At 71.4% G+C, this 56,025-nt stretch carries 54 protein-coding genes (2 of these 54 only partly in view); 29 read left to right on the top strand and 25 right to left on the bottom strand.

Annotation, left to right across the window (positions count from 1 at the left end):
• On the top strand, positions 1–184 hold the 3' portion of the coding sequence (locus EDF47_RS13260) for a VOC family protein (RefSeq protein WP_131845204.1). 230 nt of this gene lie to the left of the window's left edge; 184 of the gene's 414 nt are visible here — the last part of the coding sequence; the start codon falls outside the window, past its left edge; the stop codon is at positions 182–184.
• A gap of 70 nt (positions 185–254) precedes the next feature.
• Positions 255–650, top strand: a complete 396-nt coding sequence (locus EDF47_RS13255) for an arsenate reductase ArsC (protein WP_131845203.1) — start codon at positions 255–257, stop codon at positions 648–650.
• A 4-nt stretch (positions 651–654) separates the two neighbouring features.
• Here the strand turns inward: EDF47_RS13255 and EDF47_RS13250 are convergent, their stop codons facing one another.
• Positions 655–924 carry a hypothetical protein gene (locus tag EDF47_RS13250; protein WP_123294645.1) on the bottom strand — a complete coding sequence of 90 codons (270 nt, stop codon included), beginning with the start codon at positions 922–924 and terminating at the stop codon, positions 655–657.
• Positions 925–1,022: 98 nt separating this feature from the next.
• Here EDF47_RS13250 and EDF47_RS13245 point away from each other — a divergent pair, with 98 nt between their 5' ends.
• Together EDF47_RS13245 and EDF47_RS13240 are read left to right on the top strand one after the other, a co-directional pair.
• Positions 1,023–1,895, top strand: coding sequence for a DUF808 domain-containing protein (locus EDF47_RS13245; RefSeq protein ID WP_131845202.1), 873 nt, complete (start codon positions 1,023–1,025; stop codon positions 1,893–1,895).
• A 119-nt stretch (positions 1,896–2,014) separates the two neighbouring features.
• The gene (locus EDF47_RS13240) at positions 2,015–2,449 is read left to right on the top strand and encodes a VOC family protein (protein WP_123939129.1); all 435 of its coding nucleotides are present in this window, start codon (positions 2,015–2,017) and stop codon (positions 2,447–2,449) included.
• A 19-nt stretch (positions 2,450–2,468) separates the two neighbouring features.
• Here EDF47_RS13240 and EDF47_RS13235 read toward each other — a convergent pair whose 3' ends face one another.
• Positions 2,469–3,422, bottom strand: a complete 954-nt coding sequence (locus EDF47_RS13235) for a manganese catalase family protein (protein ID WP_131845201.1) — start codon at positions 3,420–3,422, stop codon at positions 2,469–2,471.
• 140 nt (positions 3,423–3,562) lie between these two features.
• Here EDF47_RS13235 and EDF47_RS13230 point away from each other — a divergent pair, with 140 nt between their 5' ends.
• The 3 genes from EDF47_RS13230 (at position 3,563) to EDF47_RS13220 (ending at position 8,429) form a co-directional block, all read left to right on the top strand.
• Positions 3,563–4,948, top strand: coding sequence for an FAD-linked oxidase C-terminal domain-containing protein (locus EDF47_RS13230; protein ID WP_131845200.1), 1,386 nt, complete (start codon positions 3,563–3,565; stop codon positions 4,946–4,948).
• A 279-nt stretch (positions 4,949–5,227) separates the two neighbouring features.
• Entirely contained in the window at positions 5,228–5,908 is a 681-nt protein-coding gene (locus EDF47_RS13225) for a hypothetical protein (protein ID WP_132099404.1), read from the top strand.
• A gap of 94 nt (positions 5,909–6,002) precedes the next feature.
• On the top strand, positions 6,003–8,429 hold the full coding sequence (locus EDF47_RS13220) for an excinuclease ABC subunit UvrA (protein ID WP_131847026.1): 2,427 nt from the start codon (positions 6,003–6,005) through the stop codon (positions 8,427–8,429).
• 306 nt (positions 8,430–8,735) lie between these two features.
• On the opposite strand, the gene EDF47_RS13215 is transcribed toward EDF47_RS13220, so the two are convergent.
• From EDF47_RS13215 to EDF47_RS13200, 4 genes are all read right to left on the bottom strand, one after another.
• Entirely contained in the window at positions 8,736–11,837 is a 3,102-nt protein-coding gene (locus EDF47_RS13215) for a choice-of-anchor G family protein (RefSeq protein ID WP_165932411.1), read from the bottom strand.
• Positions 11,838–12,041: 204 nt separating this feature from the next.
• Positions 12,042–14,027 (bottom strand): potassium transporter Kup, encoded by a 1,986-nt coding sequence (locus EDF47_RS13210; RefSeq protein WP_243834056.1) that lies wholly within the window; start codon positions 14,025–14,027, stop codon positions 12,042–12,044.
• Between the two features lie 291 nt (positions 14,028–14,318).
• A complete protein-coding gene (gene mtnN / locus EDF47_RS13205; protein ID WP_123939135.1) occupies positions 14,319–15,029 on the bottom strand; it encodes a 5'-methylthioadenosine/S-adenosylhomocysteine nucleosidase in 711 nt (236 codons plus the stop codon).
• Positions 15,030–15,107: 78 nt separating this feature from the next.
• Complete coding sequence (locus EDF47_RS13200) at positions 15,108–16,004, bottom strand: serine hydrolase domain-containing protein (RefSeq protein ID WP_131847022.1); 897 nt, start codon at positions 16,002–16,004, stop codon at positions 15,108–15,110.
• 74 nt (positions 16,005–16,078) lie between these two features.
• Between EDF47_RS13200 and EDF47_RS13195 the strand changes: the two genes are divergently transcribed.
• From EDF47_RS13195 to EDF47_RS13180, 4 genes are all read left to right on the top strand, one after another.
• Positions 16,079–17,179 carry a VanZ family protein gene (locus tag EDF47_RS13195; RefSeq protein WP_131847021.1) on the top strand — a complete coding sequence of 367 codons (1,101 nt, stop codon included), beginning with the start codon at positions 16,079–16,081 and terminating at the stop codon, positions 17,177–17,179.
• Between the two features lie 207 nt (positions 17,180–17,386).
• On the top strand, positions 17,387–18,469 hold the full coding sequence (locus EDF47_RS13190) for a Fic family protein (protein ID WP_243650110.1): 1,083 nt from the start codon (positions 17,387–17,389) through the stop codon (positions 18,467–18,469).
• A 156-nt stretch (positions 18,470–18,625) separates the two neighbouring features.
• On the top strand, positions 18,626–19,642 hold the full coding sequence (locus tag EDF47_RS13185; RefSeq protein ID WP_131847019.1) for a zinc-binding dehydrogenase: 1,017 nt from the start codon (positions 18,626–18,628) through the stop codon (positions 19,640–19,642).
• Between the two features lie 5 nt (positions 19,643–19,647).
• The gene (locus EDF47_RS13180) at positions 19,648–20,439 is read left to right on the top strand and encodes a hypothetical protein (RefSeq protein ID WP_131973748.1); all 792 of its coding nucleotides are present in this window, start codon (positions 19,648–19,650) and stop codon (positions 20,437–20,439) included.
• Here EDF47_RS13180 and EDF47_RS13175 read toward each other — a convergent pair.
• The gene (locus EDF47_RS13175; RefSeq protein WP_123293819.1) at positions 20,332–20,994 is read right to left on the bottom strand and encodes a response regulator transcription factor; all 663 of its coding nucleotides are present in this window, start codon (positions 20,992–20,994) and stop codon (positions 20,332–20,334) included. The two genes, EDF47_RS13180 and EDF47_RS13175, sit on opposite strands and share 108 nt — an antisense overlap.
• Positions 20,991–22,169: a histidine kinase gene (locus EDF47_RS13170; protein ID WP_131880819.1), complete on the bottom strand. Its 1,179-nt coding sequence runs from the start codon at positions 22,167–22,169 to the stop codon at positions 20,991–20,993. The genes EDF47_RS13175 and EDF47_RS13170 overlap by 4 nt, the downstream gene beginning before the upstream one ends.
• 146 nt (positions 22,170–22,315) lie before the next feature.
• Here EDF47_RS13170 and EDF47_RS13165 point away from each other — a divergent pair, with 146 nt between their 5' ends.
• On the top strand, positions 22,316–22,876 hold the full coding sequence (locus tag EDF47_RS13165) for a hypothetical protein (RefSeq protein ID WP_131847016.1): 561 nt from the start codon (positions 22,316–22,318) through the stop codon (positions 22,874–22,876).
• Between the two features lie 16 nt (positions 22,877–22,892).
• Complete coding sequence (locus EDF47_RS13160; RefSeq protein WP_131847015.1) at positions 22,893–23,417, top strand: hypothetical protein; 525 nt, start codon at positions 22,893–22,895, stop codon at positions 23,415–23,417.
• Positions 23,418–23,501: 84 nt separating this feature from the next.
• Here the strand turns inward: EDF47_RS13160 and EDF47_RS13155 are convergent, their stop codons facing one another.
• From EDF47_RS13155 to EDF47_RS13145, 3 genes are all read right to left on the bottom strand, one after another.
• Entirely contained in the window at positions 23,502–23,696 is a 195-nt protein-coding gene (locus EDF47_RS13155) for a ferredoxin (RefSeq protein WP_123293815.1), read from the bottom strand.
• A complete protein-coding gene (locus EDF47_RS13150) occupies positions 23,693–24,970 on the bottom strand; it encodes a cytochrome P450 (RefSeq protein WP_131880817.1) in 1,278 nt (425 codons plus the stop codon). Before EDF47_RS13150 ends, EDF47_RS13155 begins: the two co-directional genes overlap by 4 nt.
• Before the next feature lie 61 nt (positions 24,971–25,031).
• Positions 25,032–26,294 carry an FAD-dependent oxidoreductase gene (locus tag EDF47_RS13145; protein WP_131880815.1) on the bottom strand — a complete coding sequence of 421 codons (1,263 nt, stop codon included), beginning with the start codon at positions 26,292–26,294 and terminating at the stop codon, positions 25,032–25,034.
• Positions 26,295–26,401: 107 nt separating this feature from the next.
• Here EDF47_RS13145 and EDF47_RS13140 point away from each other — a divergent pair, with 107 nt between their 5' ends.
• Both EDF47_RS13140 and EDF47_RS13135 read left to right on the top strand, forming a co-directional pair.
• Entirely contained in the window at positions 26,402–26,953 is a 552-nt protein-coding gene (locus EDF47_RS13140) for a cysteine hydrolase (RefSeq protein ID WP_165932410.1), read from the top strand.
• A 141-nt stretch (positions 26,954–27,094) separates the two neighbouring features.
• Positions 27,095–27,925, top strand: a complete 831-nt coding sequence (locus EDF47_RS13135) for an SDR family NAD(P)-dependent oxidoreductase (protein ID WP_131880810.1) — start codon at positions 27,095–27,097, stop codon at positions 27,923–27,925.
• 31 nt (positions 27,926–27,956) lie between these two features.
• Here the strand turns inward: EDF47_RS13135 and EDF47_RS13130 are convergent, their stop codons facing one another.
• The gene (locus EDF47_RS13130; protein WP_133938313.1) at positions 27,957–28,574 is read right to left on the bottom strand and encodes a TetR/AcrR family transcriptional regulator; all 618 of its coding nucleotides are present in this window, start codon (positions 28,572–28,574) and stop codon (positions 27,957–27,959) included.
• 132 nt (positions 28,575–28,706) lie between these two features.
• Between EDF47_RS13130 and EDF47_RS13125 the strand changes: the two genes are divergently transcribed.
• The 4 genes from EDF47_RS13125 (at position 28,707) to EDF47_RS13110 (ending at position 32,401) form a co-directional block, all read left to right on the top strand.
• Entirely contained in the window at positions 28,707–29,696 is a 990-nt protein-coding gene (locus EDF47_RS13125) for a chlorophyllase (RefSeq protein WP_131847009.1), read from the top strand.
• Complete coding sequence (locus tag EDF47_RS13120; protein WP_131847008.1) at positions 29,693–30,670, top strand: SDR family NAD(P)-dependent oxidoreductase; 978 nt, start codon at positions 29,693–29,695, stop codon at positions 30,668–30,670. Before EDF47_RS13125 ends, EDF47_RS13120 begins: the two co-directional genes overlap by 4 nt.
• Before the next feature lie 31 nt (positions 30,671–30,701).
• Positions 30,702–31,571, top strand: a complete 870-nt coding sequence (locus tag EDF47_RS13115; protein WP_131847007.1) for a PrsW family glutamic-type intramembrane protease — start codon at positions 30,702–30,704, stop codon at positions 31,569–31,571.
• Positions 31,572–31,648: 77 nt separating this feature from the next.
• The gene (locus EDF47_RS13110; RefSeq protein WP_207896274.1) at positions 31,649–32,401 is read left to right on the top strand and encodes a CPBP family intramembrane glutamic endopeptidase; all 753 of its coding nucleotides are present in this window, start codon (positions 31,649–31,651) and stop codon (positions 32,399–32,401) included.
• 52 nt (positions 32,402–32,453) lie between these two features.
• On the opposite strand, the gene EDF47_RS13105 is transcribed toward EDF47_RS13110, so the two are convergent.
• Positions 32,454–33,293 carry a helix-turn-helix domain-containing protein gene (locus tag EDF47_RS13105; RefSeq protein WP_131847005.1) on the bottom strand — a complete coding sequence of 280 codons (840 nt, stop codon included), beginning with the start codon at positions 33,291–33,293 and terminating at the stop codon, positions 32,454–32,456.
• A gap of 104 nt (positions 33,294–33,397) precedes the next feature.
• Between EDF47_RS13105 and EDF47_RS13100 the strand changes: the two genes are divergently transcribed.
• From EDF47_RS13100 to EDF47_RS13085, 4 genes are all read left to right on the top strand, one after another.
• Entirely contained in the window at positions 33,398–34,336 is a 939-nt protein-coding gene (locus EDF47_RS13100) for an NADP-dependent oxidoreductase (protein WP_133938311.1), read from the top strand.
• 28 nt (positions 34,337–34,364) lie between these two features.
• Positions 34,365–34,703 (top strand): hypothetical protein, encoded by a 339-nt coding sequence (locus tag EDF47_RS13095; protein WP_131847003.1) that lies wholly within the window; start codon positions 34,365–34,367, stop codon positions 34,701–34,703.
• Positions 34,704–34,839: 136 nt separating this feature from the next.
• Positions 34,840–35,214 (top strand): DUF2255 family protein, encoded by a 375-nt coding sequence (locus tag EDF47_RS13090; RefSeq protein ID WP_131847002.1) that lies wholly within the window; start codon positions 34,840–34,842, stop codon positions 35,212–35,214.
• Positions 35,215–35,342: 128 nt separating this feature from the next.
• On the top strand, positions 35,343–36,236 hold the full coding sequence (locus tag EDF47_RS13085; protein WP_131847001.1) for a helix-turn-helix transcriptional regulator: 894 nt from the start codon (positions 35,343–35,345) through the stop codon (positions 36,234–36,236).
• Between the two features lie 20 nt (positions 36,237–36,256).
• On the opposite strand, the gene EDF47_RS13080 is transcribed toward EDF47_RS13085, so the two are convergent.
• Positions 36,257–37,630: an MFS transporter gene (locus EDF47_RS13080; protein WP_207896270.1), complete on the bottom strand. Its 1,374-nt coding sequence runs from the start codon at positions 37,628–37,630 to the stop codon at positions 36,257–36,259.
• Positions 37,631–37,709: 79 nt separating this feature from the next.
• On the opposite strand from EDF47_RS13080, the gene EDF47_RS13075 reads away from it, so the two are divergent.
• The 4 genes from EDF47_RS13075 (at position 37,710) to EDF47_RS13060 (ending at position 41,836) form a co-directional block, all read left to right on the top strand.
• Entirely contained in the window at positions 37,710–39,311 is a 1,602-nt protein-coding gene (locus tag EDF47_RS13075; RefSeq protein ID WP_133938309.1) for an alpha-L-fucosidase, read from the top strand.
• 178 nt (positions 39,312–39,489) lie between these two features.
• Positions 39,490–40,116: an ABC transporter permease subunit gene (locus EDF47_RS13070; RefSeq protein ID WP_307860918.1), complete on the top strand. Its 627-nt coding sequence runs from the start codon at positions 39,490–39,492 to the stop codon at positions 40,114–40,116.
• 2 nt (positions 40,117–40,118) lie between these two features.
• Positions 40,119–40,898 carry an ABC transporter permease gene (locus EDF47_RS13065; protein WP_131880800.1) on the top strand — a complete coding sequence of 260 codons (780 nt, stop codon included), beginning with the start codon at positions 40,119–40,121 and terminating at the stop codon, positions 40,896–40,898.
• Positions 40,898–41,836: an ABC transporter substrate-binding protein gene (locus tag EDF47_RS13060; protein WP_131846998.1), complete on the top strand. Its 939-nt coding sequence runs from the start codon at positions 40,898–40,900 to the stop codon at positions 41,834–41,836. The genes EDF47_RS13065 and EDF47_RS13060 overlap by 1 nt, the downstream gene beginning before the upstream one ends.
• Before the next feature lie 23 nt (positions 41,837–41,859).
• On the opposite strand, the gene EDF47_RS13055 is transcribed toward EDF47_RS13060, so the two are convergent.
• The 4 genes from EDF47_RS13055 to EDF47_RS13040 are packed head-to-tail and all read right to left on the bottom strand — an operon-like array spanning position 41,860 to position 46,625.
• A complete protein-coding gene (locus EDF47_RS13055; RefSeq protein WP_131846997.1) occupies positions 41,860–43,701 on the bottom strand; it encodes a phosphoenolpyruvate carboxykinase (GTP) in 1,842 nt (613 codons plus the stop codon).
• Between the two features lie 46 nt (positions 43,702–43,747).
• Complete coding sequence (locus tag EDF47_RS13050) at positions 43,748–44,791, bottom strand: PfkB family carbohydrate kinase (RefSeq protein ID WP_131846996.1); 1,044 nt, start codon at positions 44,789–44,791, stop codon at positions 43,748–43,750.
• The gene (locus EDF47_RS13045) at positions 44,788–45,738 is read right to left on the bottom strand and encodes a transketolase C-terminal domain-containing protein (protein ID WP_133938307.1); all 951 of its coding nucleotides are present in this window, start codon (positions 45,736–45,738) and stop codon (positions 44,788–44,790) included. Before EDF47_RS13045 ends, EDF47_RS13050 begins: the two co-directional genes overlap by 4 nt.
• A complete protein-coding gene (locus tag EDF47_RS13040; protein WP_131846994.1) occupies positions 45,735–46,625 on the bottom strand; it encodes a transketolase in 891 nt (296 codons plus the stop codon). The genes EDF47_RS13045 and EDF47_RS13040 overlap by 4 nt, the downstream gene beginning before the upstream one ends.
• A gap of 114 nt (positions 46,626–46,739) precedes the next feature.
• Here EDF47_RS13040 and EDF47_RS13035 point away from each other — a divergent pair, with 114 nt between their 5' ends.
• Both EDF47_RS13035 and EDF47_RS13030 read left to right on the top strand, forming a co-directional pair.
• Entirely contained in the window at positions 46,740–47,525 is a 786-nt protein-coding gene (locus EDF47_RS13035; RefSeq protein ID WP_131846993.1) for an IclR family transcriptional regulator, read from the top strand.
• Positions 47,518–48,288 carry an IclR family transcriptional regulator gene (locus EDF47_RS13030; protein ID WP_131846992.1) on the top strand — a complete coding sequence of 257 codons (771 nt, stop codon included), beginning with the start codon at positions 47,518–47,520 and terminating at the stop codon, positions 48,286–48,288. The genes EDF47_RS13035 and EDF47_RS13030 overlap by 8 nt, the downstream gene beginning before the upstream one ends.
• Positions 48,289–48,341: 53 nt before the next feature.
• Here EDF47_RS13030 and EDF47_RS13025 read toward each other — a convergent pair whose 3' ends face one another.
• From EDF47_RS13025 to EDF47_RS12995, 7 genes are all read right to left on the bottom strand, one after another.
• Positions 48,342–49,847 (bottom strand): NAD-dependent succinate-semialdehyde dehydrogenase, encoded by a 1,506-nt coding sequence (locus tag EDF47_RS13025; RefSeq protein WP_131846991.1) that lies wholly within the window; start codon positions 49,845–49,847, stop codon positions 48,342–48,344.
• Positions 49,844–51,760, bottom strand: coding sequence for a 3D-(3,5/4)-trihydroxycyclohexane-1,2-dione acylhydrolase (decyclizing) (gene iolD, locus EDF47_RS13020; RefSeq protein WP_131846990.1), 1,917 nt, complete (start codon positions 51,758–51,760; stop codon positions 49,844–49,846). The genes EDF47_RS13025 and iolD overlap by 4 nt, the downstream gene beginning before the upstream one ends.
• 24 nt (positions 51,761–51,784) lie before the next feature.
• Positions 51,785–52,624, bottom strand: a complete 840-nt coding sequence (gene iolB / locus EDF47_RS13015) for a 5-deoxy-glucuronate isomerase (protein WP_131846989.1) — start codon at positions 52,622–52,624, stop codon at positions 51,785–51,787.
• Between the two features lie 92 nt (positions 52,625–52,716).
• Entirely contained in the window at positions 52,717–53,604 is an 888-nt protein-coding gene (locus EDF47_RS13010) for a sugar phosphate isomerase/epimerase (RefSeq protein WP_131846988.1), read from the bottom strand.
• Positions 53,601–54,611, bottom strand: coding sequence for an inositol 2-dehydrogenase (iolG, locus tag EDF47_RS13005; protein WP_131846987.1), 1,011 nt, complete (start codon positions 54,609–54,611; stop codon positions 53,601–53,603). Before iolG ends, EDF47_RS13010 begins: the two co-directional genes overlap by 4 nt.
• Positions 54,612–54,670: 59 nt before the next feature.
• A complete protein-coding gene (locus EDF47_RS13000) occupies positions 54,671–55,726 on the bottom strand; it encodes a Gfo/Idh/MocA family oxidoreductase (protein ID WP_131846986.1) in 1,056 nt (351 codons plus the stop codon).
• Positions 55,723–56,025: the 3' portion of a sugar phosphate isomerase/epimerase gene (locus EDF47_RS12995; RefSeq protein WP_131846985.1), read on the bottom strand. Its footprint extends 600 nt past the window's final position; the window shows 303 of its 903 coding nt (coding positions 601–903); its start codon lies off the right edge, out of view; it ends in the stop codon at positions 55,723–55,725. The genes EDF47_RS13000 and EDF47_RS12995 overlap by 4 nt, the downstream gene beginning before the upstream one ends.

The following is a 56,025-nucleotide window of genomic DNA, read 5'->3' as shown; positions in this document are numbered from 1 at the left end:
GCTGTTCTCGCTCCTCGGGGCCGAAGAACCCGACGTCCTGCGGCACTGGTTCGACGCGCTCGCCGAGGGTGGCACGGTCGTCGACGCCCTGCAGCAGCGGCCGTGGGGTGACTGGGACGGCACCGTGCGGGACGCGTTCGGTGTCACGTGGCTGATCGGGTTCGAGGCGTCAGCGCGGGAATGACGGGCACCGTCGCTGGGATGACGGGCGCACTCGCTGGGATGACGGGCGCCCTCGCTGGGATGATGGGCGCATGACCGACCGCCCCGCCGTCCTGTTCGTGTGCGTCCACAACGCCGGACGCTCCCAGATGGCCGCGGGGTGGCTGCAGCACCTCGCCGGCGACCGCGTCCGGGTGTTCTCCGCCGGCAGCGAGCCCGCCGACCAGGTCAACGCCGTCGCCGTGCAGGCCATGGCCGAGCAGGACATCGACATCGCCGACGCCCGACCGGCGGTGCTCGAGACCGAGACCGTGCGCGAGTCGGACGTCGTCATCACCATGGGCTGCGGAGACGCCTGCCCGGTGTTCCCCGGCAAGCGGTACGAGGACTGGGACCTCGACGACCCGGCCGGGCTGGGGATCGAGCAGGTCCGCCCCATCCGCGACGACATCCGGGTGCGGGTCGAGCGGTTGATCGCGTCCCTGTAGCCGGCTACTGCTGGTCGGACGGCAGCAGCGGCGCCCAGTAGGCGTCCGCACCGTCGGCCTGCACGGCGTCGCGCTCGAAGCGGAAGCCGTAGTCGCGCACGAAGTCGAGCGCGGCGGCCTGCTCGTCCTCGGCGTCGTCGTGCGCGGCGTCGAACAGGTAGACGCCGTGCCCCATCTTCACGCCCGAGTCGCTGATCACCGTGAGGTCCCAACGCCCCTCCTCGGCGCGTTCGATCCGCACGACGGCGGCCTGTGCAGCGGTGAAGTCAGCCATGGCCTCAGCCTACGGACGGCGCCCCGGCGGCGTTCAGGGTCCGCCGCGCCCACTACGCTGAGCACCGTCACAGGCCCGGACGAGCGGAGAACGAAGTCATGTCAGTCGGATTGCTCGCCGTGGTGGACGACATCCTCTCCGCGGCCCTGAAGGCGAGTGCGAAGACCGCCGGGGTCGTCATCGACGATGCCGCGGTCACGCCGCAGTACGTGCAGGGACTCGCGCCGGCCCGGGAACTGCCGGTCGTCGGTCGCATCGCGCTCGGCAGCCTGTTCAACAAGTTCATCATCATCATCCCGCTGGCGCTGCTGCTCACCGCGTTCGCGCCCTGGGTGCTGCCGTACCTCCTGCTCATCGGCGGGACGTACCTGTGCTTCGAGGGCGCGGAGAAGGTCACCGAGTGGTTCGGTGTCCACCACGGCACAGGCTCCACCGACTCGGTCACCGAACCCAAGCTCGTGTTCGGCGCCATCCGGACCGACCTCATCCTGAGCACCGAGATCATGCTCATCGCCCTGGCCGGCCTCGACCCCGACCTCGGGCTCTGGCCGACACTCGGTGCACTCATCGTGATCGGGCTCGTCATGACCGCGGTCGTCTACGGCGCGGTGGCCCTGCTGGTGAAGATCGACGACGTCGGTCTGCAGATGATGAAGAACTCCGTCCGCCGGACCCGTCGCACAGGAGCGCGGATCGTGCGGGCGATGCCGACCGTCTTCCGGGTCATCAGCGTCATCGGCACCGTGGCCATGCTCTGGGTGGGCGGGCACCTGGTCATCGCGAACCTCGCCGAGACCTTCTGGCACGGCCCGTACGACCTGCTGCACACGATCGAGCGCGCGATCGAGGCCACTGGCCCGGTGATCACGTGGATCGTCGACACCGCAGTCTCGGCGGTCGCCGGCGTCGTCCTCGGCATGGTCGTCGTGGCGATCGTCCTCGGCATCGGTCGCCTCCGCGGGAAGCACTGACTGACACTTCTGTTCCGGCGTCGGAACACGAGTGTTCCGACGGTGCACGCGTCGAACGACTCGTGGAGCGTCGCAGAACGGGTGCGCGCGACCCGCGCCGCGCGCCTACCCTGGCGCGCATGGCAACGGTGCGACAGGTCCAGGTGACGTTCGACTGCGCCGAGCCGGAGCGGGTCGCCCGGTTCTGGTGCGAGGTCCTCGGCTACGAGGTGCCTGCTCCCCCGCCCGGGTTCGACGACTGGCAGGCGTTCAACGCCTCGCTCCCGCCCGAGCACCAGGACTCCGCTTTCGCGTGCGTCGACCCGACGGGCGTCGGGCCGCGGCTGTTCTTCCAGCGGGTTCCCGAGGGCAAGACGGTGAAGAACCGCGTGCACCTGGACGTCCGGGTCGGCACCGGTCTGGTCGGCGAGGAACGTCTCGCAGCGCTCGACGCGGAGAGCGCCCGCCTCGTCGCGCTCGGCGCGACGCAGTTCCGCCGCATGCTCGCGGATCAGGTCAACGAGTCCTGCATCGTGATGCAGGACGTCGAGGGCAACGAGTTCTGCCTCGACTGATCCGCGAGCCCGCGCAGGTTCAGGCCACCGGCCCGTACGTGCTCACCTCGACGGCGCCGAGCTCGAGCTCCGCCGTCTGCTGGATGAGCGCCAGCAGGTCGGCGTCGAGACCGGGACCGAACTCCTCGAGGCGCTCCGGAGCGATGAACGACGGCACGCCGGCCGGGGCCTGCTCGGTCGCCGTCAGGTCCGTGCCGTCCTTCGACGGGGACGCGCCGCGGAAGATCTTGCCCGCCTCGGACGCCCCGTCGAGGTCGAAGCTGTACTGCTTGCTCTGCAGCCCGAGGTCGAGGAGCTCCTTGACCTCCGGGAACCGCTCGGCGTTCGTCTTCGGGATCGGCAGCAGGGTCTTCCAGTCGACGCCGAGGGTCTCGAGTGCCTTCGCGTACGCGTTCTCGTGCGCCTGGTCGCGGACGATCAGGTACGCGACGGTGCTGCGCGCGGTGGGGTTGTCCGTCATCTCGTAGATCCGGCACTTCTGCAGGCGACCGGTGGACTCGAGCATCAGGTTGTAGAGCAGGTCGAGCGGCAGGTTGCCGGAGTTGTAGACGTAGCTGCCGCTCCACGGGTTGCCGGCCGCGTCGACCGGCAGGGCACCTTGGGCCCCGACCAGGTAGTGGTGGATGTTGCTCGTGTCGAGCGCGATGTTGAGCGGCGTCGCACCCTTCGCACCCGGCTTGTCGAGCGGGTCGGTGAGCTTGCCGGTGTACTCGGGCGAGCCGTCGAGCAGGCGGGAGATCGTGGTGCCGATGAGCTCGACGTGGCTGATCTCCTCGGTGCCGACGCCCTGGATGAGGTCGCGGTACGGCTTCGCCGCCGGGCCACGGAAGTTCATCGCCTGGAACAGGTACTGCATCATCGTGCGCATCTCGCCGAACTGCCCGCCGAGCCCTTCCTGCAGGGCGTTGGCCGCTGCCGGGTCGGGCTCGCCGTCGGCGATCTCGTTGATCCAGGTCTGTGCGTGGAAGTACATGGGGCCTCCTTGCTCACCGCGACGGATCCGCCGCGTGCCTCACCGTCGTCCGGCGTCCCTGGCAGGCGACACGGGTCGTCCACTCAGCGCGGTATCGTCGTCGGCGCCGCACCGCCGCGCCCGGAAGGACCCCCGAACCGATGACCGTCAGTCACGCCGCCGACACAGCCGCCCTCGACGATCTGCTCGAGCCGGACCAGGTCCTCCGCGACCCGGCGTCGCTCGAGCAGTACCGCCACGACGACGCCGAGTGGGCCGACTCCACCGCACCGCTCGCCGTCGTCCTCGCACGCAGCACCGACGACGTCGTCGCCACCGTCCGGTGGGCGGCAGCCGTCGGCGTGCGGGTCGTGCCGCGCGGCGCCGGGACCGGGCTGTCCGGCGGGGCGAACGCGATGGCCGGATCGGTCGTCCTGTCCCTCGAGCTGATGGACGCGGTGCTCGAGGTGGACACCGACGAGCGCTACGCCGTCGCCCAGCCCGGTGTGGTCAACGACGCACTGCGGGCTGCCGTCGCGGAACACGGACTCTGGTACCCGCCGGACCCGGCGAGCTCGGCCATCTCGACGATCGGCGGCAACGTCGCGACGAACGCCGGCGGGATCTGCTGCGTGAAGTACGGCGTCACCCGCGACTACGTGCTCGGGATGACCGTGGTGCTGGCCGACGGTTCCGTGGTGGAGCTCGGACGCCGCACGGCGAAGGGCGTCGCCGGGTACGACCTGGCCGGCCTGATGGTCGGGTCCGAGGGCACGCTCGGCATCGTCGTGTCGGTCACCGTCAAGCTGCTCCCCCTGGCCGGACGCGACGAACGTGCTGTGATCGGGTACTTCCCCTCGCTCAGCGCCGCCGGGGACGCCGTCGCCGCGATCTCGCGTGCCGGGATCATCCCCGCAGCACTCGAGATCGTGGACCGGACCTGCCTGCGGGCCGTCGACGACTGGATGCACCTCGGGCTGCCGTCCGACGTCGACACCCTGCTGCTGGCCCGGGTCGACGAGCGTGGTGCCGCGGGGGACGAGCTCGCCGACCAGGTCGCAGCCGTCTTCGCGCAGGCCGGCGGCACCGACGTCGAGCGCGCCACGGACCCCGACGACATCGACCGGCTGTTCCAGGCACGGCGACTCGCGTACCCGGCACTCGAGCGGCTCGGACCGGTGCTCACCGAGGACATCTGCGTGCCCCGCAGCGCGGTGCCCGAGATGCTCCGACGGATCCAGGCGACGGCGGCAGCGCACGACGTCACCATCGCGAACATCGCGCACGCCGGCGACGGCAACCTGCACCCGCTGATCATCGCTCCCGAGGGCGACGAGGCCGCGAAGGCCCGTGCGAAGCAGGCGTTCGACCAGATCGTCGCGGACTGCCTGGCACTCGGCGGCACCGTCACGGGTGAGCACGGCGTCGGCCTGCTCAAGCTGCCCGGCCTGCGGCAGGAGCTGGGCGAGCGGGTCCTCGCGATGCACCGTGCCGTCAAGGACGCCCTGGACCCGGCGGGCACCCTGAATCCCGGCAAGGCGTTCTGAACCCACGTGGACGACGGACGGGAGGCCCGGTGCCAGCTGGCACCGGGCCTCCCGTCCGTCGTCTGGTCGCGTCCAGGGCCCGAAGGTCACAGACCGGTAACGAGGACAGATCGGTCCAAACCTTTTGCCGGAGGCCCCCGAATCACCTGCACAGACCGGGAAACACCCGGAGCGCTCACCAGCCGCACATTGCTGGTTCTCCACCCTGCACCAGGGTGTGTTCGGCGCGCACACAGCAGCCGCGCCGAGCGCGACACCTCAGCAAAGGAAACGATCACCATGCGCAAGAGCCTGAAGACCTCCATCACCCTCGCCACGACCGGCGCCCTCGTGCTCGGCGGTGCCGCGTTCGGCATCTCCTCCGCCCAGGCCTCGACCCCCCAGGTCCACACGGTCTCGTCGTCGTCGTCGAAGATCCCCGCACCGGTCGCCTCGGTCCCCGAGGTCCTCGGTGGTTCCACCGCCGTGAAGCTCGACTCCGGCTTCACCGACGCCCTCACCGCCCTCAAGCTCACCCCCGGCGTCTCCGGAGACGCGACCCTGGCTGACGGGTCGGTGTCGTTCCCGATCACCGCCGGTTCGGTCACGTACTGGTCGCCGGACGGCAACTACAAGCCCTACGTGCAGGGCCTGCTCAACCACGACGACTCCGGCCTGACCCTGAAGGCCGGCGACACCACCGTCACGCTCGAGAACTTCGTCGTGAACCCGGGCTCCTCCAAGCTCTACGGTGACGTCCTGGTCAACGGCAAGGTCGCCGCGTCCAACGCGTTCCTGTTCGAGCTCTGGGGCGGCTCCCTCAAGCCCCTCCAGCTCGAGGGCGACAACGCCATCCTGACCGGCACCACCGTCCACGTCTCCGAAGACGCCGCCGGCCTGCTGAACAAGACCTTCGGCACCGACGCCGTCAAGCGCGGCCTCCTCGTCGGCACCGCCACCATCACCGCACAGATCAAGTAACACCCCGCACCACCGCACCACACGTGAAGGGCCGCCCCGGGCAACCGGGACGGCCCTTCACCACGTTCAGCAGCACCCGCCTACCATCGAGCAGATGCCCGCTCCCCGCTCGACCGTGACCGACGACCAACCGGGGCCCGACGACTTCATCCGCGTCCGCGGCGCCCGTGAGCACAACCTGCAGGACGTCGACGTGGACATCCCGCGCAACCGCATCGTCGCCTTCACCGGCGTCTCCGGCTCCGGCAAGTCCTCGCTCGCGTTCGGCACGGTGTTCGCCGAGGCACAACGCCGCTTCCTCGAGTCCGTCGCTCCCTACGCCCGACGGCTCATCGCGCAGGGGTCGACGCCGCACGTCGAGTCGATCACCGGCTTGCCACCCGCCGTGGCCCTGCAGCAGCGCCGCGGTGCTCCGAGCAGCCGTTCGACCGTCGGCACGCTGACGACCCTGTCGAACTCGATGCGCATGCTGTTCTCCCGCGCCGGCACCTACCCGCCCGGAGCCGACCGGCTCGAGTCCGACTCGTTCTCGCCGAACACCGTCGCCGGAGCGTGCCCGCGCTGCCACGGACTCGGCATCGCCCACGAGGTCACCGAGGCCTCGGCCGTCCACGACCCGTCGTTGAGCATCCGTGACGGCGCGATCACGGCGTGGCCCGGGGCCTGGCAGGGCAAGAACCTGCGCGACGTCACGGCGGTGCTCGGCTACGACATCGACGTGCCGTGGCGTGCGCTCTCCCGACAGGACCGCGACTGGTTGCTGTTCACCGAGGAGCAGCCGGTGGTCCAGGTCCACCCGAAGCGCGACCGCGTCGCGAAGCCGTACAAGGGGCGGTTCTGGAGCGCACGCCAGTTCGTGATGCACACCCTCGCCGACTCGCAGAGCGAGACGCAGCGGACCAAGGTGCTGCAGTTCGTCGAGTCGGGTCCGTGTGGCCTCTGCGGCGGGACCGGCCTGACCCGGGCCGCGCTCGCGGTGACGGTCGGCGGCCACTCGATCGCCGACCTGAACGGCCTGCCGCTCACGGCGCTGGCCGACGTCCTGCGCCCGATCGCCACCATCACGGACGCCAGCGCTGCCACCTCACGCGCCTCGTCCGGCGAGCACACCGAGGTCGCGGTCGCGATCTCGCGCGACCTGCTCACACGGGTCGAGGTGCTCGTCGGCCTGGGCCTCGGGTACCTCGCGCTCGACCGGGCCACCCCGACCCTCTCCCCCGGCGAGACGCAGCGCCTGCGCATCGCGACGCAACTGCGCTCCGGCCTGTTCGGTGTCGTCTACGTGCTCGACGAACCGAGCGCTGGCCTGCACCCGGCCGACGCCGAGTCCCTGGTCGAGGTCCTCGACGACCTGCGTGCCGGCGGCAACAGCGTCTTCGTCGTCGAGCACGACATGAGCATCGTGCGGCGGGCGGACTGGATCGTCGACGTCGGCCCGGGTGCCGGGTCCGGCGGGGGCACCGTCCTGTACAGCGGCCCCGTCGACGGCCTCGCCGACGTCGAGGCATCGGTCACCCGACGGTTCCTGCACCCGCGCGACCGTGCCGACGGTGAGCGCACCGTCCGGACCCCCGTCGGGACCCTCGAGCTGCGCGACCTCACCCTGCACAACTTGCAGGACCTGGACGTCGACCTGCCGCTCGGGGTGCTCACCGCGGTCACCGGCGTCAGCGGCTCCGGCAAGTCGTCGCTCGTCGGCGGGGTCCTGCCCGGCGTGGCGACGTCGCACCCGCTCGTCGACCGCGTCGTGCAGGTCGACCAGAAGCCGATCGGCCGCACCCCGCGTTCGAACCTCGCCACCTACACCGGGCTCTTCGACGCCGTGCGTGCCGCGTTCGCCGCGACCGACGACGCGAAGGCCCGCGGCTGGACCGCCAGCCGCTTCTCGTTCAACGTGGCCGGCGGCCGGTGCGAGGTGTGCCAGGGCGAGGGCTCGGTGTCGGTCGAGCTCCTGTTCCTGCCGGGCAGCTGGGCGCCCTGCCCGGAGTGCCACGGTGCGCGCTACAACGACGAGACCCTCGAGGTGCGGTGGGACGGTGCGTCGATCGCCGACGTCCTGGGCATGACCGTCGACCAGGCGGCCCCCTTCCTGGCATCGCTGCCGGCCGCTGCCCGCGGGCTCGAGGCCCTGCGCCAGGTCGGCCTCGGCTACCTGCGGCTCGGACAGCCCGCTCCGGAGCTGTCCGGCGGCGAGGCCCAGCGCATCAAGCTCGCGACCGAGCTGCAACGCGCGCGCACCGGGCACACGCTCTACCTGCTCGACGAACCGACGACGGGCCTGCACCCCGCCGACGTCGAGCTGCTGACCGCACAGCTCGCACGCCTCACCGACGCCGGCAACACCGTCGTCGTGGTCGAGCACGCCATGGACGTCGTCGCGAGTGCGGACCACGTCATCGACATGGGGCCCTCCGGTGGCGAGGACGGCGGCCGCGTCGTCGCCACCGGCACCCCCGCCCAGGTCGCGGCGTCCGCCGAGAGCCGGACCGCGCCGTACCTGCGGGAGCAGCTCGGGCACTGATCGCGCCCACCCGCGGACGGACGGGGCCTGTGGCGGGCCCGCACCGCGCCTCCCGACCGCCGGTGCGTGTGCATGTTCCGACGTTCCACGCGTCGATCAACCGGTGCCCTGTCGCATGATGCACACGCATCTGCTGCGTGTGCATGTTCCGACGTTCCACGCGTCGATCAACCGGTGCCCCGTCGCATGATGCACACGCATGCACCGCACACGCCAACGCACCGCACACGCACGCGCACACGCACGCACACGCACGCAGCAGCGCCCGCCGGGACGGATCCCGACGGGCGCTGCTGGTGGTGCGGACTAAGCCCGACGGAAGCGGCGGGCGATGGTGAGCCCGACGCCCGCGAGCATCAGCAGGATCGCGAAGGCGATCACCGGGGCCGGGTCGCTACCGGTGTAGGCGAGCGTCCCGTTCGGGCCGGTACCACCCGCGCCACCGGTGCCGGCGGTTGCCAGGCGGACGGTGAACGTCACCGGGTCGGATGCCGCCGAGGTGCCGTCTGCGCCGGTCTGGGTGGCGGTGATGGTCACCGTTCCCGGGCCGAAGCCGACGATCGGGGTGCACTTCCAGGTGCCGTCCGCCGCGACGACCGCGGTGCAGACGACGACCGTGCCGTCGGTGACCGTGACGGTCGCGCCGGGCTGACCGGTGCCGGTGATCGGCGGGTTGGGCGTCGTGACGGTGCCACCGTCCGTCGGCGAGGTGATCACCGGCGGCGGGGTCGTCGTGGTCGACGCGGGGTTGTAGGTGTAGACGAGCGGGTCGGACGTGCCACCCGGGGTCGTCACCGTGACCTCGACGTCACCGGCAGCGTGCGCCGGGGTCGTGAAGGTGAGCGTCGTGCCGTCCGCCGACACGCTGTCCGGCGTGATCGGGTCGGAACCGTCCACCGAGACCGTGGAGTCGTCGGTGAAACCGGTGCCCGTGACGGTCACGACCGTGCCACCCGCGGCCGGACCGTTGTCAGGGTCCAGCTCGGAGATCGTCGGGACCGCGGCCGGGGCCGGGTTGTACGTGTATGGCAGCGGCGCCGAGGTGCCGGAGCCGTTGGTGACGGTCACGGGGACCGCACCGGCGGTGTGCGCCGGCGTCGTGAACGTCAGCTCGGTGCCGTCGTCCGACACGCTGTCCGGCGTGATCGGGTCGGAACCGTCCACCGAGACCGTCGAGTCGTCGGTGAAGCCCGTGCCGGAGACCGTGACGACCGTGCCACCGGTGACCGGACCGTTGTCGGGGTCCAGCGCCGTCAGCGTCGGAGCCCCGGCGGGTGCCGGGTTGTAGGTGTACGTCAGCGGGTCCGAGGTCCCGGCGTCGGTCGTGACCGTCACGTCGACGGGACCGGCGACGTGCGCCGGGGTCGTGAACGTCAGCTCGGTGCCGTCGTCGGAGACCGACTCCGGGTCGATCGGGTCGGACCCGTCGACCGAGACGGTCGCGTCGTCGGTGAACCCGGTGCCCGTGATGGTGACGAGGGTGCCGCCGCCGACCGGCCCGTTGTCGGGGTCGAGCGTCGTGAGCGTGGGTACCGCTGCGGGAGCCGGGTTGTACGTGTAGTCGAGCGGGTCGGATTCACCGGCGGGCGTGGTGACCGTGACGTCGACCGTTCCGGCGTCGTGCGCCGGCGTGGTGAAGGTCAGCTCGGTGCCGTCGTCCGAGACGGAGTCCGCCGCGATCGGGTCGGAACCGTCGACCGACACCGTGGCGTCGTCCGTGAAGCCCGTCCCGGTGACGGTGACGACCGTGCCACCGGCGACCGGCCCGTTGTCCGGGTCGAGCGTCGTGATCGTCGGGACCGCAGCCGCGTCGTCGGTGTAGGTGAAGTCGAGCGGGTCGGATTCACCGGCGGGCGTGGTGACCGTGACGTCGACCGTGCCGACGACGTGCGCCGGCGTCGTGAAGGTCAGCTCGGTGCCGTCGTCCGAGACGGAGTCCGCCGCGATCGGGTCGGAACCGTCGACCGACACCGTGGCGTCGTCCGTGAAGCCCGTCCCGGTGACGGTGACGACCGTGCCACCGGCGACCGGCCCGTTGTCCGGGTCGAGCGTGGTGATGGTCGGGACCGCGAGCGGACCGGCGTTCGGGCCGACCGCAGCCGAGGCGAGGTTGACGACGGCGGTGCCGGCGGCCGGCACCAGTGCGACGCGCAGGGCACGCTGGGTGAAGACGCCGTCGGCGCTGGTCTCCTGCACGTTGGCCTGCAGCGACACGACGGTCGTCAGGGCGTTGGCGAGGGGCGTGATGACCGTCTCACCGAGGCCGGCGACGACCTGGTTGATCGGGGCGACGACCTGCGCGATGACCGGGTTCACGACGTCGAGGAGCTGACCGATCGGCAGCGGGAGCCCCGCCACCGTGACGGTGAGCCCGCGGAGCGACTGGGTGAGCTGGGTCACGACCCCCTGCAGCGCGGTGGTGACCGCCGGCAGGAGCTGGGTCGTGAGTGCCTCCGTGATGTACGGCAGCAGCTCGGTGTTCGCCGGCAGGTTGTTGATGTCCAGGCCGGCGTTCGTCAGCACTGCGGCGACGTCGACCGTGATCGCACCGGTCTGCAGGTTCGCCGTGATCGAGCCGTCGGCGCTGGTGACGTCGCCGGTGGCCGAGTCGAGCACCGTGACGAGGTCGGGCAGGCCCTGGACCTGCACGAGCGGGCCGAGGGCGTTCAGGGTGTCCTCGACGCCGTCGACCGTCGGCTGGAGCGTGCCGAGGGTGGTGCGGAGACCGGAGACGGTGGTGCCGAGCGCGGGGCTCGTCAGCGACAGGTCGAGTCCGGCGATGCCGTAGTCGCCCGTCTGCGCACCGTCCGGGCCGGCTGCCTGCGCAGCGGTGGCCGACACGGCGCCGACCTCGAGCTGGGCGTTCGCGAGGGCGCCCGCCAGGTCGGCCCCGATGAGACCCGACAGGTCGAGCGTGGCGTTGGACTGCGGGACGCCGTCCTGGCCGCCGACGCCGATCCCGCCGGTGTTCGTCACCGCGCCGGACGCGGCGACGGAGCTGCCGTCGGCGTTGGCGGCGGCGTACTGGTTGACGGCACCGAGGGTGAGGATGCCGTTGTTCCCGAGCAGGTTGAGGCCCCCGCCCAGGTTGACGTTGACCGCGTTGAGTGCGGTGACGTCGAGCGGGTGGACGTCGGTGTCCGTGGCCCCACCGGTGTTGACCGCGTCCGCCGGGGTCACGGTGAGGATGTCGTCGAGGTTCAACCCGAGCGCGGAGCCGCTGAGGAAGCGCCCCTGCCCGGTCGACGCGACGGGCGCTGCCGTCGCGGGGGCGGCGGCGAGGATGCTGCCGCCGGCGCCGAGGAGCGCTGCGGTGACGATCGCGACGCCCTTGCTCCGGCCTGACCATCGGGTGGAAGTGGACGCCCGTGGGTCTTTCTGGGCGCGCTCGAGTACTCCAAGCCTCATGTGGCTTCGCTCCTGATCCTGGTGCTGGTCCGGCAGTTGGTGATGCTGCCTGCAGCTGTGGTGTGTTTCCGATGAGCGTAACCCTGAACGGGTGCACAAGACCATCACCCCCGAACGGGGGCCTGCGCTCTACGGATGCGGATGCCGATGCGGATGCCGATGCAGAACGCCGGTGCACGACGCGGTCAGATCTCGACGGCGCGGTCAGATCTCGACGTCGCTGCCCATCGTCACGGTGCGCTGCGCCGGGAGACCGAAGCGTGCCGCGGGGTCGGCGGCGTTGTGGGCGAGGCCGACGAAGAGCTTCTTCCGCCAGGCCACCATCCCCCGGTTGCCGGGCATCGGACGGAGGGCCCCGCGGGAGATGAAGTAGGACGCCCGGAGCACTTCCTCCGGGTCGATGTCCAGGACCTCGGCCAGGCAGGCGGCGTGCAGGGCCTTCGGCAGGTCCTGGTCGTCCGAGAACCCGAACTTCACCGTGATGTGGTCGATGCCGTCGTCCTCGTAGCCGAGGTCGTCGCGGTGGAACGCCTTCGCGTGCGGGACGTGCGGCACGTTGGCGGTGAGCACCGAGACGATCAGGACGGTCCGGTGCACCACGTGGTTGTGCTCGACGTTGGCCCGGAGCGCCAGCGGCGTCGTCTCCTTGTTCGGGTGCGGGAAGACCGCCACCCCGGGCACCCGCGGGATGTGCTCGTGGTTGATGCGGTCGATGAAGTCGGCGAGCGACCCTTCGCGCTCCTTGCGTTCCTCCTGCACGAGCGCCCGGCCACGGCGCCACGTCGTCATCACCGTGATCACCGCCAGGGCGATGAGGAGCGGCACCCAACCACCGTGGATGATCTTCGACAGGTTGCCGGCGAGGAAGGTCAGCTCGAGGCCGCCGAACGCCACCGCCGCGACCACGAGCTTCCAGGTCGCCCACTTCCACAGCGGGCGGACGACGAGCAGGAGCAGGAGCGTGTCGACGACCAGAGCTCCGGTGACGGACACCCCGTACGCGGTGGCCAGGTTCGCCGACGACCGGAACGCGAGCATGATCGCGAGCACGCCGATGAACAGCAGCAGGTTGACCGCGGGCAGGTAGATCTGCCCGCTCTCCCGCCGCGAGGTCTGCCGGATCGTGAGCGGCAGCAGCAGCCCGAGCTGGACCGCCTGGCGGGTGAGCGAGAACGCCCCGGAGATGACGGCCTGGCTCGCGATCACCGTCGCGAGCGTCGCCAGCACCACCACGGGCAACCGCAGCGCGTCCGGGAACAGCAGGAAGAACGGGTCCTTCGCCGCCGACGGGTCGCGCAGCACCAGCGACGCCTGCCCGAGGTAGTTGAGGACGAGCGCCGGGAACACCACGAAGAACCAGGCCTTCAGGATCGGCGACCGTCCGAAGTGCCCCATGTCGGCGTAGAGCGCCTCCGCACCGGTGATGACGAGCACCACCGCCCCCATCGCCACGAACGTGATGTACGGGTGCGCGAAGGCGAACGAGATCGCCCACGTCGGCGAGAGCCCCTGCAGGACGCCGGGGTGCTCGAGGATGTGCGGGACGCCGGCGGCGGCGATCACGACGAACCAGAGCAGCATCACCGGGCCGAACAGGTTGCCGACCTTGCCGGTGCCGAAGCGCTGCACCGCGAACAGCACGACCAGGATGACCGCGGCGATCGGCACGATCAGGTGCTCGACGGACGGCGCCGCGGTACCGAGCCCCTCGACCGCCGACAGCACCGACACCGCCGGGGTGATCACGGAGTCGCCGTAGAAGAGCGAGACCCCGACGATGCCGATCACCAGGAAGATCACCGCGCCACCGCGACGCTTCGCGTAGAGCCGGCGGGCCAGGGCGGCGAGCGCCATCACCCCGCCCTCGCCGTCGTTGTCGGCGCGCATCAGGATCAGCACGTACTTGATCGAGACGATGATCGTGATGCTCCAGAACATCATCGAGATGACGCCGTAGACGTCTTCCTGGTTCGCCTTCACCAGGCCGTCGTCGATCGTGAACACGGTGCGCAGGGCGTAGAGCGGACTCGTCCCGATGTCGCCGAACACGACGCCGAGTGCGGCGAGCGCCAGGACGGCGACGCCCTTGCGCGGGCCGTGGCCACCGTCGTCGGTGGCCTCGGTCGTGGGGGTGGTGTGGTCCGTCGGCTTCGACGGTTCCGTCGGGGTCTCGGAGCGGGTCTCGGTCACGCTCGGCACTTCCGTCTCCGGCCGTCCGGGCGACGGCCGCCGCTCATCATCGCACCGTGCGCGGGATGCGCTCGCAGGTGGCGCACATGCGTGCGCACCGTGGCTCTCGACGTGCGCCGGGGGCGGACGGGAGGCCCGTGGCGGGCCCGCACCGCGCCTCCCGTCCGACGGTGGGCCGGGTCCACATCCGCGAAAGCGACAGCGTGCCGCGAACTGTTCGCGGAGATCTGTCGCGATGCCGGACCGAACGGTGCCCCGTGCCGCAGGACTGTCGCTTTCGCGGGCCGGGTCTCAGGGACGCAGGCCGCGCACCAGGTCGTGGACCACGCGGGCGGCGCGCGCCGCGGCGCCGTCCAGGTGCTCGCGGAACTCGGCACCGTCGGGGGCGCAGAGGTCGCTGATGCAGCGGACCGACACGAACGGCATGTCGTGCACGTGGGCGAACTGGGCGATGGCGGCCGACTCCATGTCGACCGCGGCCACGTCGGGGAAGGCGTCGCGGAGTGTCCGGGCGCGCCCCTCGGTGACGAAGACCTCGCTCGAGCCGATCGTCGCCGAGCGCAGCGGCCAGGCGATGTCGGCGGCCATCGCCAGCTCGACCAGTCGGGCGTCCGGGGCGTACCCGGTCGGCATGCCGGGCACCTGGCCGAGGGCGTAGCCGAACGCGGTGGCGTCCGCGTTGAGGTTGACGTACCGGTCGCCGACGACGACGTCACCGATCGCGATGCCGTGCATGAGGCCGCCGGCGGTCCCGACGCTGATCACGGGGATGCCGGGTCCGAAGTCGTGGAAGCCGTGTGCCACGGCGGCCGTCGCGTTCGTGAAGCCGATGCCGCTGCGGCGGACGGCCACGGTGGCGCCGCCGATGTCGAGCAGCTGGTGCGGGTCGTGGCCTCCGACGGGGCCGTCGAGGATCGGGACCCCGCCGAACAGGTCGGCGAAGGCGGAGACCTCTTCGCTCATGGCCGCGATGATGATCGCGACGGGCGTCTGTTCCTGCACTGATCGATCCTCGCACGGCGAGGACGCGACGGCTGCCAGCGACGGCTGCCGGCTACCGCTGCCAGCTACCGCTGCCGGCTACCGCTGCCGGGCGAGCTCCTCGGCGACGAACGCGGCCATCGCGTCGGCGCCGAAGTGGTCGTCGGCGGTGATCGTGACCACGGTGTCGCCGTCGGGGTGGTCGTCGAACAGCAGCATCTGCCCGTACGCGCCGTGCAGCCGCCACAGCTGCCCCGGACCGCCCCATCCGGCCATCGCGTAGCGGTGGTACCCGGGTCCGGTCCCCTCGCGCTCGACCCAGTCGGAGTGCATCGCGTCGCACCAGCGGGCGCCGACGATGCGCTGCCCGTCGACCACGCCACCGTCGCGGATGAGCCGACCGAGGCGCGCGAGTTCCTCGGTCCGGAGCGCCAGTCCTTCACCGGCGGCGACGTACCCGTTCGGGCAGCGCAGCCACTCGACGTCCTCGATGCCGAGCGGGTCGAACAGGCGTCGGGACACGAACGCGCCGACGTCGCCGACGCGGGTCTCGAGCACGCGCATGGCCGTGTAGGTGCTGACGTTGGCGTACTGGAACACGCGACCCCGCGAGGGCCGCCGCAGGAACTCGGCCGCCAGGTCCGGCCAGTCGGTCAGCTCGGTCGCCGACCAGGGCATGTCGATCCCGCTCGTCATCGTGAGCAGGTGCCGGAGGGTGACCTGGTCCGCGCCGTCCCCGAACTCGAACCCGGGCAGCGATGCGGCGATCGGTTCGTCGACGTCCACCAGACCCGCGTCGGCGGCGATCCCGGTGGCGAGCACGCAGATGCCCTTGGCCGCGGAGTGGATCTCCTCGCGCGCGTCGGGCGTCCAGCGGTGCTCGGCGACGTCGTCCGCGGTGCCGCCACCGGTGCGGACGTGCAGGCCGTGGGCGCCGAAGCCGGTGTCGTCGACCTGCCGGACGATCGCGTCGAGGATGGTGGTCGCGGTGGTCACACCGCCATCCTCTCGCGAGTCGCGGCACGGCCAGCAGCCGGACGCGTGTCCCACGGGATCCCTAGGGTCGAGGGATGACCTCCGCGACCCCTGCCGTCATCGCGCTGCTCGTCGGGTCCGCGATCGCGATCGCCGGACTGGTGCCGTGGGCAGCGCTGCAGTACCGACGCCGGGGCACCCTCGGCGTCGGCAACGCGGTGCTGGCGTTCGCCACCGTCGTCTACGGGCTCGCCCTCGTCACGTACACGCTCCTGCCCCTGCCCGACACCAGCGAGGTCGCGGCGATCTGTCGCGCCGCCTCCGGACCGCAGCTGACGCCGTTCGCGTTCGTCGGGGACATCGCGAAGGAGGGCGGGCTCTCCGGCCCCCGGTCCCTGCTCGCGAACCCGGCCGCGGCGCAGGTGGTCTTCAACGTCATCCTGTTCGTCCCCCTCGGCATGCTCGTGCGGCACGTGTTCCTGCACGGACGGTTCCTGGCCGGTGTGGTCGTCGGGACCGTCGCCGGGTTCCTGGTCTCGCTGCTCATCGAGTGCACGCAGCTGACCGGCGACTGGTTCCTGTACCCGTGCTCGTACCGGCTGTTCGACGTCGACGACCTGCTCGCGAACACCACCGGAGCACTCGTCGGCACGCTGGTCTCCCCCGTGCTCTGGGTGCTCGTCCGGCACCGGGGCGAGCCGTCGTCGGATCTGCCCCGCCGGGTGACGATCTGGCGCCGCGGGTTCGGGATGTTCTGCGACCTGCTCGCCATGGTGCTGACCACCGGCGCGCTGGTGTCGATCACGAGCCTGTCGTTCGCCCTCGCCGGGCAGGACCTCAACTCCACGCTCGCACGGGTCCTGCTCGCCACGCTGCCCTTCGTCGCACCGGCGGTCCAGCTGGTGGTGGTGCTCGCGTCCGGGCGCACGCTCGGCGAGGCAGTCGTCCGGCTCCGACCGGAGCCGCGGCCGACGGCCTGGCAGCGCCTGGTGCGGTGGGCCGCGGGCTCCGGCGGGTGGGCGACGGCCACCGCCGCCGCGTTGCCCTTCACCGGCCTGCTGGCGTTCGCTCTCGCCGTCGCAGCCGTCATCGGGCTGTTCGCCACCCGAGGGCGGCGCGGGTTCGCGAACGTGCTGGCGCGGGTGGATGTGGTGGACGAGCGCGCGGCACGGGAAGGCTCGACTGAGAGAAGTTAGCGAACCGATGGCGTTGGTTCTATATTCGTCGTAAGTGTTACCAACGCGAGCGGAGATGAACGGTTGAGCGACCCTTCCGGTGGTCCCGAGCGCCCTCGGTGGCCTGCCCTGCAGGATGAACAGCGCTCATGGCACACCGTGGAGGACGACGGCGGCACATCCCGACGCGCTCGCCTGGCAGCACGTGGACCGTACACCGCTGCCGTCGTGCCGACCATCGCCACCACGAGCGTCCGAGTGTCCCCGGACGTGCTCGCGGACGCCGCAGAGGCAGCGGTCGCGATCGGACGGTTCGACGCGGAACTCGGTTCGTCCGTCCTGCCGTTCGCGTCCATGCTGCTCCGCAGCGAGTCCGCGTCGTCGTCCCAGATCGAGAACCTGACCAGTGGCGCGCGCGCGATCGCCGAGAGTGAGCTCGGTGAGCGCACGAGCGGGAACGCGGCGCTGATCGTCCGCAACGTCCGTGCGATGCAAGCCGCCCTGGCGCTCCGCGACCAGATCGACGAAGCCGCGGTGATCGAGATACACGAAGCACTGCTCTCCGATTCGGCGCCGCAGATGACGGGCCGGTTCCGCCAGCAGCAGGTGTGGATCGGTGGCACGGAGTTCAGTCCGCACGAAGCGGCCTTCGTGCCGCCGCACCACAGCCGCGTCGGCGATTCGATGGCCGATCTGGTCGGGTTCGTGCGGCGGCTCGACGTCCCGGCGCTCGCGCACGCGGCGATCGCGCACGCCCAGTTCGAGACGATCCACCCGTTCCTCGACGGCAACGGACGCACCGGCCGGGCACTGGTGCACGCGATGCTGCGGCAAGCCGGTGTGACGAAGAACATCGCCGTCCCCGTGTCCGCGGGGCTGCTCCACGACGTCGATGCGTACTACGAGGCGTTGACGGCCTACCGCGCCGGCGACGTCGACGCCATCGTGCGGGCGTTCACCCAGGCGGCCTGGTTCGCGGTCGCCTCGGGCAGACGACTCGCCTCCGACGTCAGCGCCGTGCGTGCCAGCTGGGCCGACGCCACTTCGGATCTCCGCTCCGACAACCGAGCGCGAGCCCTGGTCGACCTCGTGATCGAGCATCCGGTCCTCAACGCCGGTCTCGTCCAGGATCGTCTCGGTGTCGCTGCGCCGACCGCGTACCGTGCCGTCGAGACCCTGGTGCAACGCGGCGTCCTCCGACCGGCGAACTCGAAGCAACGCAACCGGATCTGGATCGCCGAAGCACTCATCGAGGCGCTGGAGGCCTTCGCGGCTCGCGCCCTGCGGCGCGGTCCGGCACAGCGCCCCTGAACCGTCGACCAAGCGGACTGGAGGCACGTGGCGCGCCCGCCACGTGCCTCCAGTCCGATGACCCGGCGCTACTGCGATCGCAGTACGTGCGCAGGTCGCCGTCTTGGTCAGATGGTTCCGTCCCGAGCCGCCCGTGCTCGTGACGTGAGGAGCACCATGCGCACCGTCGTCGTCACCGGCCCCGGATCCGTCGAGATCCGCGACGAGCCCGTCCCCGAGGTCGGCCCCGCCGACGTCCTGATCGCCGTCAAGGCGTGCGGGGTCTGCGGCTCCGACGCCTTCTACGCCGCGCGCGGCGGCATCCCGCCGCGTGAGGGGCACACGCCCCTCGGGCACGAGGTCGCCGGAGAGGTGGCCGCCGTCGGCGACGCGGTCGAGGGCATCGCCGTCGGCGACCACGTGGTGGTGAACCCGATGGGCGACCCACGCGGGATCATCGGCAACGGCGGCCCCACCGGCGGGCTCTCCGAGTTCCTGCTCGTCGAGCAGGCCGTGCTCGGCACCAGCATCGCCCTGGTCCCGAAGGAACTGCCCTGGCAGGTGGCGGCGCTCAACGAGCCGATGGCGGTCGCCCTGCACGCCGTGAACCGGACCGCGCCGCAGCCGGGCGACACGGTCGTCGTGTTCGGTGCCGGCCCGATCGGGCTGGGCGCCGTGATCAGCTACAAGGCGCTCGGCGTCGGGCACGTGGTCGTCGTCGACGTGATCGCGTCGCGGCTCGAGAAGGCCCTGCTCGTCGGAGCCGATGCCGTCGTGAACTCGGCGGACGAGCCACTCGACGAGCGCCTGATCGCCCTGCACGGCGAAGCACGGGACGGCGTGGGGCACGGCGGGAAGTCCGGCACCGACGTCTGGCTCGACGCCGCCGGGGTGCCGGCCACCGTGCAGACGGCGCTGCGCCTGGCGAAGCACCGCGCGACGATCGGCGTCGTGGCCGTGCACAAGCGGCCGGTGGAGGTCGACTTCGGTGACCTGCTGGCCGTCGAGCCGACGATCGTGACCGCGATGGGGTACCCGACCGAGATCTTCGACGTCACCGAGCACATCATCGCGAACCCCGAGGCGTACGCGCAGATCGTCAGCGACGTCTTCCCGGCGAGCGACGTGCTCGACGCCCTCCGGGTGGCTGCGACCCCCGGGGCGGCCGACAAGGTCGTCGTCACGTTCGACTGATGCCGGTGACCAGGAAGGTCGCCGTGCAGTACGCCGTCACGGTGTGGCGGGATCGGCCGCGGCGCGGGCTCGTGCTCGCCGTGCTGTCGGTGCCGAGCAGCCTCGTGATGGCGGGGTGGAAGGTCGTCCTGTTCTGCTCGGCCCCCTCGTTGTTCCTCGCCGCGACCGTGGTCTTCACGCTCGGGGTCGCGGCCGCGAAGGTCTGGGCCGTCCGTCGGCACCGGCTGTCGTTCGCGTTCGATGCGGCGAGCGGCGACCGGATGCGGTTCCGGCAGGCCGGACACCGGTGGATCGGGGGTGCGGTGACCGCGATGTCGGTCGTGTTCGTCGGGTGCAGCGTGCCGATGCTCGTCGGGCGGGCGCACCCCGTGCACTACGACCAGTGGGTGGCGATCGTCATCGCGGCGGCGACGTTCGCGGAGCTGGGCATCGGGGTCTGGGGTGCGGTGACCGCGCGCAAGGACGGGGAACCACTCGTCGAGGCGACGAAGCTCGTGAACGTCGCCGCCGCGGTGGTCCTGCTCGTGCTGACCCAGTCGGCACTGCTCTCGTTCGCGGGAAGCGCCGAGGACGCTGCTGCGTCCACGGGTGCGAGCGGGGTGTTCCTCGGCGGTGTGGCTGCGGTGATCGGGCTCGCGATGGCGCTGCGACGGTTCCCGGAAGCGCCGGCGCCTGGGCCGGCACCGACCTCAGTCGACCAGGCCGGCCTGGAACGCGAACGCCACGAGTTGAGCCCGGTCGCGGGCGTCGACCTTCGCCATGGCCCGGTTCACGTGGGTCTTGACCGTGAGTGGTGAGAGGAAGAGCTCGGCGCTGATGGCGTCGATGCCCTGACCTCGGCTGACCATCACCACGACGTCGCGCTCGCGAGCGGTGAGGGCCTCGAAGCGCCGGGTCATCTCCGGGTCGACGGAGGACGCGGGGGTGCGGGCGACCTGTCCGATGAGCGCCGCTGCGGCCGCCGCGGACAGCGCCCCTCCGCCCGCTGCCACCTCCTCGATCGCCGCGACGAGCTCTGCGGGCCCCGCGGCCTTGCTGAGGAACCCGTTCGCCCCGGCACGCAGCGCCGCGAAGACGAGTTCGTCCTGGTCGAAGGTCGTCAGCATGACGATGCGCACCTGCTCGGCGGTGCGCTCGGCGCGGATCCGTCGGGTCGCCTCGACCCCGTCGATGCCCGGCATCCGGATGTCCATCATGATGACGTCCGCCGGGACCGACAGCGCCGTCTGCACCGCGACGAGCCCGTCCCCGGCCTCGCCGACGACCTCGATGCCGTCCTGGCGGTCGAGGATCGCACGGAGCCCCAGTCGGATCATGTCCTGGTCGTCGACCAGGATCACTCGTGTGGTCATCGTGCTCCGTTCGCGGTGGGCAGGCGGACGCGGACGACGAACAGCACGCCGTCCGCCGCGGACTGGACGGACCCTCCGACGGCGGCGACGCGCTCGCGCATGCCGACCAGACCGAGCCCGCTGCTCCGGCCTGCGACGGGGTCGCTCGCCGGGGTCCGCCGGCGGGGGTTGCGGACCTCGAGCACCAGGTCGTCACCGGCGCGGGCGAGGGTGACGGTCGTCCGGCCCTCGCCGTGTCGGTGGGCGTTGGTGAGCGACTCCTGCACCACCCGGTAGACCGTCACACCGATCGGCACGGAGACCGGGCCGACGTCGTCCAGTCGGGCATCGACGTCGAGGCCGATCCGTTCGTACGACGCGATGAGTCCGGGGAGCTGCTCGATGCCGGGGGCCGGAGCCGTCGGGTCGTCGAGGTCGGCGCCGCTGCCCGACGCCGAACGGAGCACCGTCAGGACGTGCTGGGTCTCCGTCAGGACGTTCCGCACGCCGTCCCGGGCGGCATCCAGCGCACGCCGGGCCTCGTCGGCCCCGGCGGGCAGGGTGACCTCGGCGACCCCGAGCTGCATGCTGACCACCGCGATCTCGTGCCCGATGACGTCGTGCAGGTCCCGCGCGATCCGGACGCGTTCCTCGGCCACGCGGCGCTCGGCCTCGAGTTCCCGCGTCGCGACGGCATCGGCGGCGCGCTGTTCCAACGACGCCCGGTACTGGTGCTGCACCCGCAGCCCCGAACCGATGGCCGCCGCGGCGACGACGGAGATGAGGGCGCCGAGGGCGGTCGGTACCGCACCGCCCTCCCCCGGCGCGAGCAGCGTGCCGATGACCACGCCGGGAGCGACGATCGCCGCGGCGCGGACCGGGTGCCCCTGCCGCGAGGACACCGCGAACAGCAGCAGCACCGCGCAGCTCCAGGTCACGATCGGCGACCACCCGGACAGGCCACCGAGCACCGGCGCGACCGTGGCGAGCCCGAGCGCCGTCCAGGGTGTCCACGGCGCCGCGACGACGGCGAGCACGGTCGCGGCGACCGCGATGCCGGGCCCCGGGCCGGCATCGGCCGCGACCACCCGACCAGACTCGATCGCGCACGCGAGCAGGACAACGGCGGCCGTGCCGCGGAACACCCAGCGGTCGTCCGGACGCCACGAACCCCAGGTCGCTCGCAGTCGCCGCATGCACTCATCCTGTCGTGCGGGTCAGCGGTCCGGCTACTGCGAACGCAGTAGTCGGGGGTACCACCGATCGGGGACCTGCCCGCGGCCCGTCCCCGGGACGATCGACACCAGGCCGGAACGATCCGGCACCGACCGGAGGACCCACCATGACGCTGACGAACACCGCCGCTCCCGCTGCCACCGCGTACGACTACTGCACCGTCGACGTCCCGCGCGGCAAGGACGCCCTGTACGCGGACACCTACCGCAACTTCGGCTGGACGTCCGACGGCTCGGACCGGACGGGCGCACTGAACCGCCGGCGCACCCTCGGCCTCCGCCGCGACCGTGCCGTCCGCTCCGTCGAACTGACCGAGCTCCAGCAGAACGCCGAGACCGCCCTGGCCACGATCGACTCGCTCGAACGCTCCCGCACGACCGCGGCGTCGGTGGTCGCGTACGCGCTCGGCGCGATCGGCAGCGTCCTGCTGGCCGCTTCGGTGTTCGCCGTGCAGGACACCGTGGCGGTCCCCGACCTGCTCGGCGGGCTCGACCCGGTCACGGTGTTCCTCGTCGGGGCTGGTGGGCTGGTCAACTGGGCGATCGCTCCCGTGGCCTTCCAGCTCGTCCGCGCGGCGCGCACCAAGCGGATCCGTCCGGCCGTCGACCGCCAGTTCGACGTCGTCTACGGCGCGTGCGAGGCGGCCAGTCGCCGCCGGACCGCCTGAGCGCGGGCCGAGCCCGATGACGAACACCATCGCCCGGGAAGACGCGGTCCTGCACGCGCCGGTCCCCCGCCACATGGAGACCCGGGTGCTGTACGCACCGACCGCGTTCGTGCCGCTCCACCGGCACACCCTGGAGCAGTTCGGCTGGACTGTGACCGTGCAGGGCGGACGGCTCGGCACGACGTCCCTGCTGCTCCAGCGGCTGCGCACCCGGCCAGACCCGGCACGACCGCTGCTCGAGCGTCGTGCCGAGCGGGCGCTGGCCCGGATCGCCGCCCTCGAGCAGCAGCCGGCCCGGTTGGCTGGTGTGGTCGCCACCGCGGGTTCCGCGGTCGCCGTGCTGGCGGTCGCGCTCGGCGGTCTGCTCGCCCTCGGCGGGGACCCGACGCTCGTGCCGGTCCTCGTCGGTGCCGGCGTGTGGATCGCCGCCGTGGCCGCTGCGCCCGGCATCCGGTCGTGGCGCACCGAGCGGAACCAGACCGCACTCAGCCGGGAGTACGCCGCGATCGACGCGTGCACGCACCCGGCCGACGGGTCGTGACGGCGGCTGAGCCCCGCGCACAGCGCACACACGACGGCCCGGTGGGATCCCCACCGGGCCGTCGTGTGTGCCGGAACCGACGGGTCAGTCCGCCAGACGGATCGCCAGGGCCGGGCAGACCGCCGCGGCGTGACGCACCGCCTCGACCTGGTCGTCGGCGACCTCGTCGGTCAGCAGGACGGCGATCCCGTCCTCGTCCCGTTGGTCGAACACGTCCATCGCGGCCATGACGCACTGGCCGCTGGCGACGCACTTGTCCTGTTCGAGGATGACCTTCATGACTCGTTCCCTCCGGTGGTCGAACTCGCGCTCGTGGTGGTGTGGTGGTCGACGGGGCACCAGGTGACGGGGAGCTCGTACACCCCGTAGACGGCGCCGTCGTGCTTGAACGGGACCTCGTCGAGCGGGACCGCGCGAGCGAGGGTGGGGATCCGACGGAACAGCGTCGGGTACACGACCTGCAGTTCGACCCGCGCGAGCGGCTGGCCCAGGCACTGGTGCACGCCGAACCCGAACGCCACGTGGTTCCGCGGGTTGCGGGTCAGGTCGAGCCGGTCCGGGTCCGGGTAGACGTCCGGGTCCCGGTTCGCCAGGTCCGTCGCGACGATCACCCCGTCACCGGCGCGGATCGTGGTGCCGGCGACGTCGAGGTCCTCGGTCGCCACGCGCTTGCGTCCGTCGTGCGTGATGGTCAGGTAGCGCAGGAGTTCCTCCACCGCCGAGGCGACCAGCGCCGGTTCGGGGTCGTCGAGCAGGCGGTCGCGCTCGTCCGGGTGCTCGAGCAGGGCGAGCGTGCCGAGGGCGATCATGTTCGCGGTCGTCTCGTGCCCGGCGATGAGCAGCAGGATCCCCATCTGCACGGCCTCGCCCTCGGTCATGTCGCCGGCGGTGACCCGCGCGGCGATGTCCGTGAGCAGGTCGTCGCCGGGTTCCGCCGTCTTGCGGCGGAGCAGCGACGTCAGGTACGCACCGAGCTCGCGGAACGCCTGCTGCCGTTCGTCGTCGGTCGTGGTGCGGCGGATGATGGTCTTCGAGTGCGCCTGGAACCGGTCGTGGTCCTCGTACGGCACGCCGAGCAGGGCGCAGATCACCAGGGACGGCAGCGGGAGCGCGAACGCCTCGACCAGGTCGACCGGGTTCGGGCCGGCGAGCAGCTGGTCGATCAGGTCGTCCGTGATCCGCTGCACCACGGGGCGGAGCGCCTCGATGCGTTTGATCGCGAACGGCGCGGTCACCATCCGCCGCAGCCGGGCGTGGTCCGGGTCGTCCATCAGGATGAAGGACAGCCCGCCGCCACCGCCCGAGGCGCTGGCGGAGGGGTACCCCGGGTTGGCCGCGTCGGCGCTGACGGACAGGCTCGACAGCACCTGCTTGCCCTCGTCGTAGCGGGTGACGAGCCACGGCTCGCGGCCGTCGGCCAGCGTCACGCGGTGGACGGGGCCGTCCTCCTGCAGCACGCGGGCCGCCGGCGGCGGGTCGAAGGGACACCCGGCGGTCCGCCGGTCCATCGGGAACGTGTCCGGTCGGTCGGCGGTGATCGGTGGGTCGGTCATGGTCTGCTCCTCTGTGTTCGGGTGACGGCCCCGGTCAGGCGACCGGAGCGGACGGCACCGGTCAGCCGACCGGTGCCGGGCTCTCGGCGGCAGGCACCGCAGGCGCGGGAGACGCCGCAGTCGCCGCTACCGGCACGTACCGGGGACGCAGGCGCATGCTGGCGGTCCGCGCCTGCTTCGGCATGCCCCACCCGAGCGCCCCGACCGCCTCACCGGCGCGTTCGGCCACGGCGACGAACCGGCCGTCCTCGGGGTGCCCGTCGACGACGGTGACCCGGTCGGCCGGGGTCATCTGCCCGAAGACCTGCACACGGGTGCCGTGCTGGTCCGTCCAGAAGTACGGCACCGGTGTGTACGGCACGCGGCGCCCGAGGACGTTGCCGGCGACGACCTGCGCCATCTCGGTCGCGTTCGTGCGGTTCTCGAGCCGCATCGAGCGCCCCGCGCCGACGTGGTGGAAGCGGGCGACGTCGCCCACGGCCCAGACGCCGGGCGCAGCGGCTCCGAACGCGTCGCAGTCGATGCCGTCCGTGACCTCCAGGCCGGACGCCTCGAGCCACCCGGTCGTCGGGCGGGACCCCACGGCGACGACGACGGCGTCGGCCGGACGGCTCGGGCCGTCGACGAACTCCACCGTGTCCACGCGACCGTTCCGGCCGCGGACCCGCGCGGCGCGGACCCCGCCGAGCAACCGGATGCCGGCCGCCTCGTGCTGTGCCGCGAGGAACTGCGAGCCGAACCCGCCGAGCTGCCCGCACATCGGTGCACGGATGCTCCCTGCGAGCGTGACGTCCACGCCGACGGACGCGACGGTCTGTGCCACTTCGCTGCCGAGCACGCCGTTCCCGACGACCAGCAGCGGCCCCTGCAGCGTCTGCAGTCCCGCTCGGAGCCGGTCCGCGTCGGCCCGGGTGCGGAGGACGTGCACGCCATCGAGCCCGGCCCCCGGGATCGCACGCGGCGTGACACCGGTGGCGATGACGACGTGGTCGGCGGCCCGGGTGGTGCCGCTCGTCGTGGTCACGGTCCGGGTCGCGACGTCGAGGGCGACCGCGCGGTCCCCGAGGACGAACTCGGCGTCGAGGCCCGCGAGCTGCTCGGTCGAGCGGAGCACCAGGGCGTCCGCACCGATCTGCCCGGCCAGGTACTGCTTCGACAACGGAGGCCGGTCGTAGGGGTCCTCGGTCTCGCCGTCGAGCAGCGTCAGACGGCCGACGTGCCCGTGGCGGCGGAGCGCCTCGGCCGTCGCGACACCGGCAGCCGAGGCGCCGACGACGAGGACGGATGCGTGGGGATCGGTCCGAGGGACTCCGCTACTGGCCATGCTCCGAGCCTCGCCGGGCCCAGCAGTGCCGGACTACTCCGGGCGGACCGACCGGGATACCGCAGACGCAGTACGCACCGCGCCCGGCGATCGAGCACCCTGGACCGGTGACCCGCACCCGCACCGAACACACCGCCCTGATCGTCGTCGACCTGCAGGCCGGGACCGCGCCGTACCAGCGCACCCACCCCGTCGAGGCCGTCGTGGCCAACGTCGAGACCCTCGCCCGCGCCACCCGTGCCGCCGGCGGCACGGTGGTGTTCATCCGCCACGACCCCGCCACGACCCCGGCAGGCGCCACCCAGTACGGCGGCGGCCCCCGCCCGGCTCCGGTCGCCTACGGCTCCCTGCTGCTCGAACGGGCCGACGCCGACGGCAACCTGACCCGCGGCGGGTGGAGCGCCTTCGCCGGCACCGGCCTCGACGAGCGGCTGCGCGCCGACGGCGTCACCGAGGTGGTCGTGGTCGGCCAGGCGACGACCTTCGGCGTCGAGTCCACGGCTCGGGCCGCGTACGACCTGGGCTACGACGTCGTCCTCGTCGAGGACGCCACCAACGACCCGGACCCGGACGCCCACGCCGCCCGGTTCCGGTCGGTGTTCCCCGCCCTCGGCGTCGTCGTGCAGACAGCCGACCTGGCGGGGCCGGGCGCGGCCTGAGCGGCGACCGGGCGGCGGACGGGAGGCCCGTGGCGGGCCCGCCACCTGCCTCCCGTCCGTCACGTGCACCGTTCAGGGCCGACCCTGTAGGACGGACGGAGCCGAGCGCACGCTCGCCCCGACCCGACCCGAGGAGCACCCATGGCCGCGAAGACCATCGTCATCACCGGCGCCAGCGACGGCATCGGCGTCGCCGCTGCGCGGGAGCTCGTCCGCCGCGGGAACGAGGTCGTCGTGGTCGGTCGCAACCCCGCGAAGACCGAGCGGGTCGCCCGCGACCTCGGCGTCGACCACTTCGTGGCCGACTTCTCGGACCTGTCCGCCGTCCGGGGGCTCGCCGACGACCTGCTCGAACGCTGCCCCCGGATCGACGTGCTGGCCAACAACGCCGGCGGGATCTTCAGCGCGGGCCGCCAGGTCACCGTCGACGGTCACGAGCTGACGTTCCAGGTCAACTACCTGGCGCCGTTCCTGCTCACGGAGCTGCTGATGGACCGGCTCGTCGCGTCCGGGGGAACGGTCATCAACACCTCGAGCGTCGCGAACAAGCTCTTCGGCCGCGTCGACATCGACGACCTCGACGCCGAGCGGCACTTCCGGGCCACCAAGGCCTACGGCGACTCGAAGCTCGAACAGATCCTGTTCACCAAGGAACTCGACCGCCGGTACCGCGACCGGGGCGTGACGTCGACGGCGTTCCACCCCGGCACGATCAGCACCGGGTTCTCGAACGACAAGACCTCGCCGATGTACCTCGTGTACCACACGCCCCTGCGCCACGTGTTCCTGACGACCCCGGAGAAGGGCGCCGACACGCTGGTGTACCTGGCCGACAACACCCCCGGTCGCGACTACCCGACCGGCGAGTACTACGTGAAGCGCAAGGTAGCTGCGCCGAACGCGCAGGCCGAGGACGCCGACCTGGCCCGAGAGCTGTGGGACCGGAGCGTGGCGATGCTGCACGCAGTCTGACCGAGCGCGCTCCGCGTCGGTCGTCGGCGCGCTACGCGCCGGTCTCCGGCGCAGGGGTGACCGGCGGCTGCGCCTGCCGCAGGCCGGTGACCAGCAGCGTCACGATCGTCCGCACGTCGTAGTCCGGGTCCTGGGGGCTCCACGCGACCAGGTCGCCGACGGCGCGGAGCAGCTGGTACGGCGACACCGACGCGACCACCTCGCCCGACCCCCGTGCGGCGTCGAGCATGCGGCCGAGCACCGGGACGAGCTCGTCGACGAACAGCGTGTGCAGCGCGGTGAAGCCGTCGGCGTCGCCCTCCCACACCCGCGCCAGGCCGTGCTTCGTGCCGAGGAAGTCGACGAACTGGTGCACCCAGCGCAGGATCGCGTTGAACGACGTCGGCGCCGAGTCGAGCAGCACGGGGCCGGCCTCGGCCAGGGCCTCGATCTGGTGCCGGTAGACGGCGACGACCAGGTCCGAGCGGGTCGGGAAGTGCCGGTAGAGCGTACCCACCCCCACGCCGGCGGCGGCGGCGACCTCGCGCACCGGCGCACCGACGCCGGACGCAGCGAAGACACCGGCCGCGGCGTCGAGGATCGTCCGCTCGTTCCGTTCGACGTCGCGGCGACGCCGGGGCGGCGCGGTGTCGTTCGACGGCGTGCTCATCCCCCGATCATCGCACGGCCTGCACCCGGAACGGAACGCCGATCCGTTTCGCTTGCAATACGGAGCGCTGTTCCGTATCGTTCCGGAACGTTGCTCCGTTTCGAGCGACGACCGCTTCCGGAAGGACTCCCGATGTCAGCAACAGCACCGCTCCCCCAGGTGATCAGCGTGCGCCCCGTCACCCTGCCCGCGCCGTCACGCGGCCACGACCTCGAGGTCCGGATCACCGCCCCGATCACGGGCACCGAGCTGCCCGTGATCGTCTTCGCCCACGGCTTCGGGCAGTCGATGACCGGCGGCGATCCCCTCGTCGACCACTGGACCGCCAACGGGTTCGTCGTCGTCCAGCCCACGTTCCTCGACTCGACGAAGTACGGCCTGACGCTCGACGACCCGCGCTACCCGACGATCTGGCAGACCCGGGTCGACGACCTCGAGCGGGTCATCGACGACCTCGACGTCCTCGTCGCCGCCGTCCCCGGTCTCGCGGGACGTGTCGACCAGGCGAACCTCGCGGTCGCCGGGCACTCGTGGGGCGGCCAGTCCGTCGGCATGCTCCTCGGCGCCCGGGTGATCGGGTCGGACGGACAGCCGGGCGAGGACCGCACCGACCACCGCGTGCGTGCCGGGGTCCTGCTCTCCACCACCGGATTCGGTGGAGCCGACCTGACGCCGTTCGCGCAGGAGCACTTCCCCTTCATGAGCCCGGACTTCAGCCAGCTGCGCACCCCGTCGCTCGTCGTCGCCGGGGACCACGACCAGTCCCGGCTCTCCACGCGCGGGCCGGACTGGTTCACCGACGTGTACCACCACAGCCCCGGCGCCCGGCACCTGGTGACCGTGCACGGCGGGGAGCACCTGCTCGGCGGCATCCAGGACTACGCGTCCACCGCTACGACCGACGAGAGCCCGGAGCGCGTGGACCTGGTCCGCCGCACCACGACGGCGTTCCTCCGGACGGCGCTCGGGCTCGACGCCGACGCGTGGTCCGCGACGGCCGACGCCATCGCCGCTGCCGGAGCCGGCGACGCCGTCGGCCACACCGACGCAGTCGGCCACATCGAAGCCGTCGGCCACATCGACGCCGTCGGCCACATCGACTCGAAGGAGGACCACTCGTGATCACCGACCAGCACCCGCTCCCCACCCCCTTCACCGCATCGTCCACCGCCACCGACGTCCTCGACGGCGTCGACCTGACCGGCCGGGACGTCGTCGTCACGGGCGGTCACGGCCGCCTCGGACGCGAGACCAGCCGCGCCCTCGCAGCCGCCGGCGCCACGGTCACCGTCGCGTCCCGCGACACCGACCGCGCGAGCGCCGCCGTCGCCGGCATCCCCGGGGTCCGGGTCGAGCAGCTCGACCTGACCGACCCGGCGTCGATCGACGCCTTCGCCGCACACTGGACGGCCTCCGGGCGCCCGCTCCACGCCCTGGTCAACAACGCCGCGATGCTCTTCACGCCGGACCGGCGGCTCGACGCCCGCGGCAACGAGCTGTCGTTCTCGACGTCCCACCTCGGGCACTTCCGGCTCACGCGGGCGCTCCTCCCTTCCCTTCTGGAGGCCCGTGGTGCGCGGGTCCTGAACGTCACGTCCGGCGCCGCCCGCTTCGGGCAGATCCGGTGGGACGACCCGGCGTTCGCCAGCGGCTACGACGCCGCTGCGGCATACGGGCAGGCCAAGCGGGCGAACGTGCTGTTCGCGGTCGAGCTGGACCGCCGGTACGCCGACCGGGGCATCCGGTCGTTCGCCGCACACCCCGGAGTGATCATCGGCCCGGGTCCGCACGACGAGTCCCGGATCGCCTCGTACCGCGAGCAGGGGCTGGTCGACGAGGACGGTACGACCGTCGTCGATCCAGAGCGCGGTAAGAAGACGATCGAGCAGGGGGCGGCGACCCTCGTGTTCGGTGCCGCGAGCCCGCTGCTCGACGGCGTCGGCGGGGTCTACCTGAAGGACAGCGACGTCGCGGTGATCGACGACGAGGTCCGGCCGCTCACCGCGGACAGCATCCCGTCGGATGCCAACTCGGCGATGCTCGACGCCGACGACGCCCGGCGGCTGTGGGAGGTCAGTGTGCGGCTGACCGCGTGACGCCGTCGTGCCCGCTGGTAGCTTCGGTCCCATGACGCGACCCCGAGGGGCCGCACCACTCATCGTCGGCCTCGGGGGCGCTGCCGCCGGTGCTCTCCTCGGGTACTGGGGTGGCATCCTGATGCTCTCCGGCGGCCGCGAGGCCACGGTCGGAGACGGCCTGCCGCCGTACTCGCTCGTGGTGGTGGTCATCGCCGCGATCATCGGCATCGGGGTCCCGCTGGTGGCCATCGGCTGGTACTTCCGGCAGAAGGTCTCCCTGGCCGGTCAGCCCCACCGTGTGCAGGCGCTGTGGCTCGGCCTCGTCTGGGGGACCATCGCGATGCTGCTCGCCGGAAGCCTGAACGGCATCGCGAGCCTGCTGCCCGGCGGCCTGATCTGGCCCGGGCTCGTCGAGGAGTTCCTGAAGCTCCTGGTGCCCGTCATCCTGCTGCTGTCCTCGCGCACGTACCGTTCGCCGCGGCTGGCGGTGTGGCTCGTGTTCGTCGCCGCGGCCTGGTTGGGATTCCTCGAGGGCATCAGCTACATCATCACCTCGCTCGACCCGATCCTCGACGGCGCGAAGGCTCCGTCCGATGCGCCGTTCATCATGATGATGGACGTCATCGTCCGCATCATCGCCGAGGTCTCGCATCCCCTGATCACCGTCGGCGCAGCAGTCCTGATCTGGCTCGCCGCGAAGACGCTGCCGACGGGCAGGGCGACCGGCGTCGGCGTGCTCGCGTACCTCGGCGCCGCTGCGATCCACGGCCTCAACGACGCCGTGATCGACGGGCCGGTCCGCGACTGGAACGTGCCGGTCAGCATCGTCCTCGAAGCCCTGTACGTCGTCGCGGTCTTCGTGTTCTGGTTCCGGCCGCAGGTACGGCGGCTGCAGGCCGACGGATCAGCGCGCCGATGACCGGCTCCGCCGGTACCTTCTCTTCTGGTGCAGACGACATGCACCACAGGGCGATGCAACGCACGAGGGGACACACCATGGCCACAGGGGCTCGACGGTACGGCAGGGCGATCGAACGGCAGGACGGTCGGGACTTCCCGTTCTACGACGGAGACCCGATCCGAATCCCCGCATGGCAGTGGGTGACCATCGTCGTCGCGTGCGTGGCCGGCATCACCGTGCTGAGCTTCTACCCGGCGGCGGACAACATCCAGTCGCTCGTGCCACGGTTCCTCTTCACCGCGATCATGCTCGCCGTCCTCATCGCCTTCACGAGACGACACTGGGCGCGCATCTTCCAACGCACCACTGCACGTGACTTCGGCACCATGATCGTGTTCGCGATCCTCAGCCTCATCGTGTCGTTCACGGTCGGGATCATCGTCAAGGCGATCTTCGGCACCAACGCCAACACCGCGACCGACGGCATCCACGGCGCGGGTGAGATCGTCGCGTTCTACGTGGGGACCGCGATCCAGCTGCTGGGCGAAGAGCTCTTCACGATCCTGCCGTTCCTGGCGGTCATGGCGCTGTGCCACCGCATCGGACTCACCCGCACCCAGGGCATCCTCATCGCCTGGCTCGCGACCGCGATCTGGTTCGGTGCAGCACACCTGCCGACGTACGGGTGGAACTTCGCGCAGGCGTTCCTGATCATCGGCATCGCACGGCTGGTCCTCACGCTCGCCTACATCCGCACGAAGAACATCGCGGTCAGCACCGGCGCACACATCATCAACGACTGGGTGCTCTTCACCGCCGCGATCATCGGGGCGACAGCGAGCGCCTGAACGGCGCTGCGGTCGTCGGCTGACCTGGTCAGCGTCAGCGTCAGCGTCAGCGTCAGCGGTGCGGAGTGCGCTCGGCGAGCTGGCGCAACCGTTCCTCGGACACCGACCCAGGTTCCGCTGTCCACAGCACGATCAGCTTGTCGTGGTCCATCGCCGACGCCAGGATCTCCCAGTCGAGCTCGACCGTACCGACGACCGGGTGACGCAGGGTCTTCCGCCCGGTCCCGCGACCGGCCACGGCGTGGGCAGCCCAGATCTCCCGGAACTCCGGGAAGTCAGTCGACATCCCGTCGACGACCCGGCGGAGCTCGGCGTCGTCGGGGTACCGCGCGCTGTCACCCCGGAGCTGAGCGATGGCGAGCTCGACCACCTCTGACCAGTCGGCGTACAGGGCTCGCATGGCCGGGTCCGCGAACAACAGCCGGATGAACGTGCGGTCCGCCGTCGGGATGGCCCCGAAGTCGGTGATGAGCGCGGCACCGAGCCGGTTCCAGCCGATGATCCGCGTCAACCGTCCGAGGACGAACGCAGGCGTCGTCGCGAGGTCGTCCAGCGCGCGTTGCAGCGCCGGTTGCACCGTCTGCACGCGGGGCAGTGGCGGAGCAGCCTCAGCCTTCCCGGTGAGGTCGGTCAAGTACGCCCGGTGCTCGTTCGTCAGACGCATCACGTCGGCGAGGTCTGCCAGGACCGGAGCGGACACCGCGATACGGCCTTGCTCGATGCGCGTGTAGTACTCGACGCTGATCGACGCGGCCTGGGCGACTTCCTCCCGACGGAGGCCCGGCACACGTCGCCTCACGTCCGCAGGGATCCCGAACGCCGCCGGGTCGAGTTCCGCACGCCGAGCACGCAGGAAGTCACCGAGCTCTGCTGCGCGCACGTCGATCGCCACGTCGGGCAGTCTGCCACCGGCCGGAGGGGGGAGGGATCCGTGCCTCCACAGCGCGGGCGCCGGCTGGCATCGTCGGGGACATCCCCGACCACGAAGGAGCCACCATGAGAGCGTTCGGTCTGACCGAGTACGGAGCACCCGCTGTGCTGCACGAGGTGCAGCTGCCAGAACAGCACGCGGGACCGGGCGAGGTCCGTGTCCGGGTCCGCGCCGCTGCCGTGAACCCCGTCGACGCCATCATCCGATCCGGAGGGTTCGCCGGCAACGACCGTGCGATCGCCGAACCCGTCGTCCCCGGCACCGACGTCGCCGGCGTCCTCGACGAGGTCGGCCCGGAGCAACCCGAGGGGTTCGACCTGGTCGTCGGCGACTCCGTCACCGGGTTCGTCGTACCGGACGGGAGCCACGGTGGTTACTCCGAACGGATCGTCCTGCCGACCCTGTCGGTGACCCGGATGCCGTCGAGCGGCTCGTTCGCCCGAGGGGCGGCGTTCCTGTCGAACGCACTCACCGCGGAGATCACCCTCGAACACCTCGCCCTGGAGCCCGGCCAGACCCTCGCCGTGACCGGCGCCGTCGGCGGGTACCTCGTGCAGCTCGCCGCCGCGCGCGGCATCACCGTCATCGCCGATGCGCGCCCCGCCGACGCACAGCGTGTCCGTGGCCTGGGTGCGGCGGTCGTCCTCGACCGTGACACGGACTTCACCGCAGGGGTCCGGGACGCCACGAACGGTCGCGGTGCCGACGCAGTCGCGGACCCAGCGGTCCTGACCGACCAGGTCGTCGACGCTGCTCGCGACGGCGGGCAGGTCGCGTTCTACCTGCCGACCGACGTCGACCCGGGCCGCGGCATCAGCGTGTTCGGGTCCTACGTGATGCGCTCGAACCTCCGGCACGATGCCATCGAGCGGCTCGCCCGATCCGTCGAGCGGGGCGAGCTCAGGGCCGACGTCGCCGATGTCGTCCCCGCTGCCGACGCTGCCGCCGCCCACGAACGGCTCGAACGGGGCGGTCTGCGCGGCCGGCTCGTCCTCGAATTCTGATCCCTACGATCCCCCGAAGGAACACCGCATGGACACCACCGCAACCCTCCCCGCCGTCGGACAGACCTGGCTCGCCGACCTCGGCCCGGACACCCCCCTCGGACACTTCACCGTCGAGATCACCTTCGACACGGAGACCCAGGTCACCTTCCACGTCACCGGCGGTGCCATCGCCGGACGGACCGAGACGATGCCGTACACGACCACGAAGGTGCGGGACGGGCTCTACGTCGTCCGGTGGACGGAAGCCGACGCGGGCGACCACGTCACCCACATCGAGGACTACGACGCCGGGACCTGCATGGCCAGCTCGGTGGTCGGCGGGGAGTTCATCCAGCTCAGCGGCACCTGGACACGCGTCCGCTGAGCGTCGCGCTCACCACCAGAACGGTGCCTGCGGCTGGTACGGCGCCGCCGAGAGGTGCTCCACGAGGGCATCCCTCGACCGTCCACCCCCTCGTACGGTGGTGGAGCAGAGCACTGGCCCGACGAACAGGATGAACATGTCCGACTGGAACCCCGACACCATCGCGGCGATCGCCACCTCCGACGACCTCCACGTCAGCCCGTTCCGGGCGGACGGCACGACGTACGGCACGCCGACCTGGATCTGGTCGGTCGTCGTCGACGACGACCTCTACGTCCGCGCCTACAACGGGCAACGTTCCCGCTGGTACCGCTCCGCGATCGAACAGGGCGCCGGCAGGATCAGCGCCGCAGGGTCCGAGCACGAGGTGGTGTTCGAATCCATCGGCCCCGACCTGAACAGCCGGATCGACCTCGCGTACGAGACGAAGTACGCCGGCAGCCCGTACCTCCCGCCGATGCTGCAGGACGGCCCCACCTCGGCGACCGTCCGGATCAGTCCGCGCGCGTGACCACGCCAGGGGCGCAGTGGACGCGCCACAGGGCGGACGGGAGGCGCGGTGCCAGCTGGCACCGTGCCTCCCGTCCGGTGTCCTGGCAGTGCACCCCGCGCCCCGGCGCGGCCTCGTAGGGTCGCCTCATGAGCACGAACCGCGACGACGTCAAGGACTTCCTCGTGAGCCGCCGTGCCCGGGTACGCCCGGGCCAGGTGGGCCTGCCCGGTGGGCCCAACCGGCGCGTGGCCGGCCTCCGCCGCAGCGAGGTCGCGATGCTCGCCGACGTCAGCGTGGAGTACTACTCCCGGCTCGAGCGCGGGAGTCTCTCCGGTGTCTCCGACGGCGTGCTGCACGCCGTCGCCGGCGCGCTGCTGCTCGACGACGCCGAACGCGACCACCTGTTCGACCTCGCACGGGCTGCGAACGCCTCCCCGGTCCGTGGGCAGCGTCGTGCAGCGACGCCGAAGACCCTGCGCGTCGGGCTGCAGTACACGCTCGACGCGTTCACCGGCGGCCCGGCGTTCATCCGCAACGACCGCCTCGACGTGCTCGGTGCGAACGCGCTCGGCCGGGCGCTCTACGCGGACCTGTTCCGGAAGTCGGAGCGGCCGAACCTGGCCCGGGCCGCGTTCCTGGACCGGGACTGGGCCGATGCGTTCCACCCGGACTGGGACGTCGCCGCCGACCAGAGCGTCGCGATCCTCCGCACTGCGGCCGGCCACGACCCCCACGACGAGGACCTGCAGGCGCTGATCGGTGAGCTCTCGACGCGCAGCGCGGAGTTCCGGACGAAGTGGGGTGCGCACGACGTCCGTCGGCACGCCACGGGCGAGAAGCACTTCGTCCACCCCGTCGTCGGTGCCCTCGACCTGCACTTCGAGGCGTCACGACTCATGAGCGACCCGCGCTTGAGCCTCCTGCTCTACAGCGCGGAACCCGGCTCGCCGACGGCCGACGCACTCCGCCTGCTCGGTTCGGTCGCCGCGACGGAGCAGCGCGACGCCGCCGAGCACCGTGGGACCGACGTCCGGAGCTGACGCTGCATCGTCGCCCGCGGTCACTCGGTCCTGATGCGGATCGCTGCCAGCGCCGCGACGAGGAGCACCACGGCGGCGACCACGAAGCTGGTCTGCGTCCCGACCACGAACTGCGACCGGTCGGCCAGGAACGCCCCGAAGACCGCGATCGCCACCGCCCCACCGACCTGCCGGAAGGTGTTGAACACCGCACTCGCTGTCCCCGACCGTTCAGCGGGGACGCTGGCGAGGACGACCGACGTCGCGGGCGGCATCGCGACCGATCCGCCCGCACCGGTCAGGATCGTGCACACCGCGACCGCGGCGATGGAGTCGTACGGGGCGAGCACGATCATCACGACGAGGCCGATCGCCATCGTGGTGAGTCCCGCGACCACGGGGACCCGAGCGCCGAACCGGTTCACGAGGGTGCCGCTGACGATGTTGCCGACGATGCTGAACGCTGCGGACGGCAGGAACACCAACCCTGCTGCCAGTGGCGACAAGCCGAGGTGCTGCTGCAGGTAGAGGCTCAGGACGAAGACGCTGCCGAAGTTGCCGACCATGAACGCGAACCCGACGCCGAGCGCGATCCGCATCCCACCGGAGCGGAACAGGTCGAGCGGCATCATCGGGTTCCGACCGTGGGCCTGCACCAGCAGGAACCCGACGACCGAGGCGGCGGCGACGGCAAGCGCGACGACCACGTCCCAGCGGCCGAAGCCCGACGCACCGCCTTCGATGAGCCCGAAGACGAGGCCGCCGAGCGCGAGCAGGGCGAGGACCTGACCTGCCGCGTCGAACCGTGCCGGCCGCCGAGGCGACGGTGCCACCCGGACGAGCATCCCGAGCATCACGGCGCACACCGGCAGGTTGATGGCGAACACGAGGCGCCAGTCGAGCGTCGTCAGCGCGCCGCCGAGGATCGGCCCGACCGCCCCGGCGACCGCGCCACCGACGGCCCAGATGCCGAGGGCGTGCGCCCGCTCGCGCGCCTCGGGGAACGCCTGGCGGATGAGCGCCATCGACGCGGGCAGCATCACCGCGGCGGCCGCGCCCTGGACCGCACGCGCCGCGATCAACGCGCCGAGCGACGGGGCGAGGGCACACGCGACGGACGCCACGAGGAAACCGGCGATGCCCCAGCCGATCGCCCGCTTCGCGCCGATCCGTTCGGACAGGTTGCCGGCGAACAGCAGCAACGAGGCGAACAGCAACGTGTACGCGTCGATCACCCACTGCAGCCCCGCGGTGCTGCCGCCGAGCTCCCGCCCGATCGTCGTCAGCGCCACGTTCACGATGAGGATGTCGAGCGTGATGAGGAAGAAGCCGAGCGAGGCGAGCACGAGTGTCAGCCGCGCAGCTCGGTGCGGGCCTCGATCGGTCGGGACGTCGGCTGCGGTCGGAGCGGTCACGGTTCGATGCTCTCCTGGCTGCGCTCGTCGGGGGATGCCCTGACCGGGAACCCCTCGCGACAGATCGAACAGACATAGGATGTCTCACGCTCCCGACATCGCCGTCGTGAGCTGCCGCAACCGATCGGAGCACGTCGTGCACGAACCGCTCACCCCGCTGGACCCGACCACGCTGCCCGAGCCCGTGGACGTATCGGACAACACCGCGGCCCTGGCCGCGGTCGACGCCGTCGTGCGCTCGGGCCCGTACGACGCGACCTGGGCATCGCTGCAGCAGTACCGCGCACCGCTCTGGTACCAGGACGCCAAGTTCGGGATCTTCGTCCACTGGGGCGTCTTCTCGGTCCCCGCGTTCCGGAACGAGTGGTACTCCCGCGACATGTACCGCGCCGGCACGCCGGAGTTCGCGCACCACGTCGAGACCTACGGACCGCACGACTTGTTCGGGTACAAGGACTTCATCCCCTCGTTCACGATGGAGCACTTCGACGCCGCCGACTGGGTGCGGGTGTTCCGCGAGGCCGGCGCGCAGTTCGTCGTCCCGGTCGCCGAGCACCACGACGGCTTCGCGATGTACGACACCGACCGCTCCCGGTGGAGCGCCGCGCAGCTCGGGCCCGGGCGTGACGTGTTCGGCGAGCTCCTCGTCGCCGCGGACGAAGCGTGGATGGTCCGTGGCGCGTCGTCCCACCGGGCCGAGCACTGGTTCTTCATGAACGGCGGGACGAAGACCCCCTCGGACGTGCTCGATCCGCGGTTCAGCGACTTCTACGGGCCGGCGCAGCGCGAGGAGACCGCCCCGAACGAGCGCTTCCTGGAGGACTGGCTGCTCCGCACCGTCGAGCTCATCGACAAGTACCGCCCGCAGGTGCTCTGGTTCGACTGGTGGATCGAGCAGCCCGCGTTCCAGCCGTACGTCCGGACCCTCGCGGCCTACTACTACAACCGCGCCGCCGAGTGGGGCCGCGAGGTGGTCATCAACTACAAGTGGGAGACGTTCGCACCGGGCAGCGCCGTGTACGACATCGAGCGCGGAGCGATGGCCGGCACACCGGAGACCGTCTGGCAGAACGACACCGCGATCGCGAAGACCGCCTGGAGCTGGATCGAGGGCCACGACTACAAGACCGTCCGCGACCTGGTCGCCGAACTCGTCGACGTGGTCGCGAAGAACGGTGTGCTGCTGCTCAACACCGGGCCGAAGGCCGACGGCACCCTGCCCGAGGACGAGGTCCGCATCCTGCGGGGCATCGGCTCGTGGCTCGCGGTGAACGGCGAGGCGATCTACGGCACCCGGCCGTGGACGATCTCGGGCGAGGGGCCGACCACTCGTCCCGCGGGTTCGTTCGTCGACGCCGACACGGTCGAGTACACCGCCGAGGACGTCCGGTTCACCACGCGCCACGACGTCACCGGCGACGCCGTCTACGCGACCCTGCTGGCCGATCCCGACGACGGGTCGGCCCGCATCCGGGCGTTCGGGTCGGCCTCGGGCCTGCTCGGCCGCACCATCCGGTCCGTCGCCGTGCTGGGCCACGACGGCGAGGTCGACTGGGAGCAGCACCCCGACGCACTCGTGGTCGCGCTCGACGGCATCACCAGCGTCGACTCCGGTCCAGTGGTCCGGGTGCGACTCGCGCCGGTGGTCGAGCAGGAGCGGCAGGACTTCCTGCACCAGTGACCGAGGATGCCGGCCCGGGGACGCCGGCGCGACGATCCGTCGCGGTCAGAACGGTGCGGCGCGACTACTCTCAGGCGAACGGTCGTCCGACGAGGATTGGGATGCTGACCTGAACTGGATCATCGCGAACTTCGGTCTCGTCTGGGGCCTCACCGTCACCCACGCGGGTCTCGCGGCCGTGCCCATCGTCCTCGGGTTCGTCGTGGCGGTGCCGTTGGGCTGGGTGGCGAACCGGTGGCAGGCAGTCCGATCGGTCATCGTCGGCGGCGGCAGTCTGCTCTACACGATCCCGTCCCTGCCGCTCTTCGTGATCCTGCCCTACCTGCTCGGCACCCGCATCACGGATCCCGTGAACATCGTCGTGGGGCTGTCGGTGTACGCGGTCGCCATCATGGTGCGGTTGGCAGCTGATGCGTTCGCCGCCGTCCCGGCGGACGTCGTCGACTCGGCCACCTCGGTGGGGTACTCCGCGTGGGGCCGTTTCTGGACGGTCGAGCTCCCGTTGGCGGGTCCCGTCCTCCTCGCGGGGATGCGGGTGGTCTCGGCGAGCACCGTCGCCCTGGTCTCGGTCGGCGCCCTGGTCGGGTCCGCGAACATCGGGTTCCTGTTCACGGACGGGCGACAGCGTCAGTTCCTCGAGGAGATCCTCGTCGGCGTGGCAGCGAGTCTCTTCGTCGCGCTGGTCTTCGACACCGTCCTGGTGGCGCTCGGGCGCGTCCTGATGCCGTGGTCGCGACGGATCCAGGTGCGGTCGCGTCGGTCGCGCCGTCGGGCTGCGCTGGCGACGATCGAACGGGGGGCCTGACCGTGCAGTTCTTCCTCCACGCAGTCGCCTGGCTCCTCGACCCCACGAACTACCGCCCCGGCCTGCAGACCCCGCTCCCGATCCAGGACCGGATCGGCGAACACCTGCTGTACACGTTCATCTCGGTCGCCATCGCCGCGCTGATCGCGCTGCCACTGGGCCTGTACATCGGTCACACCGGGCGCGGGCGCAGCTTCGTCATCGCCTTCAGCGGGTCCATGCGCGCGCTGCCGACGCTGGGCCTGCTCGGCACCCTCTTCGTCATCATCGGGATGACCGTGCCGTTCACGCAGACCGCCTTCATCGCGTCCATCATCGCGTTCGTCGTCCTGGCGATCCCCTCGATCCTCGCCGGGGCGTACTCCGGTGTGGAGTCCGTGGATCCGCAGACGGTGGACGCCGCGCGCTCGGTGGGCATGACCGAGTTGCAGATCCTGCTCAAGGTCGAGGTCCCCCTGTCGCTGCCGCTGATCATCGGCGGGATCCGCGCATCGGTGCTCCAGGTCATCGCGACCGTCGTGATCGCGTCGTACATCTCGCTGGGCGGCCTCGGCGCGATCATCTCGACGGGCATCAGCCTGAACGACAACGACCTCATCCTCGGTGGTGCGTTGCTCGTGACGGTCCTCGCCCTGGTGATCGACGGCTTGTTCGCCCTCGCCCAACACCTCACCCGCCGCGGCCCCGAGGGGCAGACCCGCCGGCGCCGCACACACGTCCGCGCGCTGCCACTCCGGCGCCGCGCGGTGACGGCACTCTCCGTCGACGAAAGGGACCACTGATGTTCACAGCAGGCACCAGGACACGCATCCTCGCGGGTGTGATCGCGGTCGGGGCGATCGTGGCACTCTCCGGTTGTTCCACCTCGGACCCCACGAAGCCGGCATCGGGCGGGGGCGACGGATCGGGCAGCACGCCGATCGTGGTCGGTTCGTTCAACTTCCCGGAGAGCGAGATCCTGGGCAACATGTACGCGCTCGTCCTGAAGGACGCCGGCTTCGACGTGACGACCAAGTTCAACCTCGGCCCGCGGCAGACCACGATCCCCGCGCTCAAGGACGGTTCGATCAACCTCATGCCGGAGTACAACGGCAACCTGCTGTTCTTCTACGACACCAAGGCCACCGCGAAGACGACAGCGGAGGTCGACGCCGCGCTGAAGACCGAGATCCCGAAGGACTTCCAGGTGCTCGAGCCGTCTCCGGCCGAGGACAAGGACGCCTACGTCGTGACCCAGGCCGAGGCCGAGAAGAACGGCCTCACGTCGATCGGTGACCTCTCCAAGATCGAGCCGTTCTCGCTCGGTGCCAACCCGCAGTTCGGCACCCTTCCGTACGGCATCCCCGGGCTCAAGTCCACGTACGGCGTGGACAAGGTCACGTTCAAGTCGATCGAGGACTACGGCGGGCCCGACACGGTCAAGGCACTCGTCGACGACACCGTGCAGGTGGCCGACATCTACACGACGTCACCCGACCTCGTGACGAAGAAGCTGCTCGTGCTGAAGGACCCCGAGAACCTGATCGCTTCGCAGAACATCCTGCCGTTCCTGATTAAGGACATCTACAGCGCGAAGCTCGCGTCGACGTTGAACAAGCTGTCCGAGAAGCTGACGACCGATGACCTCATCGAGCTGCGCAACCGTGTCGAGGGCAGCGAGAAGGCGCAGGCCGCGACCGCCGCGAAGGACTGGCTGACCAAGGAGGGGCTGCTCAAGTAGCTCGGGGACCGGCAGGGCCGTCGTCACGCCTCGTCCCGCAACCGACGGACGAGCTGGTCCAGCCGTGCCCGCAGCCGCTCCGGCACGCGGTCTCCGAAGCGGTCGAAGTGTGCCCGCAGCTGCTCGGCCTCGGCTGACCAGGCCGTCGGGTCGACGGCGAACAGTTCGTCGATGGCGAAGCCGTCGAGGTCGAGCCCGGCCAGGTCGAGTTCCCCCACCGCGGGCAGCCCACCGACGGGGCTCCAGTCCACGTCCGCCGAGCCGTCGAGCCGTCCGGCGATCCACTCGAGCACCCGGACGTTCTCGCCGAACCCTGGCCAGAGGTAGCCGCCGTCCGAGGACTTGCGGAACCAGTTCACGCGGAAGACGCGCGGCGCCTTCGAGCCGAGCCGGTCACCGATCTCGAGCCAGTGTGCCCAGTGGTCCGCCATGTTGTAGCCGCAGAAGGGCTGCATCGCGAAGGGGTCGAGGCGGAGTTCGCCGACGGGTCCCTCCGCCGCCGCGGTCTGCTCGCTGGAGATCGTGGAACCGAAGAACACGCCGTGTTCCCAGTCCTCGGCCTCGGCGACGAGCGGGACGTTGGTGGCGCGGCGACCGCCGAAGACGATGGCGTCGATCGGCACACCGTCGGGGCTGTCCCAGTCGTACGAGATCGTCGGGCACTGGTCGGCGGCGACCGTGAAGCGCGCGTTGGGGTGCGCCGCCGGCGTCGCACTGCCCGGCTCCCACGGCTGTCCGCGCCAGTCGATGAGGTGCCGCGGCGGCTCCTCCGAGGCGCCCTCCCACCAGACGTCGCCGTCGTGCGTCATCGCGACGTTCGTGAAGATCGTGTTCGAGCGGACGGTGGTCATCGCCGCCGGGTTCGTGTCCGGGCCGGTCCCGGGCGCGACGCCGAAGAACCCGGCTTCGGGGTTGATCGCCCACAGACGGCCGTCGGCACCGGGGCGGAGCCACGCGATGTCGTCACCGATGGTCTCGACCTTCCAACCGGGCAGCGTCGGCGTCATCATCGCGAAGTTCGTCTTGCCGCAGGCCGACGGGAACGCGGCCGCGACGTGCAGGACCTTCCCCGCGGGCGTGGTGACGCGGATGAGCAGCATGTGCTCGGCGAGCCAGCCGTCCGCGCGGGCCATCGACGACGCGATCCGGAGGGCGAAGCACTTCTTCGCGAGCAGCGCGTTGCCGCCGTACCCCGAGCCGTACGACCAGATCTCGCGGGTCTCCGGGAAGTGCGCGATCGTCTTGGTCGAGTTCGACGGCCACGGCACGTCCGGGATCCTGGTTCCGTCGTCGTCCACGAGCGGCATGCCCACGGTGTGCAGGGCCGGGACCCAGACCGTGTCCGGCGCGATCTGCGCCAGGGCTTCAGCGCCCATCCGGGTCATGATCCTGGTGGACACCACGACGTAGGGCGAGTCCGTGATCTGGACGCCGACCTGCGAGATCGCCCCGCCGACCGGCCCCATCGAGAACGGTACGACGTAGAGCGTCCGCCCGCGCATCGCGCCCCGGAAGCGCGCCGTGAGCTCGGTGCGCATGACGTCGGGTGCCCGCCAGTTGTTGGTCGGGCCAGCGTCGGCCTCGGTGGCGGAGCAGATGAAGGTGCGGTCCTCGACCCGTGCGACGTCCGCGGGGTCACTCCTGGCGAGGAAGCTGCCCGGGCGCAGGCCCTGGTCCAACGCGATGAGGGAGCCGGCGGCGACCATCTCGGCGAGCAGTCCGCGGTTCTCGGCCTCGCTGCCGGAGCACCAGACGACCTGGTCCGGTTCCGTCAGGGACGCGACCTGGTCCACCCACCGGCGCAGGGCCTCCAGACCGGCTCCTGGCTCGATGGTCGATCCGATCGTCTCGGTGATGACAGTCATGCTGGTCCTTCGAGGTCGGGCGCCCGCGGGGTCCTGCGGACGGCGCTCAGCCGGTCGCGGCGAGCGAGTCGACGCGGAGCCAGGCGGAGTGGTCGGTGAGGTGGGGTGCGCGGGACGGCGGAGCGCCGTCGCCACGGGTGGCCGGTGTGGCGCGGAGTGCAGCACCCCGCTGGGCGACCGCCGCCGCGCCCCAGCGGACCGCGAGTCGTGCGGCGGCCGACGGCGTCGCACCGTCGGCCTCGGCGGACAGGTACCCGGCGAGCGCCGCGTCACCGGCCCCGGTCGTGTCGACGCAGTCGGTCGCGACCCCGGGTACCAGTTCGTGTCGGTGGGCGTCGACGAGGAGCGCCCCGTCGGCACCCATCGTGACGAGGGCGCGTCGTGCGCCCCGCGAGAGGAGGGCGCGCGCTGCACGCACCGTCTCGTCCACCGTCGTGACGGGGTGTCCGACGGCCTGCGCGAGTTCGTCGACGTTCGGCTTCACGAGATCAACCGGCGCGAGCGGGTCGAGCACCGCCGTCAGCTGGTGCCCGGGGACGTCGAACGCGACCGACAGTCCGACGGCGCGGGCCGCGACGACGAGCGGGAGCACGTCGACGAGGTGGTCGCCACCGGCGACGGTCGGGAGGCACCCGGTCACCACGAGCCATCGGGCGTCGGTCTCCAGCGTGGTGCGGAGCACGGCCACGGTCAGCGTCGTCCACTGCGCACGTGTCAGCGGGGCCGGGGCCTCGTTGACGTTCGTGGTGACGCCGTCCGACCCGGTCACGACGGTGTTGACCCGGGTGCGCACCCCGAGGTCCACCGGCGTCAGGCCGGTGCGAGCGTCGTCGTCGAGGGGCGCGAGCGCCTCCGGCGACAACGGGGCGACCGCGTGCGACGCCGCGCCGTGCGCGAGGAGCGCACGGGTGACGTTCACGCCGTTGCCCCCGAGTGTCTCGGTGACGGTGTGGGCGCGGTGCACGGCCCCGCCCCGCAGGGTGTCGACGGAGTACGTCCGGTCGATCGCGGGCGCCGGGGTGAGCGTGACGATCGTGCGTCCCGTCCGGGTCCCCGTCCACGCCGCAGCGTCCGGACGCAGCGTGCTCATGCGGCGACTCGCTCCCCGAGGACGGCACGGATGCGGTCCGCGACGCGCTCGACCGACAGTCCGTACTTGTCGAGCAGGAAGTCGTTCGGTCCCGACTCGGCCCAGGAGTCGGCGAGCCCGACCTTGTGCAGGCGGGCTCCCCTGGCGTGGCCGGCGAGGACCGCCGCGACGACGTCACCGAGTCCGCCGACGACGTTGTGCTCCTCGACCGTGACGACCTGGGCCGCGCCGTCGAGCAGCGCCCAGAGGGCGTCGTCGTCGAGGGGCTTGATCGTCGGCAGGTGCACGTGTCGGACGCGGTGTCCCTCGGCCTCGACGGCGGTGATCGCCTCGACGGTGCGGGAGGTCTGGACGCCGGTCGAGACGACCGTCACGTCAGCGTCGCTCCCCCCGTCGCGGAGCAGCACCGGGGCACCGACGCGGAACTCGTAGCCGTCGTCGAAGACGTCGGCGACCGCGTCGCGGGCGAGACGGAGGTACACGGGGCCGTCGTGGTCGGCGGCCCAGCGGATCATCGCGGCGGCCTCGGTCTCGTCGGCCGGCGCGAGGACGGTCATGTTCGGCAGCGCGCGCATCACCGACAGGTCCTCGATGTCCTGGTGGGTCTTGCCGCTCGCACCGTTGAGCAGCCCGGCGTAGGCGGCGGCGAGGCGGACGGGGGCCTTGGTCTGTGAGACGAGCATGCGCACCTGGTCGAGCGCGCGGTTCGTCAGGAAGACGCCGAACGACGAGAGCCAGGGGCGGTAGCCGAGGGTCGACATGCCGAACGCGATACCGACCATGTTCTGTTCGGCGATGCCGGCCTGGACGAAGCGGTCCGGGTGGGCCTCGGCGAACGTGACCGCCATGGTCGAGGTCGCGAGGTCGCCGTCGACGACGACGATGCGGTCGTCGGTCCGTGCGAGTTCGGTGAGGGTGTCCCCCCACACTGCGCGCTGCGCCTTCATGCCAGGGCCTCCGTCTTCTGGTCGATGAGCAGTTCCGTGCGGGCGGTGTCCAGCTGCTCCGCGGTCGGCACGCCGTTGTGCCACTTGAACGTGGCGCGGGTGAACGAGACACCGTTGCCCTTGACGGTGTGGGCGATGATCGCCGTCGGCTTGCCGGACGTGCCGCGGGCGGCGTCGACCTCGGCGTACGCGTCGAGGATCTCCTCGAAGTCGTGGCCGTTGATCTCGATGACGTTCCAGCCGAACCCGCGGAACACGGCGGGGAGGTTCACGTGCCCCATCGGTTCGCTGCGGTCGTAGCGGTCGTGGTCGCCGGCCGGCCAGCCGTACTGCTGCAGGCCGTTGAGGTCGACGATCGCGGTGAGGTTGTCGAGGCCGTAGCGGGGGGCGTGGATCACGGTCTCCCAGACCATGCCCTCCTCGATCTCGCCGTCGCCGAGCACCACCCAGGTGTGGAAGTCCTTACCCTGCATCTTCGCGGCGATCGCCATGCCGGAGCCAGCCGAGAGCCCCTGCCCGAGGGACCCTGTGGACGAGTCCACCCCCGGCGTGAGCTTCATGTCGGGGTGGCCCTGCAGTCGGGAGTCGCCATGGTCGAAGGTGGCGAGCTCCTCGACGGGGAAGTACCCCCGGAGGGCCAGGACCGAGTACAGCCCGATCGCCGAGTGCCCCTTGGACAGGATGAACCGGTCGCGGTCGGGGTCCTGCGGCTGTTCGGGGTCGATCCGGAGCTGGTGGAAGTAGAGGGCGACCATCAGGTCCATGGCGGACATCGGGCCACCGATGTGCCCCGCCTTGCTCGTCGCGACCGTCTCGAGGACACGCCAGCGTCCTTCTCGGGCGACGGTCTCCAGGTGTTCGACGTCTCTCGCGTCGTTGCGTGTCACGGCGACTCCTTCGTTCTGCGGTGGTGCCACTAAACTATCACTCGGTGAACGGTGTGTCTACTGCGTGAGATTAAGTGGATTCGATCAGCAGGGTCGGCGTGGGAGGATGACGACATGGCAGACGGCGCCTCCGACGACGGCGGGATCGAGATCCTCAGCAAGGCCGGCGCGATCATCGACGCACTGGCCGACACCGAGGCGCTGACGGTGAGCGCGCTGGCGGATGCGGTCGGGGAACCCACGAGCTCGACCTACCGCCTGCTGCAGAGCCTCACCGCCATGGGCTGGGTCGACGCCGCCCCGGCACGCGGGACCTACCGGCTCGGGCTCGCCTGCATGCAGATCGGCGGCGTGTTGGAGGACTCGCTCGACGTGCGCGGGCTCGCACTGCCGCGGCTCCGCGAACTCCGGTCGAGCGTCGGCGTTGCCGCACTGCTCTGCTACCGCCGAGGGACGCGTGCCGTGTGCGTCGAACGCCTCGAGGGACACGACGTCCGCTCGGTGGCGATGCAGGTGGGCGACTCGCTGCCGCTCCACGTGGGCGGGGCACCCCGCGCACTCCTGGCGTTCCTGGCCGCCGGCGAACAGCACGCCGTGGTCGACGAACTCCTGGCGACGCCCGACCTGCCGTACGCCGTCCCACCCCGGAGCGAGCTGCAGACGGAGCTCGAGGCGACCCGGACGCGTGGCTACGCCCGGTCCGACCAGGACGTCACGATCGGCATCGCCGCCTTCGGCAGCCCCGTCTTCAACCACCGCGGCGAGCTGGTCGCCGCGGTGTCCATCAGCGGGCTCCGCGAACGGCTCGTCGACCGCGAGTCCGAGCTCGCGGAACTGGTGATGTCCACCGCCGCCGCGATCAGTGCGGACCTGGGGCACGACGGAGGTCGACGTGGCTGAGCGGAAACCGATGCGGGTGCTCGCCAACTCGATGGCGGTGGTCGAGGCCCTCGCCGAGCGCGGGGACCTCTCGCCCGCTGAACTCGCCGAGGCGACGGGCCTCCCCCGCCCGAGTGTCTACCGCTTCATCGACGGGCTCCGTGCCGTCGGCATGGCGACCACCACGGACGAGAACCGTGCACGCCTCAGCGTGAAGTGGTTGCACCTGGCCGACGCCGCACGGGACGCCATGACCGAGTGGTCCGGCGCCCGACGGATCCTCGACGCCCTGGCCGAGCGCACCGAGCAGACCGCGTTCCTGACCGTGCCACGCGGCGACGAGGCGGTGTGCGTCGACTGGGCGCCCGGCCGTGGCATCGGCGTCCTGACCCTGGCGCCCGGCCGTTCCCTGCCGCTGTACGCCGGCGGAGCCGGACGCCTCGTGCTCGCGTACACCCGCGACGTCGACGAGTACCTGGCCGACGGGCCCGAGCGCCGACCGCTGACGAGTGCGACCATCGTGGAAGCCGACGCGCTCCGCGAGGACGTCGAGCGCACGCGGTCCCAGGGGTACACGCTCTCACTCGACGACGCCACGATCGGGATCGGCGCGCTCGCGTTCCCCGTGCTCGGGGCCGACGGGGCGTTGCTCGGGTGCTTGTCGGTCGCCGGACGGTCGGTAGACGTCCGAGACCGACAGCAGGAGTTCACCGACGCCGCGCGCGCGGCCGTCGCGGAACTGACGAGCGGGGCCACCAGCGAACTGGCGACCCCGCTGTCCTGACGCGCACGCAGTGCCGTCGGCGGGCCCGGGCCGGGCCTGCGGTGGCGCGAGCGCTACCAGCTCACGGCGATGTACTGCGACTCCATGTACTCCAGGAGCCCCTCGGCGCCGCCCTCGCGACCGATGCCGGACTCCTTCATCCCGCCGAACGGCGCCGCCGGGTCGGACACCAGACCACGGTTCAGCCCGACCATGCCGGACTCGATCCGTCCGCTGACCCGCAGCCCACGCGCGAGGTCCTGCGTGTACACGTACGAGACCAGGCCGAACGGGGTCCCGTTCGCGAGCCGGACGGCGTCGTCCTCGGTGCGGAAGGTGACGACGGGCGCGACCGGCCCGAAGATCTCCTCCTTGAGGATGCGCGCGTGCTCCGGCACCCCGGTCAGGACGGTCGCGGGGTAGAACCAGCCGGGGCCGTCGGGGGACGCTCCGCCGGTCAGCACCGTGGCGCCGTCCTCCTTCGCGCCGTCGACGAGCCGGGCGATGTCGTCGCGGGCGGTCTCGTTCACCATCGGGCCGAGCTGGACCTGCGGGTCGAGGCCGTCGCCCGTCCGGAGCGCGCCCATCGCCTCGGCGAGACGTGCCGAGAACGCCTCGGCGATGCCCTCCTGCACGTAGAAGCGGTTCGCCGCGGTGCACGCTTCACCACCGTTCCGCATCTTGGCGATCATGGCGCCGGCGACCGCCTCGTCGAGGTCGGCGTCGTCGAAGACCACGAACGGCGCGTTGCCACCGAGCTCCATCGACGTGTTGACGACGGACTCCGCGGCGAGCTTCATGAGCTTCACGCCCACCTCGGTGGAGCCGGTGAACGAGAGCTTCCGGGCGCGCGGGTCGCGCACCATCTGCTCGACCACGGTGCCGGAGGACCGGCTCGGCAGCACGTTGAGGACCCCGGCCGGCAGTCCCGCCTCGGTGAAGAGTGCACCGATCGCGAGGGCCGTCAACGGGGTGTCGCTCGCGGGCTTCAAGACCGTCGTGCACCCGGCGGCGAGCGCCGGTCCGATCTTGCGGGTCGCCATCGCCGCGGGGAAGTTCCACGGGGTGACGAGGATCGCGATGCCGATCGGACGGTGCTCGACGAGGATCTTGTTCGTGCCACCCGGTGCGGTCTGCAGCGCACCCGGGATCCGGACGGCCTCTTCTGCGTACCAGCGGAGGAACTCGGCGGCGTACAGGACCTCGCCACGGGCGTCGGCGAAGACCTTGCCGTTCTCCGCCGTGATGAGCCGCGCGAACCAGTCGGCGCGCTCGACCATCAGGTCGTACGCCCGCGACAGCACCTCAGACCGTTTGCGGGGTGGGGTCGCGGCCCAGTCGGCAGCGGCGTCCGCCGCGGCGTCGACGGCCGCCTGGGCGTCGTTCCGGGTCCCGCTCGAGACGGTGGCGATGACGCGGCCGTCCACGGGGTCGTGGACGTCGAACGTCGCGCCGTCGGACGCTGCGCGTTCCACCCCGCCGATCAGGAGGCCCGTGGGGACCCCGGCGGTGATGATCGCCCGGTCGGTCGTCGAGTCCACGGCGTCGGTGGCGCCGCGGACGTCGGTCACGTCGGTCATGAGTGCTCCAGTTCTCGGACGCGGGGTGCGGACTGCGTCAGGTAGAGGCGCTGCTCGCGCTTGTGCTCGTCGTAGGTGGCGCGAGCGTCCTTCGTGCTGTCGAGCGTCGAGACCTCGGCGACCGGCACGTCCCACCAGGCGCCGGAGCCGCCGAAGCGGCCCTGGGCGTCGACGCGGACGTACACGACGCTGGTGCCGTCGTGTGCACGGGCCGCGTCGAGTGCGGAGCGGAAGGTGTCCGCGGTGTCGGCGGAGAAGACCTCGGCACCGTAGCTCGCCGCGTTGGCGACGAAATCGACCTCGAGCCGGCGGCCGTCGTGGCGGAGCGCCTCACCGCGCTCGTTGAAGCGGGTACCGAACGTCTGCGAGCCGAGGGTCTCGGACAGTGCGGCGATCGAGCCGTAGCCGAAGTTGTCGACGATGACGATGGTCATCTGCAGGTGCTCCTGCACCGCGGTCATGATCTCCTGCGACATCATCAGGTACGAGCCGTCACCGACCAGGACGTGCACGCGGCGCTCGGGTGCGGCGAGCTGTGCGCCCACGCCACCGGCGACCTCGTAGCCCATGCACGAGTTGCCGTACTCGATGTCGTAGCCCTTCGGGCTGCCCGGACGCCACAGGCGGTGCAGGTCGCCCGGCATCGAGCCGGCGGCGTTGACCACGACGTCGTCCGGCTCGGCCGAGGCGTTGAGGAGCCCGAGCATCTCGGCCTGGGACAGCGTCCGGCTGTCCTGGACCTCGATGATGCGGTCCACCTCGGCACGCCAGTCCGCGGCGGCCTGCTCGTTCGCGGCTACGACGTCGGCGTCGAGCGTGAAGCCGTCGAGCGCGGCACGGAGTTCGGCGAGCGTCTCGCGGGCGTCGCCGACCAGCGGGATGCCGGATTCCTTGAACGCGTCGATCTCGGCGACGTTGATGTTGACGAACGCCACGTCGGGGTTCTGGAACATGGTGTTCGAGGCCGTCGTGAAGTCGGTGTAGCGGGTCCCGATGCCGATGACCACGTCGGCGTCGTTCGCGATGGCGTTGGCGTACGCGGAGCCGGAGGAACCGAGCGCGCCGAGGGCGAGCCGGTGGTCCCACGGCATGCCGGCCTTGCCCGCCTGCGTCACACCGACGCCGATGCCGGTCGACTCGGCGAAGCGCACGAGCTCCCCGGTCGCCTCGGAGTACACGACGCCACCGCCGGCGATGACGACGGCCTTCTTCGCACCCTTGATGAGCTCGGCCGCACGCTGGATCGCCGCGGCGTCGGGACGGTTGCGGGCGACGTGCCAGACCCGCTCGGAGAACAGCGTCTCCGGGAAGTCGAACGCCTCGGCCTGCACGTCCTGCGGCAGGGCGATGGTGACGGCGCCGGTGTCGGCCGGGCTCGTCAGCACGCGCATCGCCTCGAGCAAGGCTGAGGCGAGCTGCTCCGGTCGGCTGATCCGGTCGAAGTACCGCGACACCGCACGGAACGAGTCGTTCGCGGTGACGTCCATCGCGTACGGGTGCTCCTGCTGCTGGAGCACCGCGCCGGTGGACCGGGTGGCGAAGGCGTCCGACGGGAAGAGCAGGACGGGGATGTGGTTCACCGTCGCGGTACCGGCACCGGTGACCATGTTGGTCGCGCCGGGCCCGATCGAGGTCGAGACGGCGAGCGCGCCGAGACGGTTCTTCGTCTTCGCGTAGCCGGTCGCGATGTGGACCATGCCCTGCTCGTTGCGGCCCTGGTAGTAGGGGAACACGTCCTGGTACTGCAGGAGCGCCTGTCCGAGCCCGGCGACGTTGCCGTGGCCGAAGATGCCGAACGCGCCGCCGAAGAACGGCTGCGTCACCCCGTCACGTTCGACGTGCTGGGCCTGCATGAACTCGACGATCGCCTGGCCCACCGTGAGGCGGCGGGTCGGCTGAGGGTGTTGCACCATTGCGAACTTCCTTTTCGTGGTGGGTCAGGGGCGGACGGGGACGAACGGCACACGCGGATCGGTGCCGAGGGCTTCCCACCTGGCGCGGGCCGGGGCGAGCGCGGGGTCCTCTGCGGCCTGCAGGGTGCGCTTCAGCGCCGGGCCGGCGAGGACGTTGAGGTAGTAGAGGTCCTGGTCGTGGGCGGCCACGGTGGTGTGGTACCCCCAGGGGATGAGGCAGATGTCGCCGTCGCGGACGGGGACGTCGAGGTCGAAGTCGCGCTCCGGGCTGTAGACCCGCTGCAGCGCCCAGCCGTTCTCCGGGTCGCGGAGGCGGTAGTAGTAGACCTCCTCCAGCTGCGCTTCGCCGTCGACGTCGTGCTCGTGCTTGTGCGGCGGGAAGCTCGACCAGTTGCCGCCCGGGGTCCACACCTCGACGATGTGCAGGCGGTCGGCCGGGAAGTCGGGTGACATCGGCGTGGAGACCTGCCGCGTCGCGTTGCCGGCACCACGGGTGGCGGATCCGACGTCGTCCGGCGTGACCAGGACGACCTCGTGCTGCTCGGTGGCCGGCGCGGTCGCGATGGCCAGTTCGGCTCCGGGGGTGGCGGTGATCGTCACCGCGGTGTCGCGCGGGACGGAGAGCGTGTGCCCGAGTCCGTCGAAGACCGTGTCCCGGCCACCGAGGCGGTACTCCTCGCCGGCGACCGTGAGGACGAGGTCGCCGTGCAGGTTCACGAACGCCCGCTCGTTGCCGTCGGCGGGCAGCTCGACCGTCTCGCCGTCGCCGAAGGTCTTCACCTGGAAGGTGATGAACTCCCAACCGGCGATCTCCGGGGTGATGACGTCCCATGCGCCGTGCTTGAGCACCTGCGGGTCGACCATGTTGTGATCCTCTCTGCGTCGTTGCGTTCGGATGGAAAGAGCATACCGCTTTTCTCGCTGGCCGGACGAATCGTCCGCTGTGAGAAAAGTGCTCAGGCGAGGCGGAGACCGGCTTCAGCGAGCCGGATGCACCGCAGGGTGGTGTCGCGTGCGGCGTCCAGGGCGTCGGCCAGCGACTTCGCGCGGTGCTCGATCGAGAGCATCTCGACGCCCCACGGGCCGGACCAGCCGACCTCGGCCATCGTGCGGAAGAAGCCGACGACGTCCTGCGCACCCTCGCCCGGGTAGCGCCGGTTGTCCCGGGTGTCCTCGAACAGGGTGCGGCCGGCCTCGGGCAGGGCGTCCGCGTCGTTCACCTCGACCCCGACGACCGTCGCGGGGTCCAGGGTGCGGCGGAGCTCGTCGAGCGAGGTCCCGGCGCGGAAGACGTGCCAGGAGTCGACGACCAGGCCGGCGTGCGGATGGTCCACCGCCCTGACCAGTTCGGATCCCTGCGGCAGCGAGGAGATCCCGGCGAAGGGCAGCGGCTCGAGCGCGAGTCGCGTGCCGATCGCCGCGGCCTCGTCGGCCAGCCGGCGGAACGGTCCGACGTAGGGCTCGACCGAGGCGACCGTCGGCGCCGGTGGCGGCGCGATCTTCACCATCGGGCTGTCGAAGGCCTGCGCGGCGTCGCGGAGCAGGTCCCATCGGGCACGCCACGGCGCGTCCGACGGGTCGCGCCACCAGTCCTTGACGAGTTCGACCTCGAGGTGACCGATGCCGAGGCGGTCGGCGTGGGCCCGGAGCGCGTCGAACCCGATCGTGTCCCGGACGACCTCGAGGTCGTCGACGACGAACCCGAGCCCGGTGAACCCGGCGTCCGCCGTGGCACTGACCCGGTCCCGTGCCGAGAACGAGCTGCGCTCCGACGGGCCGTCCGGCACCGCGGTCCCCGACGTCGTCCAGCAGGTGGCGACGAGGTCGTGGCTGATCCCGGTCATCGCGACAGGTCGACCGTGACCGATCCGCCCGTGCGGGCCGATCGGTCGGCGGCGTCGGCGAGGACGAGCGCGGCGCGGCCGTCCTCGAACCCGGGGCTGCGGGAGGGTTCACCCCGAACCGCCTTCAGGAACTCGACGACCTCGAGCCGGTACGCCTCGGCGTACCGCTGCAGGAAGAAGTTCTGGTACGGCTCCAGTGCCTCGACGGCACCGGCACCCCAGTGCCGGACGAGGGTGTCGGTCTGGTTGCCGACCTGCAGGAGCCCCTCGGACCCGAACACCTCGAAGCGCTGGTCATACCCGTACGCCGCGTGCCGCGAGTTCGTGATCACCACGAGCTCGTCGCCCGCACCGCGGAGCGTGACGACCGCGGAGTCGAAGTCGCCGAGCTCGCGGGCCGTCGCACTGAACGTGTTCGCGCCGCGGGCGGTCACCTCGACGATGTCCGGCACGAAGAAGCGCGCCATGTCGAGGTCGTGGATCGTCATGTCGCGGAAGATCCCGCCGGACGACGCCAGGTACCCGGCCGGTGGCTCAGCGGGGTCGCGGCTCGTGATGAGGACCTGCTCCAGCGTGCCGATCTCCCCCGCGCTCACCCGGCGGTGCAGTTCGGCGAAGTGTCGGTCGAACCGCCGGTTGAAGCCGAGCACGATCGGGACGGTGGCCGCCGCGGCCTTCGCGCGGAGCCGGTCGACCCGCTCGAGGTCGAGGTCGATGGGCTTCTCGCAGAGCACCGGGACGCCCGCGTCGATCGCGGCGTCGATGAGGTCGACGTGGGTGGCGGTCGGTGCCGCGATGATGACCGCGTCGACCTCCCCCGAGGCGAAGACCTCGGCCGGGTCGGTGCTGACCTTGCCGCCGTACTCGGCGGCCGTTCGCTCGGCGCCCTCGACGAAGGGGTCGCAGACCCACGCGAGCTCCGCGTCCTCGATGGCGGCCACGCTCATGGCGTGGACCTGTCCGATGCGCCCGGTGCCGAAGAGGCCGATCCGGATCTGTTGCGTCATTGCAATCTCCAGGTGGTGGTGGTCCGCGTGGTCTACGCGGTGGTGGTGGTCCGCGTGGTCTACGCGGTGGTGGTGGTCCGCGTGGTCGACGCGGTACTGCGTGGTCGCACGGGACGACCGGTGTGGAACGACTCAGCAGCCGCTTCGGCGAGCGCCGTGGCGACGAGCCCGGCCGCGGGCGGGGTGAGACTCTCCGACTCGCCACGGATCATCCGCACGAAGTGCGCGATCTCCTCTTCGAACGCCGGGACGAACCGGTCGCCGAAGGTGTCGTACGGGTTCGCCGGGGCGACGCCGCCGGGCTCGGTCGACGTGATCGGCGTGCGCGGTCCGTAGCCCGCGCCGAACGCGCCGTTCGTGCCGGTGACCTCGAGCCGGACGTCCTGGCCGGCGCCGCTCCGGCGGAGCGCTCCGATGCTGCCGACGGCACCCGACGCGAACCGCAGGGTCACCATCGCCGTGTCGGTGTCCTGGTGGTCGCCGTACACGGGCTCGTCCAGGACGGACCCGATCATCGAGATCTCGACGACGGGGTCGCCGACGACCCACGGGATGATGTCGAAGTCGTGGACGAGCAGGTCGAGCCACATGCCGTGCGATTGCGGGATGTAGTCCACCGGCAGGGCGTGGTGGTCGTTCTCCGTCGCCTGCACGAGTCGCAGCGTGCCGACGTCACCGTCGAGGACGTGCTGCCGCAACCGCTGGTACCCCGGGTCGTAGCGGCGGTGGAACGCGACCATGATCGGGGTCCCCGTCGCGTCGAGGTCGCGGGAGAGCTCGGTGAGCTCGTCCACGCCGAGCGCGAGGGGCTTCTCGATCAGGAGCGGGGTGTGCGAGTCCGCGACGACGCGGGCCAGGTCGGCGTGGGTGTCCGTCGCCGACGCGACGAGGACACCGTCGAGCGAGGGCAGGACGTCCGTGAGCGGATCGACGGTGGTCGACACCGACGCCCAGCCGGTCTCGGCCCCGCGTTGCTCGTCGAGCCGGGTGCGCACGCCCTCGGTCCGGCCGGCGTCGCGGCCGATCAGCACGACCTCGTCGACGCCCGGGGTCCTGGCGAGGTTCCGAGCGTGCATCGCTCCGATGCGGCCGAGGCCGGCGACGCCGACCCTCACCGGGTGACCTCGGCGGCCTCGAGCTCGGCGACGAGGGCACGGACGAAATCGACGCTCGCACGGGCGTCCTCGATCGGGCCGGTGCCGGGAGCGGGCTCGTCGAGCACGACCTTGTCCTGCTCGAGGACGATCCAGCCGTCGAAGCCGGCCTCGACCATGCTCGTCAGGATCGCGCGGATGTCCACGTCGCCCTGTCCGACCGGCCGGTAGAGCAGGTCGGCCTTGATCGCGTCGAAGTAGCTGATCTCGCCGTCCGCCACGCACTGCGCACCCTCGAGGGACACGTCCTTGAGGTGCAT

The sequence above is a fragment of the Curtobacterium sp. PhB190 genome, assembly GCF_004365385.1.
Lineage (GTDB): Bacteria > Actinomycetota > Actinomycetes > Actinomycetales > Microbacteriaceae > Curtobacterium.
Note: the sequence above shows the minus strand (reverse complement) of the source record. Positions and strands in the feature narration are given on the sequence as shown.

What these genes read in the sequence shown, in the direction of transcription:
- EDF47_RS13255 (WP_131845203.1), top strand. Translation starts at nt 255, where the DNA reads ATGACCGACCGCCCCGCCGTCCTGTTCGTGTGCGTCCACAACGCCGGA.
- EDF47_RS13250 (WP_123294645.1), bottom strand. Translation starts at nt 924, where the DNA reads ATGGCTGACTTCACCGCTGCACAGGCCGCCGTCGTGCGGATCGAACGC.
- EDF47_RS13245 (WP_131845202.1), top strand. Translation starts at nt 1,023, where the DNA reads ATGTCAGTCGGATTGCTCGCCGTGGTGGACGACATCCTCTCCGCGGCC.
- EDF47_RS13240 (WP_123939129.1), top strand. Translation starts at nt 2,015, where the DNA reads ATGGCAACGGTGCGACAGGTCCAGGTGACGTTCGACTGCGCCGAGCCG.
- EDF47_RS13235 (WP_131845201.1), bottom strand. Translation starts at nt 3,422, where the DNA reads ATGTACTTCCACGCACAGACCTGGATCAACGAGATCGCCGACGGCGAG.
- EDF47_RS13230 (WP_131845200.1), top strand. Translation starts at nt 3,563, where the DNA reads ATGACCGTCAGTCACGCCGCCGACACAGCCGCCCTCGACGATCTGCTC.
- EDF47_RS13225 (WP_132099404.1), top strand. Translation starts at nt 5,228, where the DNA reads ATGCGCAAGAGCCTGAAGACCTCCATCACCCTCGCCACGACCGGCGCC.
- EDF47_RS13220 (WP_131847026.1), top strand. Translation starts at nt 6,003, where the DNA reads ATGCCCGCTCCCCGCTCGACCGTGACCGACGACCAACCGGGGCCCGAC.
- EDF47_RS13215 (WP_165932411.1), bottom strand. Translation starts at nt 11,837, where the DNA reads ATGAGGCTTGGAGTACTCGAGCGCGCCCAGAAAGACCCACGGGCGTCC.
- EDF47_RS13195 (WP_131847021.1), top strand. Translation starts at nt 16,079, where the DNA reads ATGACCTCCGCGACCCCTGCCGTCATCGCGCTGCTCGTCGGGTCCGCG.
- EDF47_RS13185 (WP_131847019.1), top strand. Translation starts at nt 18,626, where the DNA reads ATGCGCACCGTCGTCGTCACCGGCCCCGGATCCGTCGAGATCCGCGAC.
- EDF47_RS13175 (WP_123293819.1), bottom strand. Translation starts at nt 20,994, where the DNA reads ATGACCACACGAGTGATCCTGGTCGACGACCAGGACATGATCCGACTG.
- EDF47_RS13170 (WP_131880819.1), bottom strand. Translation starts at nt 22,169, where the DNA reads ATGCGGCGACTGCGAGCGACCTGGGGTTCGTGGCGTCCGGACGACCGC.
- EDF47_RS13165 (WP_131847016.1), top strand. Translation starts at nt 22,316, where the DNA reads ATGACGCTGACGAACACCGCCGCTCCCGCTGCCACCGCGTACGACTAC.
- EDF47_RS13160 (WP_131847015.1), top strand. Translation starts at nt 22,893, where the DNA reads ATGACGAACACCATCGCCCGGGAAGACGCGGTCCTGCACGCGCCGGTC.
- EDF47_RS13155 (WP_123293815.1), bottom strand. Translation starts at nt 23,696, where the DNA reads ATGAAGGTCATCCTCGAACAGGACAAGTGCGTCGCCAGCGGCCAGTGC.
- EDF47_RS13150 (WP_131880817.1), bottom strand. Translation starts at nt 24,970, where the DNA reads ATGACCGACCCACCGATCACCGCCGACCGACCGGACACGTTCCCGATG.
- EDF47_RS13145 (WP_131880815.1), bottom strand. Translation starts at nt 26,294, where the DNA reads ATGGCCAGTAGCGGAGTCCCTCGGACCGATCCCCACGCATCCGTCCTC.
- EDF47_RS13135 (WP_131880810.1), top strand. Translation starts at nt 27,095, where the DNA reads ATGGCCGCGAAGACCATCGTCATCACCGGCGCCAGCGACGGCATCGGC.
- EDF47_RS13130 (WP_133938313.1), bottom strand. Translation starts at nt 28,574, where the DNA reads ATGAGCACGCCGTCGAACGACACCGCGCCGCCCCGGCGTCGCCGCGAC.
- EDF47_RS13125 (WP_131847009.1), top strand. Translation starts at nt 28,707, where the DNA reads ATGTCAGCAACAGCACCGCTCCCCCAGGTGATCAGCGTGCGCCCCGTC.
- EDF47_RS13115 (WP_131847007.1), top strand. Translation starts at nt 30,702, where the DNA reads ATGACGCGACCCCGAGGGGCCGCACCACTCATCGTCGGCCTCGGGGGC.
- EDF47_RS13110 (WP_207896274.1), top strand. Translation starts at nt 31,649, where the DNA reads ATGGCCACAGGGGCTCGACGGTACGGCAGGGCGATCGAACGGCAGGAC.
- EDF47_RS13100 (WP_133938311.1), top strand. Translation starts at nt 33,398, where the DNA reads ATGAGAGCGTTCGGTCTGACCGAGTACGGAGCACCCGCTGTGCTGCAC.
- EDF47_RS13095 (WP_131847003.1), top strand. Translation starts at nt 34,365, where the DNA reads ATGGACACCACCGCAACCCTCCCCGCCGTCGGACAGACCTGGCTCGCC.
- EDF47_RS13090 (WP_131847002.1), top strand. Translation starts at nt 34,840, where the DNA reads ATGTCCGACTGGAACCCCGACACCATCGCGGCGATCGCCACCTCCGAC.
- EDF47_RS13085 (WP_131847001.1), top strand. Translation starts at nt 35,343, where the DNA reads ATGAGCACGAACCGCGACGACGTCAAGGACTTCCTCGTGAGCCGCCGT.
- EDF47_RS13075 (WP_133938309.1), top strand. Translation starts at nt 37,710, where the DNA reads ATGTCTCACGCTCCCGACATCGCCGTCGTGAGCTGCCGCAACCGATCG.
- EDF47_RS13060 (WP_131846998.1), top strand. Translation starts at nt 40,898, where the DNA reads ATGTTCACAGCAGGCACCAGGACACGCATCCTCGCGGGTGTGATCGCG.
- EDF47_RS13055 (WP_131846997.1), bottom strand. Translation starts at nt 43,701, where the DNA reads ATGACTGTCATCACCGAGACGATCGGATCGACCATCGAGCCAGGAGCC.
- EDF47_RS13050 (WP_131846996.1), bottom strand. Translation starts at nt 44,791, where the DNA reads ATGAGCACGCTGCGTCCGGACGCTGCGGCGTGGACGGGGACCCGGACG.
- EDF47_RS13045 (WP_133938307.1), bottom strand. Translation starts at nt 45,738, where the DNA reads ATGAAGGCGCAGCGCGCAGTGTGGGGGGACACCCTCACCGAACTCGCA.
- EDF47_RS13035 (WP_131846993.1), top strand. Translation starts at nt 46,740, where the DNA reads ATGGCAGACGGCGCCTCCGACGACGGCGGGATCGAGATCCTCAGCAAG.
- EDF47_RS13025 (WP_131846991.1), bottom strand. Translation starts at nt 49,847, where the DNA reads ATGACCGACGTGACCGACGTCCGCGGCGCCACCGACGCCGTGGACTCG.
- iolD (WP_131846990.1), bottom strand. Translation starts at nt 51,760, where the DNA reads ATGGTGCAACACCCTCAGCCGACCCGCCGCCTCACGGTGGGCCAGGCG.
- iolB (WP_131846989.1), bottom strand. Translation starts at nt 52,624, where the DNA reads ATGGTCGACCCGCAGGTGCTCAAGCACGGCGCATGGGACGTCATCACC.
- EDF47_RS13010 (WP_131846988.1), bottom strand. Translation starts at nt 53,604, where the DNA reads ATGACCGGGATCAGCCACGACCTCGTCGCCACCTGCTGGACGACGTCG.
- iolG (WP_131846987.1), bottom strand. Translation starts at nt 54,611, where the DNA reads ATGACGCAACAGATCCGGATCGGCCTCTTCGGCACCGGGCGCATCGGA.